50 protein-coding genes and 2 tRNA genes (1 of these 52 running past the window's edge) are annotated in these 57,671 nt (G+C 59.6%); 31 read left to right on the top strand and 21 right to left on the bottom strand.

Features of this window, described 5'->3' with window-relative positions; genetic code table 11:
• The 4 genes from carA to F2S13_RS21480 all read left to right on the top strand — a co-directional run.
• On the top strand, nucleotides 1–290 hold the end of the coding sequence (carA, locus tag F2S13_RS21495; protein ID WP_166364520.1) for a glutamine-hydrolyzing carbamoyl-phosphate synthase small subunit. 847 nt of this gene lie to the left of the window's left edge; 290 of the gene's 1,137 nt are visible here — the last part of the coding sequence; its start codon lies beyond the left edge, outside the window; its stop codon occupies nucleotides 288–290.
• 128 nt (nucleotides 291–418) lie between these two features.
• Nucleotides 419–3,640: a carbamoyl-phosphate synthase large subunit gene (gene carB, locus F2S13_RS21490; RefSeq protein ID WP_166364518.1), complete on the top strand. Its 3,222-nt coding sequence runs from the start codon at nucleotides 419–421 to the stop codon at nucleotides 3,638–3,640.
• A 2-nt stretch (nucleotides 3,641–3,642) separates the two neighbouring features.
• Nucleotides 3,643–4,119: a transcription elongation factor GreA gene (greA, locus tag F2S13_RS21485; protein WP_166364547.1), complete on the top strand. Its 477-nt coding sequence runs from the start codon at nucleotides 3,643–3,645 to the stop codon at nucleotides 4,117–4,119.
• Nucleotides 4,097–4,546, top strand: a complete 450-nt coding sequence (locus tag F2S13_RS21480; protein WP_178119039.1) for an MFS transporter — start codon at nucleotides 4,097–4,099, stop codon at nucleotides 4,544–4,546. The genes greA and F2S13_RS21480 overlap by 23 nt, the downstream gene beginning before the upstream one ends.
• A gap of 12 nt (nucleotides 4,547–4,558) precedes the next feature.
• Here the strand turns inward: F2S13_RS21480 and yhbY are convergent, their stop codons facing one another.
• Nucleotides 4,559–4,867, bottom strand: a complete 309-nt coding sequence (yhbY, locus tag F2S13_RS21475) for a ribosome assembly RNA-binding protein YhbY (RefSeq protein ID WP_166364516.1) — start codon at nucleotides 4,865–4,867, stop codon at nucleotides 4,559–4,561.
• Between the two features lie 101 nt (nucleotides 4,868–4,968).
• On the opposite strand from yhbY, the gene rlmE reads away from it, so the two are divergent.
• The 16 genes from rlmE to F2S13_RS21395 all read left to right on the top strand — a co-directional run bounded on the left by rlmE (nucleotide 4,969) and on the right by F2S13_RS21395 (nucleotide 20,951).
• A complete protein-coding gene (rlmE, locus tag F2S13_RS21470; RefSeq protein WP_166364514.1) occupies nucleotides 4,969–5,592 on the top strand; it encodes a 23S rRNA (uridine(2552)-2'-O)-methyltransferase RlmE in 624 nt (207 codons plus the stop codon).
• Nucleotides 5,593–5,802: 210 nt separating this feature from the next.
• Nucleotides 5,803–7,710: an ATP-dependent zinc metalloprotease FtsH gene (gene ftsH / locus F2S13_RS21465; RefSeq protein ID WP_166364545.1), complete on the top strand. Its 1,908-nt coding sequence runs from the start codon at nucleotides 5,803–5,805 to the stop codon at nucleotides 7,708–7,710.
• Nucleotides 7,711–7,718: 8 nt separating this feature from the next.
• On the top strand, nucleotides 7,719–8,570 hold the full coding sequence (gene folP / locus F2S13_RS21460; protein ID WP_166364512.1) for a dihydropteroate synthase: 852 nt from the start codon (nucleotides 7,719–7,721) through the stop codon (nucleotides 8,568–8,570).
• A 16-nt stretch (nucleotides 8,571–8,586) separates the two neighbouring features.
• Entirely contained in the window at nucleotides 8,587–9,924 is a 1,338-nt protein-coding gene (gene glmM, locus F2S13_RS21455; RefSeq protein WP_166364510.1) for a phosphoglucosamine mutase, read from the top strand.
• A 66-nt stretch (nucleotides 9,925–9,990) separates the two neighbouring features.
• The gene (gene tpiA, locus F2S13_RS21450; protein WP_166364508.1) at nucleotides 9,991–10,746 is read left to right on the top strand and encodes a triose-phosphate isomerase; all 756 of its coding nucleotides are present in this window, start codon (nucleotides 9,991–9,993) and stop codon (nucleotides 10,744–10,746) included.
• Between the two features lie 4 nt (nucleotides 10,747–10,750).
• Nucleotides 10,751–11,134: a preprotein translocase subunit SecG gene (gene secG, locus F2S13_RS21445; RefSeq protein WP_166364543.1), complete on the top strand. Its 384-nt coding sequence runs from the start codon at nucleotides 10,751–10,753 to the stop codon at nucleotides 11,132–11,134.
• A 36-nt stretch (nucleotides 11,135–11,170) separates the two neighbouring features.
• Nucleotides 11,171–11,256: transfer RNA gene (locus F2S13_RS21440), tRNA-Leu, on the top strand.
• Nucleotides 11,257–11,351: 95 nt separating this feature from the next.
• Nucleotides 11,352–11,428: transfer RNA gene (locus F2S13_RS21435), tRNA-Met, on the top strand.
• Between the two features lie 140 nt (nucleotides 11,429–11,568).
• Nucleotides 11,569–12,027, top strand: a complete 459-nt coding sequence (gene rimP, locus F2S13_RS21430; protein WP_166364506.1) for a ribosome maturation factor RimP — start codon at nucleotides 11,569–11,571, stop codon at nucleotides 12,025–12,027.
• A gap of 59 nt (nucleotides 12,028–12,086) precedes the next feature.
• On the top strand, nucleotides 12,087–13,568 hold the full coding sequence (gene nusA / locus F2S13_RS21425) for a transcription termination factor NusA (RefSeq protein ID WP_166364504.1): 1,482 nt from the start codon (nucleotides 12,087–12,089) through the stop codon (nucleotides 13,566–13,568).
• Between the two features lie 27 nt (nucleotides 13,569–13,595).
• On the top strand, nucleotides 13,596–16,103 hold the full coding sequence (gene infB / locus F2S13_RS21420) for a translation initiation factor IF-2 (RefSeq protein ID WP_166364502.1): 2,508 nt from the start codon (nucleotides 13,596–13,598) through the stop codon (nucleotides 16,101–16,103).
• 122 nt (nucleotides 16,104–16,225) lie between these two features.
• Entirely contained in the window at nucleotides 16,226–16,627 is a 402-nt protein-coding gene (gene rbfA, locus F2S13_RS21415; protein WP_166364500.1) for a 30S ribosome-binding factor RbfA, read from the top strand.
• A gap of 3 nt (nucleotides 16,628–16,630) precedes the next feature.
• Nucleotides 16,631–17,548, top strand: coding sequence for a tRNA pseudouridine(55) synthase TruB (gene truB, locus F2S13_RS21410; RefSeq protein WP_166364498.1), 918 nt, complete (start codon nucleotides 16,631–16,633; stop codon nucleotides 17,546–17,548).
• 139 nt (nucleotides 17,549–17,687) lie between these two features.
• A complete protein-coding gene (gene rpsO, locus F2S13_RS21405; protein ID WP_119137890.1) occupies nucleotides 17,688–17,957 on the top strand; it encodes a 30S ribosomal protein S15 in 270 nt (89 codons plus the stop codon).
• A gap of 252 nt (nucleotides 17,958–18,209) precedes the next feature.
• Nucleotides 18,210–20,315: a polyribonucleotide nucleotidyltransferase gene (gene pnp / locus F2S13_RS21400; protein WP_166364496.1), complete on the top strand. Its 2,106-nt coding sequence runs from the start codon at nucleotides 18,210–18,212 to the stop codon at nucleotides 20,313–20,315.
• A 276-nt stretch (nucleotides 20,316–20,591) separates the two neighbouring features.
• The gene (locus F2S13_RS21395; protein WP_166364494.1) at nucleotides 20,592–20,951 is read left to right on the top strand and encodes a BON domain-containing protein; all 360 of its coding nucleotides are present in this window, start codon (nucleotides 20,592–20,594) and stop codon (nucleotides 20,949–20,951) included.
• A 248-nt stretch (nucleotides 20,952–21,199) separates the two neighbouring features.
• On the opposite strand, the gene F2S13_RS21390 is transcribed toward F2S13_RS21395, so the two are convergent.
• The 17 genes from F2S13_RS21390 to dksA form a co-directional block, all read right to left on the bottom strand.
• On the bottom strand, nucleotides 21,200–24,130 hold the full coding sequence (locus F2S13_RS21390; protein ID WP_166364492.1) for a DUF748 domain-containing protein: 2,931 nt from the start codon (nucleotides 24,128–24,130) through the stop codon (nucleotides 21,200–21,202).
• 109 nt (nucleotides 24,131–24,239) lie between these two features.
• The gene (locus tag F2S13_RS21385; protein WP_166364490.1) at nucleotides 24,240–25,256 is read right to left on the bottom strand and encodes a class I SAM-dependent rRNA methyltransferase; all 1,017 of its coding nucleotides are present in this window, start codon (nucleotides 25,254–25,256) and stop codon (nucleotides 24,240–24,242) included.
• Between the two features lie 71 nt (nucleotides 25,257–25,327).
• Entirely contained in the window at nucleotides 25,328–26,506 is a 1,179-nt protein-coding gene (locus F2S13_RS21380) for an acetyl-CoA C-acetyltransferase (protein ID WP_166364488.1), read from the bottom strand.
• Between the two features lie 139 nt (nucleotides 26,507–26,645).
• Nucleotides 26,646–27,515 (bottom strand): oxygenase MpaB family protein, encoded by an 870-nt coding sequence (locus F2S13_RS21375; RefSeq protein WP_166364486.1) that lies wholly within the window; start codon nucleotides 27,513–27,515, stop codon nucleotides 26,646–26,648.
• A gap of 46 nt (nucleotides 27,516–27,561) precedes the next feature.
• Complete coding sequence (gene acs, locus F2S13_RS21370; RefSeq protein WP_166364484.1) at nucleotides 27,562–29,499, bottom strand: acetate--CoA ligase; 1,938 nt, start codon at nucleotides 29,497–29,499, stop codon at nucleotides 27,562–27,564.
• Nucleotides 29,500–29,738: 239 nt separating this feature from the next.
• Nucleotides 29,739–31,403, bottom strand: a complete 1,665-nt coding sequence (gene pgi / locus F2S13_RS21365) for a glucose-6-phosphate isomerase (RefSeq protein ID WP_166364482.1) — start codon at nucleotides 31,401–31,403, stop codon at nucleotides 29,739–29,741.
• A gap of 222 nt (nucleotides 31,404–31,625) precedes the next feature.
• Nucleotides 31,626–32,006 carry an aspartate 1-decarboxylase gene (gene panD, locus F2S13_RS21360; protein WP_166364480.1) on the bottom strand — a complete coding sequence of 127 codons (381 nt, stop codon included), beginning with the start codon at nucleotides 32,004–32,006 and terminating at the stop codon, nucleotides 31,626–31,628.
• A 103-nt stretch (nucleotides 32,007–32,109) separates the two neighbouring features.
• On the bottom strand, nucleotides 32,110–32,970 hold the full coding sequence (gene panC, locus F2S13_RS21355) for a pantoate--beta-alanine ligase (protein ID WP_166364478.1): 861 nt from the start codon (nucleotides 32,968–32,970) through the stop codon (nucleotides 32,110–32,112).
• Entirely contained in the window at nucleotides 32,967–33,767 is an 801-nt protein-coding gene (panB, locus tag F2S13_RS21350) for a 3-methyl-2-oxobutanoate hydroxymethyltransferase (protein ID WP_166364476.1), read from the bottom strand. Before panB ends, panC begins: the two co-directional genes overlap by 4 nt.
• Nucleotides 33,768–34,018: 251 nt before the next feature.
• Complete coding sequence (gene folK / locus F2S13_RS21345) at nucleotides 34,019–34,495, bottom strand: 2-amino-4-hydroxy-6-hydroxymethyldihydropteridine diphosphokinase (RefSeq protein ID WP_166364475.1); 477 nt, start codon at nucleotides 34,493–34,495, stop codon at nucleotides 34,019–34,021.
• A 2-nt stretch (nucleotides 34,496–34,497) separates the two neighbouring features.
• Complete coding sequence (locus tag F2S13_RS21340; RefSeq protein ID WP_166364473.1) at nucleotides 34,498–35,886, bottom strand: polynucleotide adenylyltransferase PcnB; 1,389 nt, start codon at nucleotides 35,884–35,886, stop codon at nucleotides 34,498–34,500.
• A 216-nt stretch (nucleotides 35,887–36,102) separates the two neighbouring features.
• Entirely contained in the window at nucleotides 36,103–36,429 is a 327-nt protein-coding gene (locus F2S13_RS21335) for a hypothetical protein (protein WP_166364455.1), read from the bottom strand.
• 209 nt (nucleotides 36,430–36,638) lie between these two features.
• Entirely contained in the window at nucleotides 36,639–38,075 is a 1,437-nt protein-coding gene (locus F2S13_RS21330; protein WP_166364472.1) for a sigma-54-dependent transcriptional regulator, read from the bottom strand.
• Nucleotides 38,076–38,097: 22 nt separating this feature from the next.
• Nucleotides 38,098–41,052 carry a sensor histidine kinase gene (locus tag F2S13_RS21325; protein WP_166364471.1) on the bottom strand — a complete coding sequence of 985 codons (2,955 nt, stop codon included), beginning with the start codon at nucleotides 41,050–41,052 and terminating at the stop codon, nucleotides 38,098–38,100.
• Nucleotides 41,036–41,212 carry a hypothetical protein gene (locus F2S13_RS21320; protein WP_003250005.1) on the bottom strand — a complete coding sequence of 59 codons (177 nt, stop codon included), beginning with the start codon at nucleotides 41,210–41,212 and terminating at the stop codon, nucleotides 41,036–41,038. Before F2S13_RS21320 ends, F2S13_RS21325 begins: the two co-directional genes overlap by 17 nt.
• A 166-nt stretch (nucleotides 41,213–41,378) precedes the next feature.
• The gene (gene gluQRS, locus F2S13_RS21315; protein ID WP_166364470.1) at nucleotides 41,379–42,266 is read right to left on the bottom strand and encodes a tRNA glutamyl-Q(34) synthetase GluQRS; all 888 of its coding nucleotides are present in this window, start codon (nucleotides 42,264–42,266) and stop codon (nucleotides 41,379–41,381) included.
• Nucleotides 42,267–42,342: 76 nt separating this feature from the next.
• Nucleotides 42,343–42,789, bottom strand: a complete 447-nt coding sequence (dksA, locus tag F2S13_RS21310; protein ID WP_166364469.1) for an RNA polymerase-binding protein DksA — start codon at nucleotides 42,787–42,789, stop codon at nucleotides 42,343–42,345.
• Nucleotides 42,790–43,034: 245 nt separating this feature from the next.
• Here dksA and F2S13_RS21305 point away from each other — a divergent pair, with 245 nt between their 5' ends.
• Together F2S13_RS21305 and sfsA are read left to right on the top strand one after the other, a co-directional pair.
• Entirely contained in the window at nucleotides 43,035–44,207 is a 1,173-nt protein-coding gene (locus tag F2S13_RS21305) for a pyridoxal phosphate-dependent aminotransferase (RefSeq protein WP_166364468.1), read from the top strand.
• Entirely contained in the window at nucleotides 44,207–44,917 is a 711-nt protein-coding gene (gene sfsA / locus F2S13_RS21300; protein WP_166364467.1) for a DNA/RNA nuclease SfsA, read from the top strand. The genes F2S13_RS21305 and sfsA overlap by 1 nt, the downstream gene beginning before the upstream one ends.
• Here sfsA and F2S13_RS21295 read toward each other — a convergent pair.
• The 3 genes from F2S13_RS21295 to F2S13_RS21285 all read right to left on the bottom strand — a co-directional run bounded on the left by F2S13_RS21295 (nucleotide 44,903) and on the right by F2S13_RS21285 (nucleotide 47,617).
• Entirely contained in the window at nucleotides 44,903–45,232 is a 330-nt protein-coding gene (locus F2S13_RS21295; protein WP_166364466.1) for a Rieske (2Fe-2S) protein, read from the bottom strand. The genes sfsA and F2S13_RS21295 overlap by 15 nt on opposite strands.
• 284 nt (nucleotides 45,233–45,516) lie before the next feature.
• Nucleotides 45,517–45,789 (bottom strand): TfoX/Sxy family protein, encoded by a 273-nt coding sequence (locus tag F2S13_RS21290; protein ID WP_166364465.1) that lies wholly within the window; start codon nucleotides 45,787–45,789, stop codon nucleotides 45,517–45,519.
• 265 nt (nucleotides 45,790–46,054) lie between these two features.
• Nucleotides 46,055–47,617 carry an AAA family ATPase gene (locus F2S13_RS21285; protein WP_166364464.1) on the bottom strand — a complete coding sequence of 521 codons (1,563 nt, stop codon included), beginning with the start codon at nucleotides 47,615–47,617 and terminating at the stop codon, nucleotides 46,055–46,057.
• A gap of 117 nt (nucleotides 47,618–47,734) precedes the next feature.
• Here F2S13_RS21285 and mrcB point away from each other — a divergent pair, with 117 nt between their 5' ends.
• From mrcB to msrQ, 9 genes are all read left to right on the top strand, one after another.
• Entirely contained in the window at nucleotides 47,735–50,056 is a 2,322-nt protein-coding gene (gene mrcB / locus F2S13_RS21280; RefSeq protein WP_166364463.1) for a penicillin-binding protein 1B, read from the top strand.
• A 15-nt stretch (nucleotides 50,057–50,071) separates the two neighbouring features.
• Nucleotides 50,072–50,827 (top strand): tetratricopeptide repeat protein, encoded by a 756-nt coding sequence (locus tag F2S13_RS21275; protein WP_166364462.1) that lies wholly within the window; start codon nucleotides 50,072–50,074, stop codon nucleotides 50,825–50,827.
• Nucleotides 50,827–51,156, top strand: a complete 330-nt coding sequence (locus F2S13_RS21270) for a YqcC family protein (protein ID WP_166364461.1) — start codon at nucleotides 50,827–50,829, stop codon at nucleotides 51,154–51,156. The genes F2S13_RS21275 and F2S13_RS21270 overlap by 1 nt, the downstream gene beginning before the upstream one ends.
• A 484-nt stretch (nucleotides 51,157–51,640) precedes the next feature.
• On the top strand, nucleotides 51,641–53,365 hold the full coding sequence (locus F2S13_RS21265; RefSeq protein ID WP_166364460.1) for an acetolactate synthase 3 large subunit: 1,725 nt from the start codon (nucleotides 51,641–51,643) through the stop codon (nucleotides 53,363–53,365).
• Between the two features lie 2 nt (nucleotides 53,366–53,367).
• The gene (ilvN, locus tag F2S13_RS21260) at nucleotides 53,368–53,859 is read left to right on the top strand and encodes an acetolactate synthase small subunit (protein ID WP_166364459.1); all 492 of its coding nucleotides are present in this window, start codon (nucleotides 53,368–53,370) and stop codon (nucleotides 53,857–53,859) included.
• Between the two features lie 51 nt (nucleotides 53,860–53,910).
• On the top strand, nucleotides 53,911–54,927 hold the full coding sequence (gene ilvC / locus F2S13_RS21255) for a ketol-acid reductoisomerase (protein ID WP_158153755.1): 1,017 nt from the start codon (nucleotides 53,911–53,913) through the stop codon (nucleotides 54,925–54,927).
• Between the two features lie 145 nt (nucleotides 54,928–55,072).
• Nucleotides 55,073–55,930, top strand: a complete 858-nt coding sequence (pssA, locus tag F2S13_RS21250) for a CDP-diacylglycerol--serine O-phosphatidyltransferase (protein ID WP_166364458.1) — start codon at nucleotides 55,073–55,075, stop codon at nucleotides 55,928–55,930.
• 63 nt (nucleotides 55,931–55,993) lie between these two features.
• Nucleotides 55,994–57,007 (top strand): protein-methionine-sulfoxide reductase catalytic subunit MsrP, encoded by a 1,014-nt coding sequence (msrP, locus tag F2S13_RS21245; RefSeq protein ID WP_166364457.1) that lies wholly within the window; start codon nucleotides 55,994–55,996, stop codon nucleotides 57,005–57,007.
• Complete coding sequence (gene msrQ / locus F2S13_RS21240; protein ID WP_166364456.1) at nucleotides 57,007–57,627, top strand: protein-methionine-sulfoxide reductase heme-binding subunit MsrQ; 621 nt, start codon at nucleotides 57,007–57,009, stop codon at nucleotides 57,625–57,627. The genes msrP and msrQ overlap by 1 nt, the downstream gene beginning before the upstream one ends.
• Nucleotides 57,628–57,671: the final 44 nt, after the last annotated feature.

Genomic DNA, 57,671 nt, shown 5'->3' with positions numbered 1-57,671 from the left:
CCGTGAAAATGGGTCATGGCCACCACGGTGCCAACCACCCGGTGCAGGATCTGGATACCGGTGTCGTGATGATCACCAGTCAGAACCACGGTTTTGCGGTCGACGAAGCGACCCTGCCGAGCAATGTCCGGGCAATCCACAAGTCGCTGTTCGACGGCACCCTGCAAGGTATCGAACTGACCGACAAGAGCGCCTTCAGCTTCCAGGGTCACCCTGAAGCCAGCCCGGGCCCGAACGATGTGGCGCCGCTGTTCGACCGCTTCATCGACGCCATGGCCAAGCGCCGCTAACGGCACGCCTTGGAAATGTAGCGCGAAGGCATCGAGGGTGGCCCCGGAAAACCCGGTGGTCCCCTCGGCTGCCTCACAGATTGATCAAGACGGCTTGCCGACTGACCTGCGGATTTGAGTGACAACCCATGCCAAAACGTACAGACATTAAAAGCATCCTGATTCTTGGCGCTGGCCCGATCGTAATCGGCCAGGCCTGCGAATTCGACTACTCCGGCGCCCAGGCCTGCAAGGCCCTGCGCGAAGAGGGTTACCGCGTCATCCTGGTGAACTCCAACCCGGCGACCATCATGACCGACCCGGCAATGGCGGATGCGACCTACATCGAACCGATCAAATGGCAGACCGTTGCCAAGATCATCGAGAAAGAGCGCCCAGACGCACTGCTGCCGACCATGGGTGGCCAGACTGCCCTGAACTGCGCCCTGGACCTGGAGCGCGAAGGCGTTCTGGAGAAGTTCGGCGTGGAAATGATCGGTGCCAACGCCGACACCATCGACAAGGCCGAAGACCGTTCGCGTTTCGACCAGGCCATGAAGTCCATCGGCCTGGCGTGCCCGCGCTCCGGTATCGCCCACAGCATGGAAGAGGCCAACGCGGTTCTCGAGAAGCTGGGCTTCCCGTGCATCATCCGTCCGTCCTTCACCATGGGCGGCACCGGTGGCGGTATTGCCTACAACCGTGAAGAGTTCGAAGAAATCTGTGCCCGTGGCCTGGACCTGTCGCCGACCAAGGAACTGCTGATCGATGAATCGCTGATCGGCTGGAAAGAGTACGAGATGGAGGTGGTCCGCGATAAGAAGGACAACTGCATCATCGTCTGCTCGATCGAAAACTTCGACCCGATGGGCGTGCACACCGGCGACTCGATTACCGTCGCTCCAGCCCAGACCCTGACCGACAAGGAATACCAGATCCTGCGCAACGCCTCGCTGGCGGTACTGCGCGAGATCGGCGTTGAAACCGGCGGTTCCAACGTACAGTTCGGTATCTGCCCGAACACTGGCCGTATGGTTGTGATCGAGATGAACCCGCGTGTATCGCGCTCCTCGGCACTGGCTTCCAAGGCCACCGGCTTCCCGATCGCCAAGATCGCCGCCAAGCTGGCCGTGGGTTACACCCTCGACGAACTGCAGAACGACATTACCGGCGGTCGCACTCCGGCGTCCTTCGAGCCGTCCATCGACTACGTCGTGACCAAGTTGCCGCGCTTCGCCTTCGAGAAGTTCCCGAAAGCCGACGCCCGCCTGACCACTCAGATGAAGTCGGTAGGTGAAGTCATGGCCATTGGCCGGACCTTCCAGGAATCCCTGCAGAAAGCTCTGCGTGGCCTGGAAGTGGGTGTCTGCGGCCTGGATCCGAAAGTCGACCTGGCCAGCCCCGAAGCTGCGAGCATCCTCAAGCGCGAACTGACCGTGCCGGGCGCCGAGCGTATCTGGTACGTGGCCGACGCAATGCGTTCGGGCATGAGCGTGGACGATATCTTCGCCCTGACCATGATCGACCGCTGGTTCCTGGTGCAGATGGAAGACCTGATCAAGGAAGAGGAGAAGGTCAAGACCCTTGCCCTGTCCGCGATCGACAAAAACCTGATGCTGCGCCTCAAGCGCAAGGGTTTCTCCGACCAGCGGCTGGCCAAACTGTTGGGCATCACCGACAAGAACCTGCGCCGTCATCGCCACAAGCTGGAAGTCTTCCCGGTCTACAAGCGCGTTGACACCTGCGCGGCCGAATTTGCTACCGACACCGCTTACCTGTACTCGACCTATGAGGAAGAGTGCGAGGCCAACCCGTCGACTCGCGACAAGATCATGATCCTGGGCGGCGGTCCGAACCGTATCGGCCAGGGTATCGAGTTCGACTACTGCTGCGTGCACGCTGCACTGGCGCTGCGCGACGACGGTTACGAGACCATCATGGTCAACTGCAACCCGGAAACCGTCTCCACCGACTACGACACCTCCGACCGCCTGTACTTCGAGCCGTTGACCCTTGAAGACGTGCTGGAAGTGGTTCGCGTCGAGAAGCCCAAAGGCGTGATCGTCCAGTACGGCGGCCAGACCCCGCTGAAACTGGCTCGTGCCCTGGAAGAGGCCGGTGTGCCGATCATCGGTACCAGCCCTGACGCCATCGACCGCGCCGAAGACCGTGAGCGCTTCCAGCAGATGGTTCAGCGCCTGAACCTGCTGCAGCCGCCAAACGCCACCGTGCGCAGCGAAGATGAAGCCATTCGCGCTGCCGGCGTCATCGGTTACCCGCTGGTGGTGCGCCCGTCCTACGTACTGGGCGGCCGCGCCATGGAGATCGTCTACGAACTGGACGAGCTCAAGCGCTACCTGCGCGAAGCGGTCCAGGTGTCCAACGACAGCCCGGTACTGCTCGACCACTTCCTCAACTGCGCCATCGAGATGGACGTGGATGCGGTCTGCGACGGCACCGACGTGGTGATCGGCGCGATCATGCAGCACATCGAACAGGCTGGCGTTCACTCCGGTGACTCCGCGTGCTCGCTGCCGCCGTACTCGCTGCCTGCCCATGTCCAGGACGAAGTTCGTGACCAGGTCAAGAAAATGGCCCTGGAGCTGGGCGTTGTCGGCCTGATGAACGTACAGTTGGCCCTGCAGGGCGACAAGATCTACGTGATCGAAGTCAACCCGCGTGCTTCCCGTACCGTACCGTTCGTGTCCAAGTGCATCGGTACCTCTCTGGCGATGATTGCCGCCCGCGTCATGGCTGGCAAAACCCTGAAAGAACTGGGCTTCACCAAGGAAATCATTCCGAACTTCTACAGCGTGAAGGAAGCGGTGTTCCCGTTCGCCAAGTTCCCTGGCGTTGACCCGATCCTCGGCCCAGAGATGAAGTCCACCGGTGAAGTCATGGGTGTCGGCGACAGCTTCGGCGAAGCCTTTGCCAAGGCCCAGATGGGTGCCAGCGAAGTACTGCCGACTGGCGGCACTGCGTTCATCAGCGTGCGTGACGACGACAAGCCACAAGTGGCTGGCGTTGCCCGCGACCTGATCGCCCTGGGCTTCGAAGTGGTCGCTACCGCCGGTACAGCCAAGATTATCGAAGCGGCTGGCCTGAAGGTGCGTCGTGTGAACAAGGTGACCGAAGGTCGTCCGCACGTGGTCGACATGATCAAGAATGACGAAGTGTCGCTGATCATCAACACTACAGAAGGTCGTCAGTCGATCGCCGATTCTTACTCGATTCGTCGTAACGCCCTGCAGCACAAAATCTACTGCACCACTACTATTGCTGCCGGTGAAGCCATCTGCGAAGCGCTCAAGTTCGGTCCTGAAAAGACCGTGCGTCGCTTGCAGGATCTCCATGCAGGACTCAAGGCATGAGCATAACCAAGTACCCAATGACTGTTCAGGGCGCGCGCGCCCTGGAGGAAGAACACGCTCACCTGACCAAGGTCGTCCGTCCGAAGCTCAGCCAGGACATCGGTACGGCCCGCGAGTTGGGTGATCTGAAGGAAAACGCCGAATACCATGCTGCTCGCGAGCAGCAGGGTATGGTCGAGGCGCGGATTCGTGACATCGAGGGTCGCATGCAGAATGCCGTGATCATCGATGTAACGACCATCCCTCATACGGGCAAGGTGATTTTCGGTACCACCGTCGAAATCGCCAACGTCGAGACCGATGAAAGCGTCACTTACCAGATCGTGGGTGAGGACGAGGCAGACATCAAGGTCGGCAAGATCTCGGTCGGCTCGCCGATCGCTCGTGCCCTGATCGCCAAGGAAGAGGGTGATGTCGTGGCGGTGAAGACCCCGAGCGGTATGATCGAGTACGAGATTGTCGAAGTCCGCCACGTTTAACAAGCGTCGCCCGCTGCTGCGGTCGGGCGCAATTGTCTGGCAGCTGGCCCAGGTACTCTGGGTCGGCGGCCTGTGGATCCTGCACTTCTGTCTGTTACCCGCCTTGGCACAAATCGGTCTCGCACCCTTGCTGGTGGAGGATGTCGGTCAACTGGTCGGCACATTGCTGGTGGGTTTTGCTGCATTTTGCAGTGGTCTGCAGGCGGTGGTGCTGATTCAGGCCGAAGGGTTGGTCAGTTTGTGGCGGGATTTGCGCGGGCAGCTGTTGTTGCTGGCAATCGTTGCCAGTGGCGTCTATTTCGCGCTGAACGCTGGCGTGCCGCAAGCATTGCGCTGGCAGCTGTTCTGTTATCTGATCATGGGATTGACGGGGCTGTTGCTGGTACTGCAGCCGATTCCGGGCAGGGCGCGCCTGGCGCGCCACTGAACGGAGCCAGCATCACTTGTAGCGATGGATATTCGACAGCTGTTTGTTAGGCTGTGGGTTGCGGCGATAGATCAGCGCCTTTTTACCAATGGTCTGCACCAGTTCGGCGCGACCGGCCTTGCACAGCGCGGCGATTGCGGCGGCACGTTCTTCGCGATCTTCCGAGCGAATCTCGACCTTGATCAGTTCGTGATCGGCCAAGGCGCGTTCGAGTTCGGCGATAACGCCCTCAGTCAGCCCATTGCCTGCCACGATCAGAACCGGTTTCAGGTCGTGGCCAATGGATTTGTACTGTTTCTTCTGCTCGTTAGTGAGCGGCATAATCTGACCCTTTGTCTAGATTCTGTAAAAATGGCGGCCATTTTACCCGAGGGCCCGTGGATCCGCCCAGTTAATCACGACCCTTATCATCGAGGTGCCCAGTGGCGCGTTCCAAGACAAGCCTTGGCTGGCTGAAAGAACATTTCAACGACCCTTACGTCAAAAAGGCGCAAAAGGACGGCTATCGCTCGCGTGCGAGCTACAAATTGCTGGAGATCCAGGAAAAGTACCGCTTGATCCGCCCCGGAATGAGCGTTATCGACCTGGGCGCAGCGCCGGGTGGCTGGTCGCAGGTGACCAGCCGTCTGATCGGCGGTCAGGGCCGCCTGATTGCTTCCGATATCCTGGAGATGGACAGCATTCCGGACGTCAATTTCATCCAGGGCGATTTCACCCAGGATGAAGTGCTGGCGCAGATCCTGGAGGCGGTAGGTAATTCACACGTAGACCTTGTGATTTCCGATATGGCCCCCAATATGAGTGGTACGCCTGCCGTGGATATGCCAAAGGCCATGTTCTTGTGTGAACTGGCCCTTGATCTGGCGACTCGGGTACTCAAGCCCGGTGGTGATTTCCTGATCAAGATTTTCCAGGGTGAAGGGTTTGACGTTTATCTGAAGGACGCTCGTCAGAAATTCGACAAGGTCCAGATGCTCAAACCTGACTCTTCACGGGATCGCTCCCGCGAACAGTACTTGCTGGCAAGGGGTTATCGCGGCGAGTAAGGCGTCAGGCCGGCGGCTTCCGGGGTATCCGATAGTTTTTTCCAATCGGATGTCCTGCCTGATGTGGATGAACATCGTGTAGTCTAGGTTCACAAAGGGTTACAGACGGCGCCTGCAGGTGTGTAGGTTATGTAGTAAGTTAAGCCGGTGAATATCATGCGAAGCACGCTGCACGGGTAGCTTGTTTCAGAGGGTAGCGAATTGAACGATATGGCAAAGAACCTGATCCTGTGGCTGATCATTGCGGCGGTCCTGGTGACGGTGATGAACAACTTCTCCAGCCCAAATGAACCGCAGACCCTCAACTATTCCGACTTCATTCAGCAGGTCAAGGATGGCAAGGTCGAGCGCGTGGCTGTCGATGGCTATGTCATCACCGGCAAGCGCACGGATGGCGACAACTTCAAGACCATTCGTCCTGCGATCCAGGATAACGGCCTGATCGGCGACCTGGTCGACAACCATGTCGTGGTCGAAGGCAAGCAGCCTGAGCAACAGAGCATCTGGACCCAGCTGCTGGTCGCGAGCTTCCCGATCCTCGTGATCATTGCCGTGTTCATGTTCTTCATGCGGCAGATGCAGGGCGGTGCCGGCGGCAAGGGCGGGCCAATGAGCTTCGGCAAGAGCAAGGCGCGCCTGCTGTCCGAAGATCAGGTCAAGACCACGCTGGCCGATGTGGCCGGTTGTGACGAAGCCAAGGAAGAAGTGGGCGAGCTGGTCGAGTTCCTGCGCGATCCAGGCAAGTTCCAGCGCCTGGGCGGTCGTATTCCGCGCGGCGTGCTGATGGTCGGCCCTCCTGGTACCGGTAAGACCCTGTTGGCCAAGGCCATCGCTGGCGAAGCCAAAGTACCGTTCTTCACCATTTCCGGTTCCGATTTCGTCGAAATGTTCGTCGGTGTCGGTGCCAGCCGTGTTCGTGACATGTTCGAACAGGCCAAGAAACATGCGCCATGCATCATCTTCATCGATGAAATCGACGCCGTCGGTCGCCATCGTGGTGCCGGCATGGGCGGTGGTCATGATGAGCGCGAGCAGACCCTCAACCAGTTGCTGGTAGAGATGGACGGTTTTGAAATGAATGACGGCATCATCGTCATTGCCGCAACCAACCGTCCTGACGTACTCGACCCTGCGCTGCTGCGTCCGGGCCGCTTCGACCGTCAGGTTGTGGTCGGCCTGCCAGACATCCGCGGTCGTGAACAGATTCTCAAGGTGCACATGCGCAAAGTGCCGGTGGGTGACGACGTTGCTCCTGCGGTTATCGCGCGCGGTACCCCAGGCTTCTCCGGTGCAGACCTTGCCAACCTGGTCAACGAAGCGTCGCTGTTCGCTGCCCGTGGTGGCAAGCGCGTCGTGGAAATGAAAGAGTTCGAGCTGGCCAAAGACAAGATCATGATGGGCGCCGAGCGCAAAACCATGGTCATGTCCGAAAAAGAGAAGCAGAACACGGCTTATCACGAAGCTGGCCATGCCATTGTCGGTCGTGTCGTGCCTGAGCATGATCCGGTGTACAAGGTATCGATCATTCCGCGCGGCCGGGCCCTGGGTGTAACCATGTTCCTGCCCGAGGAAGATCGCTACAGCCTGTCCAAGCGTGCGCTGATCAGCCAGATCTGTTCGCTGTACGGTGGCCGTATCGCTGAAGAAATGACCCTGGGCTTCGACGGTGTGACCACCGGCGCTTCCAACGACATCATGCGTGCCAGCCAGATTGCTCGCAACATGGTCACCAAGTGGGGCTTGTCCGAAAAACTCGGTCCGCTGATGTATGCCGAAGAGGAAGGCGAAGTGTTCCTGGGTCGCAGTGCCGGTGCCCAACACGCCAGCCTGTCCGCAGAAACCGCCAAGCTGATCGACTCGGAAGTGCGCAGTATTATTGACCAGTGCTATGGCACGGCCAAGCAGATCCTGACCGACAATCGCGACAAGCTCGATGCAATGGCCGATGCGTTGATGAAGTACGAAACCATCGACGCCGAACAGATCGACGACATCATGGCTGGTCGCACTCCACGCGAACCACGTGATTGGGAAGGTGGTTCGGGTACGACCGGTACCCCCGTTGCACAGGGCGATCGTCCGGAAACCCCGATCGGCGGTCCAGCTGCCCAACTCTAAGGTTAGTCATGACATCTGAGCAGTACCCAACCCGGTTGCCTTGCGGCAACCGGGTTCTTGATTTGGCCCATACCCATGTTATGGGCATCCTCAATGCCACACCTGATTCCTTTTCCGATGGTGGTCGCTTCAATCAGCTGGATGCCGCCTTGCGTCATGCCGAGGCCATGGTCGCAGCCGGTGCCACCCTGATCGATGTAGGTGGCGAGTCGACCCGTCCCGGCGCGCGAGTGGTCACCCCGCTCGAAGAGCTGGAGCGTGTCGCTCCGGTGGTCGAGGCTATTCATCGTGAACTTGATGTCATTATTTCGGTCGATACCTCCACGCCTGCGGTCATGCGCGAGACGGCACGGCTGGGTGCCGGCCTGATCAACGACGTCCGTTCGCTGCGGCGTGATGGTGCGCTGGATGCAGCGGCTGCGACCGGCCTGCCAGTGTGCTTGATGCATATGCTTGGCGAGCCCGGTGACATGCAGGACAATCCCCAATACGACAACGTGACGGCAGAGGTCGCAGCCTTTCTGCGCGAGCGTATGGATGCTTGCGCCAGTGCGGGCATCGAGGCGGGCAAGATCATCCTCGATCCGGGTTTCGGTTTCGCCAAGACGCTGGCGCATAACCTGAGCTTGTTCCGGCATATGGAGTCGCTGCATGCCCTGGGGCGTCCGCTGCTGGTGGGCGTTTCGCGCAAAAGCATGATCGGGATGGCCCTGGGGCGCCCGGTGGGCGAGCGCTTGTATGGCGGTTTGGCGCTGGCAGCCCTGGCCATGACCAAGGGCGCGAAGATTCTTCGCGTTCATGATGTTGCTGAAACAGTCGATGTAGTACGGATGATCGCCGCAGTTGAATCGTCCGAATAAGAATGATGGAGCATTTATGAGCAGAAAATATTTTGGTACTGACGGTATTCGCGGTCGTGTTGGCCAATACCCTATTACTCCTGATTTCATGCTCAAGCTGGGTTGGGCGGCAGGCATGGCCTTTCGCCGTCTGGGCGCCTGCAAGGTGCTGGTGGGCAAGGACACGCGGATCTCGGGCTATATGTTCGAATCAGCCCTGGAGGCCGGGCTTTCAGCCGCAGGCGCCGATGTCATGCTGCTGGGGCCCATGCCGACGCCGGCCATCGCCTATCTGACCCGGACCTTTCATGCCGAGGCGGGTATTGTCATCAGTGCCTCGCACAACCCTCATGACGACAACGGCATCAAGTTCTTTTCCGGGCAGGGCACCAAGCTTCCGGACGAAGTCGAGCTGATGATCGAAGAGTTGCTGGACACGCCCATGACCGTGGTCGAGTCGAGCAAGCTCGGCAAGGTCTCGCGCATCAACGATGCGGCGGGACGCTATATCGAATTCTGCAAGAGCAGTGTGCCGACCAGTACCGATTTCGCCGGGCTGAAGCTGGTTGTCGACTGCGCTCATGGTGCGACCTACAAGGTTGCGCCAAGTGTGTTTCGCGAGCTCGGTGCCGAGGTGACCGTGCTTTCGGCGCAACCCGATGGCCTGAACATCAACGAAAAATGCGGCTCGACGCATATCGAAGCGCTGCAGGCTGCCGTACTGGTCGGGCATGCCGACCTCGGGATCGCCTTTGATGGCGACGGCGACCGTGTGCTCATGGTCGATCACACCGGTGCCATCGTCGATGGTGACGACCTGTTGTTCATCATTGCCCGCGACCTGCACATGCGTGGCAAGTTGCAAGGCGGCGTGGTCGGTACGCTGATGAGCAACCTGGGCCTGGAGTTGGCGTTTCAGGAATTATCGATTCCCTTCGTCCGTGCCAAGGTTGGCGACCGCTACGTGACGGCCGAGCTGCTCGAGCGCGATTGGCAGGTCGGCGGTGAGAACTCGGGGCATATTCTGTGCCTGCAGAACACCACCACCGGTGATGCGATCATCGCGGCGCTGCAAGTCCTGCTGGCGATCAAGCGTCGCGGCGAGACATTGGCCCAGGCTCGTCATGCCTTGCGCAAGTGTCCGCAGGTGCTGATCAACGTTCGCTTCGGCGGCGGGGTCGATCCGGTTGAGCATCCGGCAGTCAAGGAAGCGTGCGAGCGCGTTACCGAGGCGATGGCGGGGCGTGGCCGAGTACTGCTGCGCAAGTCCGGAACAGAGCCATTGGTGCGTGTCATGGTCGAAGGTGATGATGAAAGTGTGGTCCGTGGCCATGCTGAAGCACTGGCAAAACTGGTAAGTGAAGTTTGCGCCTGATTTTGGCTTGCCAGCGGTGATTTGGTTGGGTAACATCTGCGCCCACTTTGACCGACGAGGTACAGCATGCGTCGCCCTTTGGTAGCTGGTAACTGGAAAATGCACGGTACCCGCGCCAGCGTCGCTGAGCTGATCGAGGGCCTACGTAATCTGGCCCTTCCTGGCGGTGTTGATGTTGCGGTATTTCCGCCTTGTCTGTTTATCAATCAAGTGATTGAAGGCTTGCAAGGCAAGGCGATTACCGTCGGAGCCCAGAACTCCGCGGTTGAGCCGATGCAAGGCGCGCTGACAGGCGAGATTGCGCCAAGTCAGTTGGTCGATGCAGGTTGTGGATTGGTTTTGGTCGGGCATTCCGAGCGGCGTCAGTTGATTGGCGAGCGTGACGAGGTGCTTAACCGCAAGTTTGCAGCAGCCCAGGCTTGTGGCTTGAAGCCGGTGTTGTGCATAGGGGAGACCCTGGAGCAACGCGAGGCAGGCAAGACTCTTGAGGTTGTCGGGCGTCAGCTTGGCAGTATCATTGAGGAGCTGGGTGCAGGTGCGTTCGTCAATGCGGTGATTGCCTACGAGCCAGTATGGGCCATCGGCACCGGACTGACGGCCACGCCACAGCAAGCTCAGGATGTGCACGCAGCCATTCGTGCGCAGCTGGCAGCAGAAAACGCAGAAGTCGCCAGAAATGTGCGGCTTCTATACGGCGGCAGCGTGAAGGCGGCCAATGCGGCTGAGCTGTTCGGCATGCCGGATATCGATGGGGGGCTCATTGGTGGAGCTTCCCTGAATGCAGATGAATTCGGTGCGATCTGTCGCGCCGCGGGAAACTGAAAAAATGCTGGAAACAGTCGTAGTCGTTTTTCATCTGCTGGGTGCGCTGGGCGTAGTAGCTCTGGTTTTGCTGCAGCAGGGTAAGGGTGCGGACGCTGGCGCATCTTTCGGAGCAGGTGCATCAAATACTGTGTTCGGAAGCCAAGGTTCCTCTACCTTTCTTAGTAAGTTTACTGCTATACTTGCCGCCAGTTTCTTCATGACCAGCTTAGGGTTAGGTTACTTTGCTAAAGAGAAGGCTCATGAGCTGACTCAGGTAGGATTGCCAAGCCCGGCAGTGTTGGAAGTACCGAAGCAAAAACCGGCAGCAGACGATGTGCCGGTGCTCGAAGGGCAAAAGACTGAAGTGAATACCACTGACGTCCCAGGGGCCCAAGAGCAAAAGTGATCCTCTGAGGAGGGCCACTGTTTCAACTGTAGTATTGCCGAGGTGGTGGAATTGGTAGACACGCAACCTTGAGGTGGTTGTGCCCATAGGGTGTAGGGGTTCGAGTCCCCTTCTCGGTACCAATTAACAAGATAGCCCGCTGTTGCGGGCTTTCTTGTCGGTGGAGGTTAGATTGACCCTGCAAGGGATCGGTCGTATACTTCCGCCCCAGCTTTGTCGCGGGGTGGAGCAGTCTGGTAGCTCGTCGGGCTCATAACCCGAAGGTCGTCGGTTCAAATCCGGCCCCCGCAACCAGTTTTAGCGGAGCCCCTTCTCAGGGGCTTTTTGTTAGCTGGACACTTTACACGCCGCTTTCGACGGCGTTTCAGGGATGGGCGCTTCGCCCATTTTTTTTTATTTATACAGCATGCACAAACATGCACGAGGGGGTTCAGGTGTCGAGCAAGCTAGAACAGTTGCAGGCCTTGTTGGCCCCGGTGGTCGTGGCCCTGGGCTATGAATGCTGGGGAATTGAGTTTTCCGCTCAAGGTCGCCATTCACTGTTGCGTATTTATATCGATAAAGAAGGCGGTGTGCTGGTGGATGACTGTGCCATCGTCAGCCGTCAGATCAGCGGTGTGCTGGATGTTGAAGATCCGATCTCCGTTGAATACACCCTTGAAGTTTCCTCTCCTGGCATGGAACGCCCACTGTTCACGCTTGAACAGTTTGCCAAGTATGCCGGCGAACAAGTGAAAATAAAGCTGCGCTCGCCTTTTGAAGGACGACGTAACTTTCAGGGCCTTCTCCGCGGGGTGGAGGAACAGGATGTCGTGGTGCAGGTTGAGGACCACGAGTTTCTGTTGCCGATCGATATGATCGACAAGGCCAATATTATTCCCAGTTTTGACTGAGACGTGCCAGATACTGCGGATCCCGCGGATCCAATGGCTTGCGAAGGGCGAGGCGTACGATGAGCAAAGAAGTACTGCTGGTTGTTGAGTCGGTATCCAATGAAAAGGGTGTACCGGCTGGCGTTATTTTTGAGGCGCTGGAAGTGGCACTGGCCACCGCGACCAAAAAGCGTTTTGAAGATGAAGTCGACCTGCGTGTGGAAATCAACCGTCACACCGGTAATTACGAGACGTTCCGTCGCTGGACGGTCGTAGAAGAAGCGGATCTTGATGATCCGGCAATCGAAACCTGGCCGAGCAAGATTCAGGTAACCCATCCTGAAGCCAAAGTCGGCGATGTTATCGAAGAAAAAATCGAATCCATCGAGTTCGGCCGCATCGCTGCACAGACCGCCAAGCAGGTCATCGTGCAGAAGGTTCGCGAAGCCGAGCGTGCTCAAGTCGTTGACGCCTATCGCGAGCGACTGGGCGAAATCATTTCCGGCACGGTAAAGAAGGTCACGCGTGACAATGTCATCGTCGACCTGGGCAACAATGCCGAAGCCCTGCTGGCGCGTGAAGATATCATTTCTCGCGAAACATTCCGTGTTGGCGTACGTGTTCGTGCGCTGCTGAAGGAAATCCGCACCGAGAACCGCGGACCTCAGCTGATTCTGTCGCGTACCGCGCCGGAAATGCTGATCGAACTGTTCCGTATCGAAGTGCCGGAAATTGCTGAAGGTCTGATCGAAGTGATGGCAGCGTCCCGTGACCCGGGTTCGCGCGCCAAGATCGCTGTTCGCTCCAAGGACAAGCGCATCGACCCACAGGGTGCCTGCATCGGTATGCGCGGTTCGCGTGTCCAGGCGGTGTCCGGTGAGTTGGGTGGCGAGCGTGTGGATATCGTCCTGTGGGATGACAACCCTGCGCAATTCGTGATCAACGCCATGTCTCCAGCCGAAGTGGCAGCAATCATCGTTGATGAAGATGCCCATGCCATGGACATCGCCGTCGGCGCGGACAATCTGGCCCAGGCTATTGGTCGCGGTGGTCAGAACGTACGTCTGGCCAGCCAGTTGACCGGCTGGACCCTGAACGTGATGACCGAATCGGACATCCAGGCCAAACAGCAAGCTGAAACCGGCGACATCCTGCGCAACTTCATCGACGAGCTGGAAGTCGACGAAGAGCTGGCACAGGTGTTGGTCGACGAAGGCTTCACCAGCCTGGAAGAGATTGCCTACGTACCGTTGGAAGAAATGCTCAACATCGACGGCTTTGACGAAGACATCGTCAACGAGCTTCGCGCTCGGGCCAAGGATCGCTTGTTGACTAAAGCCATCGCTACTGAGGAAAAGCTGGCAGACGCCCATCCAGCCGAAGACCTGCTCTCGCTTGAGGGTATGGACAAGGATTTGGCGATGGAACTGGCGGTGCGCGGCGTAATTACCCGCGAAGACCTGGCCGAGCAGTCTATTGACGATCTGCTCGACATCGACGGCATTGACGATGATCGTGCCGGCAAGTTGATCATGGCCGCCCGAGCCCACTGGTTCGAGTAAGTAGGCGCGGCCTGAGGAGAGAAGTGCATGACGCAAGTCACGGTGAAAGAATTGGCCAAAGAGGTCGCCGCACCGGTAGAGCGCCTGTTGCAGCAGATGCGTGAGGCAGGTTTGCCGCACACCGACGCCGGACAAGTTGTGACCGACAATGAGAAGCAGGCTCTGCTGGCTCATTTGAAAAGTAGCCACAAGGCTAAAGTGGAAGAACCGCGCAAGATTACCTTGCAGCGCAAGACCACAAGCACCCTGCGTGTTGCTGGCAGCAAAAGCATCAGCGTAGAAGTGCGCAAGAAGAAAGTATTCGTTCAGCGCAGCCCGGAAGAGATCCAGGCTGAGCAGAAGCGCGAGCTCGAAGAGCGTCGTGCAGCAGAGAATGCAGCCCGTCAAAAGGCCGAAGAAGAAGCCCGCGTGCGTGCCGAAGAAGACGCACGTCGTCAGCCATCGGCGCCTGCTCAGGCGCCGGTCGCCGCCGAGCCGGCTGTTCAGGCTCCGGTCGTTGCCGCGCCTGTGGTCGATATCGCGCCTGCTCCGGTTGTCGAGCGCAAGAAAGACGAGCCACGTCGCCCGGACAAACCGCGCAACGAAGACGCTCGTCGTGGTGATGGCGAACGCAAGAACGCCCCGCACCGCGCCTCGGTCAAGGAAAAAGAGAAGGTTCCGGCCCCTCGTTCGGCTCCGCGTACCACCGACGAAGAAAGCGATGGCTTCCGTCGCGGCGGTCGTGGCAAGAGCAAGCTGAAAAAACGCAACGCCCACGGTTTCCAGAGCCCAACCGGCCCGGTTGTCCGTGACGTGCAGATCGGCGAGACCATCACTGTCGGCGATCTGGCCGCGCAGATGTCGGTCAAGGCTGCCGAAGTCATCAAGTTCATGTTCAAGCTGGGTACGCCGGCCACCATCAACCAGGTACTGGATCAGGAAACTGCCCAGCTGGTTGCCGAGGAGCTGGGCCACAAGGTGACCCTGGTCAGCGATACGGCCCTGGAAGATTCCCTGGCCGAGTCCCTGAAGTTCGAAGGCGAAGCTGTTGCTCGTGCGCCGGTCGTGACCGTAATGGGCCACGTTGACCACGGTAAGACCTCGCTGCTCGACTACATCCGTCGTGCCAAGGTAGCGGCTGGCGAAGCCGGCGGCATCACCCAGCACATCGGTGCGTACCACGTTGAAACCGAGCGTGGCATGGTGACTTTCCTCGACACCCCGGGCCACGCCGCGTTTACCGCGATGCGTGCCCGTGGTGCCAAGGCCACCGACATCGTGATCCTGGTGGTTGCGGCGGACGACGGCGTGATGCCGCAGACCGTCGAAGCCGTTCAGCACGCCCAGGCCGCCGGTGTTCCGCTGGTCGTGGCAGTGAACAAGATCGACAAGCCGGGCGCCGATCTCGATCGCATCCGCAGCGAACTGTCGGTTCACGGCGTGACTTCCGAAGACTGGGGTGGCGACACTCCATTCGTACCGGTCTCGGCGAAGATGGGTACCGGTGTCGACGAGCTGCTCGAAGCCGTACTGCTGCAGGCTGAAGTACTCGAATTGACCGCTACCCCGTCGGCTCCTGGCCGTGGTGTAGTGGTCGAATCGCGCCTGGACAAGGGCCGTGGCCCGGTTGCCACCGTGCTGGTTCAAGACGGTACCCTGCGCCAGGGTGACATGGTCCTGGTCGGCTCGAACTATGGCCGCGTTCGCGCCATGCTCGACGAAAACGGCAAGTCCATCAAGGAAGCAGGTCCGGCCATTCCGGTCGAGATCCTCGGCCTGGACGGCACGCCGGACGCTGGCGACGAGATGAGCGTGGTTGCCGACGAGAAGAAAGCCCGTGAAGTGGCTCTGTTCCGTCAAGGCAAGTTCCGTGAAGTCAAGCTGGCCCGTGCTCACGCCGGCAAGCTGGAAAACATCTTCGAGACCATGGGGCAGGAAGAGAAGAAGACGCTCAACATCGTCCTCAAATCCGACGTCCGTGGCTCGCTGGAAGCTCTGCAAGGCGCTCTGAATGGCCTGGGCAACGACGAAGTGCAAGTACGCGTGGTCGGCGGCGGTGTCGGTGGTATCACCGAGTCCGACGCCAACCTGGCACTGGCCTCCAATGCAGTACTGTTCGGCTTCAACGTGCGTGCCGATGCCGGCGCGCGCAAGATCGTCGAGCAGGAAGGTCTGGATATGCGTTACTACAACGTGATCTACGACATCATTGAAGACGTCAAGAAGGCCCTGACCGGTATGCTCGGCAGCGATGTTCGCGAGAACATCCTGGGCATCGCCGAAGTGCGTGATGTGTTCCGCTCGCCGAAGTTCGGCGCGATTGCCGGTTGTATGGTTGTCGAAGGTGTCGTGCACCGTAACCGTCCAATTCGCGTACTGCGCGAAGACATCGTTATCTTCGAAGGTGAGCTGGAATCCCTGCGCCGCTTCAAGGATGACGCTTCCGAAGTGCGTGCCGGCATGGAATGCGGTATCGGCGTGAAGAGCTACAACGACGTCAAGGTCGGCGACAAGATCGAAGTCTTCGAGAAAGTCCAAGTGGCTCGTACGCTCTAATCCGCGAGCTCGAGGAACCTGGTGGAATGCATGTTCGCACTCCATTGCGGTTCTAAACGCAACGCCCGGTCCGGCTTTCAGCCTGGCCGGGCGTTTGCCGCTTCTAGTTACAGGTAATAAACATGGCAAAAGAATATAGCCGTACCCAGCGCATCGGCGACCAGATGCAACGCGAACTGGCGCAACTGATCCGTCGTGAAGTGAAGGATCCGCGCGTCGGCCTGGTCACCATCACCGCGGTCGATGTCAGCCGTGACGTCGGTCATGCCAAGGTGTTCATCACCGTCATGGGCCAGGAAACGGCCGAAGACATCAAGCAGAGCATCAAGGTGCTCAACTCGGCGGCAGGCTTCCTGCGCATGCAGTTGGGCAAGGAAATGAAGCTGCGCAGTGTTCCCCAGCTGCACTTCCATTACGATGAAAGCGTGACGCGCGGTGCCCATTTGTCGGCACTGATCGAGCGCGCGGTGGCTGAAGACAGCCAGCATCAGGACGCTGATTCAAAACCAGACGCCGAGGTGTAAGCGGTGGCTCAGGTCAAACGTATTCGCCGTAACGTCAGTGGCATCATCCTGCTCGACAAGCCGTTGGGGTTCACCTCCAATGCCGCGTTGCAGAAGGTTCGCTGGCTGCTCAATGCCGAGAAGGCCGGCCACACTGGCAGCCTCGATCCCTTGGCCACTGGCGTGTTGCCGCTGTGCTTCGGTGAGGCGACCAAGTTCTCCCAGTACCTGCTCGATTCCGACAAGGGCTATGAGACTGTCATGCAGATGGGCATGACCACCACCACGGCCGATGCCGAAGGTGAGGTTTTGCTCGAGCGCCCTGTGACCGTTGGTCGCGCGGACATCGAAGCCGTTTTGCCACAATTTCGTGGTGAAATCAGTCAGATACCGCCGATGTACTCGGCGCTCAAGCGTGACGGGCAGCCGCTCTACAAGCTGGCGCGTGCAGGTGAAGTAGTGGAGCGCGAAGCGCGTTCTGTTACTATTGACCGCTTGGAATTGCTCGAGTGCGAGGAAACTCGTGCACGGCTGTCGGTAGGTTGCTCAAAAGGTACCTACATTCGTACGCTGGTCGAAGATATCGGCGAGCAATTGGGCTGTGGTGCTTACGTTGCGCAGTTGCGCCGTACCCACGCAGGCCCTTTCACCTTGGCCCAGACCGTCACGCTCGAAGAGCTTGAACGCGTCCATGCCGAAGGCGGCAATGAGGCGGTCGATCAGTTTTTGATGCCGTCCGACAGCGGTCTGCAGGATTGGCCACTGTTGCAGTTCTCCGAGCACAGTGCGTTCTACTGGCTGCACGGGCAACCGGTAAGAGCACCCGACGCGCCGAAGTTCGGCATGGTGCGGGTACAGGATCACAACGGTCGCTTCATCGGTATCGGTGAAGTGAGCGAAGACGGGCGCATCGCGCCACGTCGCTTGATTCGGTCGGAATGACCGAACCCTGCGGTTTCATCACCACAGGGAAAGAGGATGGCTGTTAATAGGCACGGTCACTCCTCACTTTTAAATACAGGGAATTATCCCTGGCCTATTGGAAACCGTTCATTCGGTTCCCTTGATTGGAGAAGCCCACATGGCACTCAGCGTTGAAGAAAAAGCTCAGATCGTTACCGACTACCAGCAAGCCGTTGGTGACACTGGTTCGCCAGAAGTGCAAGTTGCACTGCTGACCGCCAACATCAACAAGCTGCAAGGTCACTTCAAGGCCAACGGTAAAGATCACCACTCCCGTCGTGGTCTGATCCGCATGGTAAACCAGCGTCGCAAGCTGCTGGACTACCTGAAAGGTAAGGACACCACTCGTTACAGCGCCCTGATCGGTCGTCTGGGTCTGCGTCGCTAATAGCGCCCTGGCCAGTGGTGTGCGCGGCGTGCTGCATTCGTCGATCCTGGCGCCTGGCGCCAGGCTTGATGAGCATCCCGCGCGTATCTATGAGGTTGGTTGTCTGTCTGGCTTGAGCGTTTTTGCGCTTGAACCGGGCAGGCTTCCAGCCTCAAGTTTTATCTGGACGGTCAAAGGGGCCGAATCCCCTGTCTGCCCAAGAATTTCGCAAGAAACCAGTTCCCCCAGAGCAACTAAAGAAGGTAGGAAACCGTGAACCCGGTAATCAAGAAATTCCAGTTCGGTCAATCGACCGTCACCCTCGAGACGGGCCGTATTGCTCGTCAAGCCTCCGGCGCCGTATTGGTCACCGTCGACAACGACGTCACCGTGCTGGTGACTGTGGTCGGCGCCAAGCAGGCTGATCCAGGCAAGGGCTTCTTCCCTCTGTCTGTGCACTACCAGGAAAAAACCTACGCTGCCGGCAAGATCCCTGGCGGTTTCTTCAAGCGTGAAGGCCGTCCTTCCGAGAAAGAAACCCTGACCTCGCGTCTGATCGACCGTCCGATCCGCCCGCTGTTCCCTGAAGGCTTCATGAACGAAGTGCAGGTTGTCTGCACCGTCGTTTCCACCAGCAAGAAAACCGATCCGGACATCGCTGCGATGATCGGTACCTCGGCTGCCCTGGCGATCTCCGGCATTCCTTTCGACGGCCCGATCGGCGCTGCGCGCGTTGCTTTCCATGAAAGCACCGGCTACCTGCTGAACCCGACCTACGAGCAATTGGCCGCATCGAGCCTGGACATGGTCGTTGCCGGTACCGAAGAAGCCGTTCTGATGGTTGAATCGGAAGCCAAAGAGCTGACCGAAGACCAGATGCTGGGCGCCGTGCTGTTCGCCCACGACGAATTCCAGGCCGTTATCCAGGCTGTTAAAGAGCTGGCTGCCGAAGCTGCCAAGCCAACATGGGACTGGGCTCCGGCTCCAGAAGCCACCGACCTGCTGGGCGCAATCCGCTCCGAGTTCGGCGAGGCGATCTCCCAGGCCTACACCATCACCGTCAAGGCCGACCGTTATGCGCGTCTGGGCGAGCTGCGTGACCAGGTTGTTGCCAAGCTGTCGGGTGAAGAAGGCCAGCCGTCTTCCAGCGACGTCAAAGCTGCATTCGGCGAAATCGAATACCGCACCGTTCGCGAAAACATCGTCAACGGCAAGCCGCGTATCGATGGTCGTGACACCCGCACCGTACGTCCGCTGAACATCGAAGTCGGTGTTCTGCCGAAGACTCACGGTTCGGCCCTGTTCACCCGTGGCGAAACCCAGGCACTGGTCGTAGCGACTCTGGGTACTGCCCGTGACGCACAGCTGCTGGACACCCTGGAAGGCGAGAAAAAAGACCCCTTCATGCTGCACTACAACTTCCCTCCGTTCTCGGTGGGCGAGTGTGGCCGCATGGGCGGTGCAGGTCGTCGCGAAATCGGTCACGGCCGTCTGGCCCGTCGTTCGGTTCAGGCCATGCTGCCTGCCGCTGACGTGTTCCCGTACACCATCCGCGTGGTATCGGAAATCACCGAGTCCAACGGTTCGAGCTCCATGGCTTCGGTCTGCGGCGCTTCCCTGGCTCTGATGGACGCTGGTGTGCCGATGAAGGCACCGGTTGCCGGTATCGCCATGGGCCTGGTTAAAGAAGGCGAGAAGTTCGCCGTCCTGACCGACATCCTGGGCGACGAAGACCACCTGGGCGACATGGACTTCAAGGTAGCCGGTACCGCCAAAGGCGTCACCGCGCTGCAGATGGACATCAAGATTAAGGGCATCACCGAAGAAATCATGGAAATCGCTCTGGGCCAAGCCCTGGAAGCGCGCCTGAACATCCTCGGTCAGATGAACCAGATCATCGGTCAGTCCCGTAGCGAACTGTCGGAAAACGCTCCGACCATGATCGCGATGAAGATCGACACCGACAAGATCCGTGACGTTATCGGTAAAGGCGGCGCCACCATTCGCGCAATCTGCGAAGAGACCAAGGCTTCGATCGATATCGAAGACGACGGCTCGATCAAGATTTTCGGCGAAACCAAGGAAGCTGCTGAAGCGGCACGTCAGCGCGTACTGGGTATCACCGCTGAAGCCGAGATCGGCAAGATCTACGTCGGTAAGGTTGAGCGCATCGTCGACTTCGGCGCATTCGTCAACATCCTGCCAGGCAAGGACGGTCTGGTTCACATCTCCATGCTGAGCGATGCTCGCGTCGAGAAAGTGACCGATATCCTGAAAGAAGGCCAGGAAGTGGAAGTGCTGGTACTGGACGTGGACAACCGCGGCCGTATCAAGCTGTCCATCAAGGACGTGGCAGCAGCCAAGGCTTCGGGCGTTTAATCACCGAGCCTTGCTGAAAAGAAAAAGGACCCTTCGGGGTCCTTTTTTATGCCTGCTGCATGGCAGCCAAAGCCGATAGGCAGACATGCATCTTGCACGCGACATTGTCGATGACCATGCAATATGCATGACGGGCAGAATTATCCTGTTTTTTAAGTTATTGAATTTGAAGATATTTTTGTCTTCGGATGGGTTGGCACAGGCCCTGCACTAGTTCATGTAACCCTGCCGCCAGGAACTGAGGCGCAGACCTTTCGAAAAACAGGAGTAACTCGTATGAAGAAGTTCGCTATTGCTGCCGCTACAGCCACCGCCCTGACCTTGACCCTGGCCAATGCGGCATTCGCCCAACAGACAGCACAGCCTTCTCAATCCCCCATGGTTATCGCCGCGGGTGAAGTTACCGAAATGAAGCAAGACACCTCCGATACCTGGATCACCACCAAAGTGAAGGCCGATCTGATGACCGAGAAGGGTGTCCCTGGTAGTGACATCAAGGTCGAGACCAACAAGGGTGTTGTTTCCCTCTCCTCGAAAACCGAGCTGACCGATACCCAGAAAGACATGGCAATCAAAATTGCCAAGAACATCAAAGGGGTCAAAGCGGTTTCTGCTGATGGCCTGATGGCTAACTAAGGCAAGTTTCTCGCAACTCGCCGGTAACGATTGTTACCACGCAGAGGTTCATGCGAAGGCCATAAGGACATGGTCACTCAAAGCCCCGGCACCTGGTGTCGGGGCTTTTTTGTGTCGTTCTCGTTCCCACGCTCCGCGTGGGAACGTCGTGCCAGACGCTCCAGCGTCGATCTTGCGGCCCATGCGCGACGCGAAGCGTCGCAGTATGCATTCCCACGCGGAGCGTGGGAACGAGTAGCTAATAAGCATCATTCCGCATCCAGATGCATCGGCGTCACCACCCGCCCATCGCTTTCAGCTTCGCCCAGCGACGCATCGATGAAAAAAATGCGCTCGTCGGCCAGCTTGCCTTTGTCCACCAGATAGTCCTTGATGCTGCTGGCCCGCGCCTGACCCAGCTGGCGCAGGAGCAAGTCGCTTGTGGCCCAGGACTTGAGCACCCCTTCACGCAGCTTGGCGGTACGTTCGTTGCGGTCCAGTTGTTCCCATTCAGCCGGGGGCTGTTGTTTCAAACGCGTGCGGTAAATCCCTTCGAGCATGGGCGTTTTCTCGCCATCAGGGACCTTGAGCTGGGCAGCCTGGGCCGGGACCTTTTCGCCCCGCCGCTGCAGGATCTTGTAGTAGGTGCTCTGGTATTCACGTTCCAGCCGTTGCTCGGCAATCAAGGGGCCGTCGCTGCTCTGGGCGCTGGTGCCTACGATTTCCAGGCGCAGGGCAGGGCGGGATTTGAGTGCGTCTGCCAGCTTGTTGAGCACGCCTTGCGCATCGCCACTGAGTTCGCTGGAGCCCGGGGCGAAAGCCACACTGCCCAGGTCTTCTGCGCCACCCCCGCTGACCAGGCCGCCGATGAACTTGAACGGTGCCTGGACCGCGCGCAGCACCAGGTTGCGCAGGGTTTGCCAGACGATCGGCATGACGCTGAACTGTGGGTCATTGAGGTTGCCGGAGACCGGCAGCTCGATTGAGATATTGCCCTCAGTGTCCTTGAGCAAGGCCACGGCCAGGCGGATGGGCAGGTCCACGGCATCCGGACTGTCGACTTTTTCGCCCAATTGCAGCTGCTGGACCAGCACTTTGTTTTCCGCTTTCAACTGGCCCTTGGTAATCACGTAATGCAGATCGAGATTGAGCCGGCCCTTGCGGATGCGAAAGCCGGCGAACTTGCCTGAATACGGGGTCAGGTTGGTCAGTTCTACGCGCTTGAAACTGGTGGCGATGTCCAGGCTGGCGATGGGGTCGAAGGGGTTGACGGCGCCCTTGATGGTGACCGGCGCATAGCGGTCGACCTTGCCCTTGATATCGACCTTGGCCGGTTTCTGCTGGCGGCTGTCGATGGTGCCTATCTGTCCGTTGAGCTGTTGGATGGCAGTGGCGAAATCGGGTGTCAGGCTCAGGTCGGCAAAGTTGGCCGAGCCGTCGTTGATGTCGATCTGACCGATATGGATACCCAGCGGTTTATCACTTCCGGCGGCGGGTTTGCCCGGTGCCTTGGCTGTAGTGCTCGGCGCCGCTTGCGGGATCAGCAGGTCATTGATATTGGTGGTGCGGTCTTCATTGATGATGAAGCGCGCGTAAGGTTGTAGAAGGCTGACCTTGGCAATCGACAGGGCGTCACCATGACGATATTCGAGCCCATCCAGATCAAGCTGCTGCCATTTGACGAAATCGCGACTCTTGAGGGTGTCGAGGGTGTGCAACTGATTGACCCTGGCTTTACCGGTCACGCTGAAGGCGAGCGGCTCGGTGCTCTTGAGGTCGACATTCAGATCGCTGGCAAGCATGCCGCTGCGCAGCTCAAGGCGAATGAAGGGGTTTATATAGGCTTGTGCCACCCGCAGATCGATGTCCTGGGTGATCACTTTCAATCTGGCACTGACCGGTGCCAGGTTCAGCTCTCCGGATGCCGTGATCTTGCCTTGTTTGCCCAGGCCGGTATCGACCTTGAGGGTGAACGGCGACTTGTTGAGGCTGTCGAAGTTCTGCATGTCGACATTCAGCGGGCCGAGCTCCAGGGCAACCGCTTCCTTGGGCACCCGATCGGCCAGATGAACCTGGTAGTCGCGCAGTTGCACATCGCGCAGTAGCACTTGCCAGGGTTTGCTTTGCACCGCTTGTTCCGAGGCTTTTGGCTCTGCCGAAGCGGGCGCCGCTGTCTCCTTGGGGGAAGGCTTGGCTGGTTGGCTGGCAAACAGCTTTTGCCAGTCGAGTTGGCCATCGGCCTCCCGGGCAGCCCAGGTCTCGAGTTTTTGGCTGCGGACTTTACCCACTGTTACCAGTTGCTTGGCCAGATCAATCGATGTTTCGCTGATGTCCAACCGCTCCATGCGCACCAGTGGGCGCCCATCCGGAGCCTTGATTGCGAAAGGGGCAACGCTGACCGATGTGTTTTCCAGCAACAGTTCGGTTTCTTTACTCAGGTTGAGTTTGTAATCGGTACTGAGGCTCATGACACCCTCTTCAAGCACCAGTGGCACGGCATCGCGCACGTAGGGCCAGAAGGCTTTCATCTTGCCGTCGGTGATCTTCAATGTGCCTTCGGAGGTGATCGGCACCAGGCTGACCCGGCCGCTCCAGTCAATCTGGCCGCCGTGGGGACCGATGGCGACCAGGGTCATGTCGGCGTTATCGTCGGGCAGGGTACTGAGGTTCTTCAGCTCCAGATTCAGCGAGTCGTAGAGAAACTCGATGGGTTCGCTGGGGCGCATATCCTTGAAATGCAGGTAGCCATCGCTCAGCTTGATGCTGTCCAGGCGTACGGGGAATGGCTTGCTTTCAGGCGTCTCGGGCTGCGGCTTGCTGGCCGGCAGCTTGAACAGCTGCGCGAGGTTGAGGCTACCGTCTTTGTCGAACAACAATTCGGTGCGTGGCTTGTCCAGTTCCACCCGGGCCAGATGCAGGGCACGAGTCCGCAGACTGTCGATTTGCAGGTTTGCGTACAAACGCTCGAAAGCGACCTGCTCCTGGCCGGTCTCGCCGATGCGCAAGCCCCATAGAGTCAGTTCAAGACTGAACGGGTTGAGCTCCAGACGCTCCAGATGTGCAGGAACGGTGGAGTAGTTCGCCAACTGCTGATTGGCGATGCGCAAGGCAACCCCGGGCAGTATCAGAAAGCCAATCAGGCTATAGAGGGCGAAGACGGTCAGCAAGGCGCCGATGGCGCGTTTCAATCCTTTGGGCATGTGATGCGTCATCTATCTCGAACAGAGGTCGTTGGAGTATGGCACGCGAATCCAGTTCCGAAGAAAACACCTCTGTAGTCGAAATAAAACGCCGATTCTTGCGTAGGATTTATAGCTGCAAGATCAGTGTCTTCAAGGGTGGCTGTTGATCGCGGGAGGGGAAGTCGCTCGCCGGTGTCAGCACCTGCCACTCACGAACGGGCCGCCCGGCCTTTTCTGCACAGCGCAACACCTGTTCGCGCCAATCGTCGATGCTGACCTTTGCCAGGTTGTTGCAGCAGATCAGTACGCCATTATCCGCGGTGCTGAGCAGGGCCGGCTTGAGCAGGCTCTGATAGTCACGCAACAGGTCGACCGTGCCAAAAGCGCTTTTGGCCCAGGCCGGTGGGTCGAGAAACACAAGGTCGTATTGACGTTGTTGCAGGCGCGGGTAGCTTGGCAGCTTCTGTCCGCGACGCTGGCTGATCGGCAGGCCGGCCAATTGCCGGATCGCCGGGAAATAGTCGGACTGGACAAACTGCATTGCCGGCAACTGCGGGTTGAGTGCCCCGTTATCGCGGCCAACGGCCAGGTTGCCTTCGGCAAAGTCCAGATTGCAGACTTCTCGCGCACCACCGGCAGCTGCACTCAGGCCAACGCCGCAGGTATAGGCGAACAGGTTCAGCACGCTTTTGCCGGCGCTGTGCTCCTTGACCCAACCGCGGGCGTTGCGCAGGTCGAGAAACAGCAAGGGGTCCTGGCCGGCGTGGCGTGCGCGCACCCGGTAGTTGAGGCCCCATTCCTGTGCCGTGAGGTCGGCCAGGGCGGCTTCTTCGGCGCGATAGACAGGGTCATGGCGATCGATACGTGAATTGCCCTGGGAGCGGTCGTTGTAGACCAGCAGCGTTTCGAAGCCCAACTCGTGATCAACGGTGTCTTTCACGGCCAGCAATGCATCGAGCTCCAGCGTCTGGTGAAAACTCTGGACCAGCAACTGAGGGCCATAGCGGTCTACCGTCAGGCCGCCGGCGCCTTCCTGGCTGCCGTGGAACAGGCGGTAACAGTTGGTGCCCTGCTGGTGCAGTTCGGCGAGGAGGTCTTTGCGGGCATCGAGGGAGGCGCGCAGCGCCTGATTCAAGAGGGACATGCACGTGGCCTTGACTAGGGACGTGCAGTTTAACAAGAAGGGGCTCTGTGGAGCCCCGACTTTTGCACAGGTTAGCGTTCGATCGCCAGTGCCACGCCTTGGCCGCCACCGATGCACAGGGTTGCCAGGCCCTTTTTCGCATCGCGCTTGATCATCTCGTGCAGCAGGGTCACCAGCACACGGCAGCCCGATGCTCCGATCGGATGGCCGATGGCGATGGCGCCACCGTTGACGTTGACTTTGCTGGCATCCCAACCCAGCTCCTTGCCGACCGACAGGGCCTGGGCGGCGAAGGCTTCGTTGGCTTCGATAAGATCCAGTTGGTCCAGGGTCCAGCCGGCTTTGTCCAGGCAGCGACGAGTGGCGCTGACCGGGCCGATGCCCATGATGGCCGGATCGACTCCGGCGTTGGCGTAGGCCTTGATGCGCGCGAGGACCGGCAGGCCGAGTTGCTCGGCCTTGGCGGCACTCATCAGCAACACGGCAGCCGCGCCATCGTTGAGGGTAGAGGCATTGCCCGCGGTCACGGTACCGTCTTTCTTGAAGGCCGCCTTGAGTTTGCTCAGGGATTCGGCGGTGGTGCCGGCGCGTGGTTGCTCATCGGTGGCGAAGGCCACCGGGTCGCCCTTGCGCTGAGGAATCAGGATCGGGGTGATTTCGTCGACGAAGCGCCCGGACTCGATGGCGGCGGCAGCCTTTTGTTGCGAGGCGGCGGCAAACGCATCCTGGTCTTCACGGCTGATGCCGTATTTTTCCACCAGGTTTTCGGCCGTGATGCCCATGTGGTAGTCGTTGAAGGCATCCCACAAGCCATCGCTGATCATGGTATCGACGACTTTGCCGTGGCCCATGCGCAAGCCGGTACGTGCGCCGGGCATGACATAGTTGGCCAGGCTCATATTCTCCTGACCACCGGCGATGATGATATCGGCATCACCGCAACGAATGGCCTGGGCGCCCAGATGCAAGGCTTTCAGGCCCGAGCCGCAGACTTTGTTCAGGGTCAGGGCGGGGACCGCGTGGGGCAGGCCAGCCTTGATCGTAGCCTGGCGTGCTGGGTTCTGGCCCGCGCCTGCAGTCAGGACCTGGCCGAGGATGACTTCGTCGACTTGCGCGCCGTCCAGGCCGGTCTGGGACAGGAGTTGGCGAATGACCGCCGCACCCAGGTCAACCGCGGGGATGGTTGCCAACGAACCCTGGAAACTGCCGACGGCAGTACGGGTGGCGGCAACGATAACGACATCTTGCATGGCACGGGTCCTCACGCTTATTGGATAGTGTCCGGGGAGCGCGAGGCACTCGCGCCCGACAGGCAGCGGCGCATGTTGGCATAGCTGCGGGTGAAATTGCCATTATATGACCGATCAGTCATCTTGTATGGCCGAAGCATCAGGTAATACCCATGCGCCGACGTGCACGATGTACCGAGCCGTCGCGCACCGCCCAGCGCAGCACCGGGGCGGTGTTGGCGACACCCAGGCGTACCAGGCGGCGATGCAGCGGATGTTGCGTGAGTTCAAGCTGGGCGCTGGCCCAGTTGGGCAGCAGGTCGATGCCAGCTTGCATCATCAAGGCGCCAAAGGGTTTGGTCAGCCGGCTGGGTGCTGGAGCGTCGAGCAGAACCTGAACGACCTCATGGCTGCGATGATCGCAGACCAGCTGCGGCCGCATCTGCTCCAGGTAATCGGCGATGGCCTGGCGCGAACGAGGTACATCGCGTGCGCCCAGGCGTTCGGCAACCAGCGCGATTTCGGCGTAATAGGTGTCCTGCTCGGCGAGCGACAGGTGCGGGTTGCGATAACGCAGGTGAGCGGCAAGAAAGCTGCTGACCTCGGCGACATGCACCCAGGTCAACAGGTCGGGATCGCTGGCGGCATAGGGTCGGCCGTCTTCGGCCTTGCCGACGACCTGCAGGTGGATGGTTCGGACCTTTTCGATCAGCCAGTTGGCATCCTGGGTCGAGCCAAAGGTGGTGCCGGAGATGAATTGCCCGGTCCTGCGCAGGCGACCGAGCATGTCCTGGCGAAAGTTCGAGTGATCCCAGACCCCTGCCAGCGCCAGCGGGTGCATGACTTGCAGCAGCAAGGCACTGATGCCGCCGATGAGCATGCTGGTGAAGTCGGCATGTACCCGCCAGCAGACCGTATCCGGCCCGAACAGGCCGGGATCGCCCTTGGGATTTTCCAGATCGAGCTGGCCCAGCGACAGGCCGGTCAGGCTCAATACCTGTTTTTCGATGCGACGACGAATACGTTCCATAGGTGCTTGTGCAGGGGCAGGGCGCCGCATTACGGCGTCTCGCGGATCAATGGTTCAGGCGCTTGTCGATCAGGCCCTGGACCACGCTCGGGTCGGCCAGGGTCGAGGTGTCACCCAGGCTGTCCAGTTCATTGCAGGCAATCTTGCGCAGAATGCGTCGCATGATTTTCCCTGAGCGGGTCTTGGGCAAGGCAGGCGCCCACTGTATGAGTTCCGGTTTGGCGAAACTGCCGATTTCCTTGCTGACCAGCGCCAGCAGTTCCTTTTGCAGCGTTTCATCGGGCGTCACGCCGTTCATGGGCGTGACAAAGGCATAAATGCCCTGGCCCTTGAGGTCGTGAGGGTAACCGACCACGGCGGCTTCGGCGATGCTGTCGTGCAGGACCAGCGCGCTTTCCACTTCGGCGGTACCGATCCGGTGTCCGGAAACGTTGATGACGTCATCGATGCGGCCGGTGATCCAGATGTCGCCATCCTCGTCGCGGCGGGCACCATCGCCAGTGAAGTAATACCCGGGAAAGGGTTTGAAGTAGGTATCGATCATTCGTTGATGATCGCCATAGACGCTGCGGATCTGTCCCGGCCAGCTTGCCTTGATTGCCAGGATGCCGCTGCCGGCGCCTTCGATCAGATGGCCTTTCTCGTCGAGCAATACCGGTTGAACGCCGAACATGGGCCGGGTGGCGCAACCAGGCTTGAGCCGCCGCGTTCCGGCCAGCGGAGTGATCATGATGCCGCCGGTTTCGGTCTGCCACCAGGTGTCGACGATGGGGCAGCGCTGCTTGCCGACCTCATTGAAGTACCATTCCCAGGCTTCCGGGTTGATCGGCTCGCCGACGCTGCCGAGCAGGCGCAGGCTGGCACGGGAACTCTTTGCCAGTGGCCCGGGACCTTCGCGCATCAAGGCACGCAAGGCTGTGGGGGCGGTATAGAAGATATTGACCTTGTGCTTGTCGATGACTTGCCAGAAGCGCGACGTGTCAGGGTAGTTCGGTACGCCTTCGAAGATCAGGCTGGTGGCGCCATTGGCCAATGGCCCGTAAACGATGTAGCTGTGGCCGGTGACCCAGCCGACGTCAGCGGTGCACCAGAAGATCTCGCCATCACGGTAATCGAAGACATATTTGAAGGTCAGTGCGGCCTGCAACAGATAGCCGCCGGTGCTGTGTAGCACACCCTTGGGTTTGCCGGTGCTGCCGGAGGTGTAGAGGATGAACAGCGGGTCTTCGGCATCCATCGGTTCCGGCGGGCAATCGCCACTGGCCTGTGCCATGGCCTGGTGATACCAGAGGTCGCGGCCCTTGACCCATTGGACTGTGTTTTTGGTGCGCTCGACCACCACCACTGTGCTGACATCCGGGCAACTGAGCAGCGCTTTGTCGACGTTGCTCTTGAGCGGTATATATTTACCGCCGCGCACGCCCTCGTCTGCGGTAATGACCGTGCGGCAATCGGCATCGAGAATGCGATCGCGCAGCGCATCCGGGGAGAAGCCACCGAATACCACCGAATGAATCGCGCCGATACGGGTGCAGGCCAGCATCGCGTAGGCCGCTTCCGGGACCATTGGCATATAGATACAGACCCGGTCGCCTTTCTTCACCCCGCGACTTTTCAGCACGTTGGCCAGGCGGCAAACATTGCGGTGCAGGGTGTTGTAGGTAATTGCGCTGGAGTCGGCAGGGTCGTCGCCTTCCCACAGCAAGGCGACCTGATCGCCGCGCTTTTCCAGGTGGCGGTCGATGCAGTTTTGACTGACGTTGAGTTTGCCGCCCTTGAACCAGGCCGCCTGGCCCGTTCTCAAGTCGCACTGCTGGACACTGTCCCAGGGCTGGCTCCAGTCGAGCAGGGCCTTGGCCTGTTCGGCCCAGAATTGATCGGGTTGCGTTATCGATTGCTGGTAGAGCCGTTGATAATCATCCTGGCCGAGTTGCGCCGCTTTACTGACGGCATCGGCTTGTGGATAAGCACTGATATCGAACATGGCGGTTCCTTGGGCTTGTTTGCAACTAGCCTAAGGGTGCGCTCGGAGCTCGCACGGTTCAAGAGGGGAAAGCGAGTACGAAGGTCATACTCCTAGTTCCCACGCTCTGCGTGGGAATGCATCCTGCGACGCGCCGCAATGCGCTGGTGCAGGACGACGCGGAGCCTCTGGCACGGCATTCCCACGCAGAGCGTGGGAACGAGAAAGGTCCCCTCCAAGGGAAGGGACATATCAGGCGATCAACCGCGATGACGACCGCGGAAGTAATTGATCAGGCCCTGGGTCGAAGCATCTTCTGCAGGCTCTTCGATGCTACCGGTCAGGCGCTGGTAGACGCCCTTGCCCAGTTCCTTGCCGAGTTCCACGCCCCACTGGTCGAAGGCGTTGATGCCCCAGACCACGCTTTGTACGAAGACTTTGTGCTCGTACATCGCAACCAGCGCGCCCAGACGACGCGGGCTGATGCGCTCGACCACCAGGGTATTGCTCGGACGGTTGCCCGGAATCACCTTGTGCGGCGCCAGTTTCTGGATATCGGCTTCAGTCATGCCCTTGTCGCGCAGCTCACGCTCGGCTTCGTCACGGGTCTTGCCTAGCATCAGCGCCTGGCTCTGGGACAGGCAGTTGGCGTACAGCCATTGGTGATGGTCGGCAACCGGGTTGAAACTCACCACCGGGACGATGAAGTCCGCCGGGATCAACTGGGTGCCCTGGTGCAACAGCTGGTGATAGGCATGCTGGCCGTTGCAGCCGACGCCACCCCAGATGACCGGGCCGGTGTCGTGGTTAACCGGAGTGCCGTCCTGGCGCACGCTCTTGCCGTTGGATTCCATGTCCAGCTGCTGCAGGTGCTTGGTGATATTGCGCAGGTAGTGGTCATACGGAAGGATCGCGTGGCTTTGCGCGCCCCAGAAGTTGCCGTACCAGACGCCCAGCAAGGCCAGCAGCACCGGCATGTTCTGTTCGAAGGGTGCAGTCTGGAAGTGCTGGTCCATGGTGTAGGCACCGGACAGCAGCTCCTTGAAGTTGGCGATGCCGATGGACAGCGCGATTGGCAGGCCAATGGCCGACCACAACGAGTAGCGTCCACCGACCCAGTCCCACATCGGGAAAATGTTTTCCTCCCGGATACCGAAGGCAATCGCGGCGGCATTGTTGCTCGAAACCGCAATGAAATGACGATACAGCTCTGCTTCCGAACCGCCCTGGGCCAGGTACCAGGCGCGTGCGGCCTGGGCGTTCTTCAAGGTTTCCAGGGTGCTGAAGGATTTCGACGAAACAATGAACAGCGTGGTTTCGGCGCGCAGCTTGGCCGACAGCTCATGGAACTCGCTGCCGTCGATATTGGCCAGGTAATGGCAACGCACGCCTTTCTGGGCATAGGGCAGCAGCGCTTCGGAGACCAGTTCCGGCCCGAGGAATGAGCCACCGATGCCGATGTTGACCACGTCTGTGATCGGCTTTTCGCTGTAGCCACGCCACAGGCCGTCATGAATTCGGCCAACCAGCTCCGTGATCTGGTTCAGGACCTTGTGCACTTCCGGCATCACATTGACGCCGGCCACGTTCAGCTTGTCGCCTACCGGGCGGCGCAAGGCCGTGTGCAGCGCCGGGCGGCCTTCGGAGGCGTTGAGAATCTCGCCGGCGAACAGTGACTTGATCGCATCCTGCAATCCGACTTCACCTGCCAGTTTTACCAGCAGGTCACGGGTTTGGCTGGAGATCAGGTTTTTCGAATAGTCGAGAAACAGTCCGCAACTGCTCAGGGAGAAGTGGTTGAAGCGCTGCGGGTCGGCATTGAATGCATCGCGCATGCTGAAATCCTGCATGCTTTCGCGGTGTTGCTTCAGCGCCTGCCAGGCGGGCAGAGCGGTAACGTCGTGAGGAGTGCGGTAATACGCCATCGCTGCTGGTTTCCTTATTACTTGAACTGCCTTGGACATTAAAAAGCCCGGCCAGGTTGCGTCAAGCCGACGAGTTTCAGTCAAACGGCGCGGCTGACGCGTGAACAGGGCGGGCCTACCTACAGTAGACGTCCTTTGCTCACGTGTCTGCGCCACTTGCGCTATTGCTCGTTACTTTATCGCAAACCCTGGGCGGGCTTGTCCGGTTGTGAATCCGTTCGATCAGGCGACTTGCACCGGAATGGCATTGCTGGTGTGGCTCAATTCATTGCCAGGGGCCATGTACAGCATGCTCGGCTTGAAGTTGAGCAGCTCAGCTTCGCTGAAGTGCGCGTAGGCACAAATGATGACCCGGTCGCCGACCTTGGCTTTGTGGGCTGCTGCGCCGTTGACGGAGATCATGCGCGAGCCTTCTTCGCCACGAATGGCGTAGGTGGTGAAGCGTTCGCCGTTGTCGACGTTATAGATCTGGATTTGCTCGTACTCGCGAATGCCTGCCAGGTCCAGCCACGTCCCATCGATGGCGCAGGAGCCTTCGTAGTCGAGTACGGCGTGGGTGACTTCTGCGCGATGCAGCTTGGCCTTGAGCATGATGGCGTGCATGGGTGCTTCCTCTGACAGGTCTTCACTCAGGGGTTCGGAACGTTCCTGAACCCCGGGGGCGGCGGCAGTGTGCCCGAAGCTCGAAGCCCGGGCAATTAGGGTTTCAGGCGTGTTCGTCGAGATTCAGGTGCAGGTTGTCGATCAACCGGGTGGCGCCCAGATAGGCTGCCGCCAGAATCACCACGTCGCGGTCTTCGGCGGTTGCCGGGCGCAAGTTGAGGGCGTGGCGGATCTCCAGGTAGTCCGGGCGAAACCCGCCTGCGCTGATCTGTTCCAAGCCTGATTGCACGAGCTTGCCGAAGTCGCGCTCACCGGTGCGAATGGCGTTGGCCATCGAACTCAGGGTGCGATACAGGGCCGGTGCAATGGCGCGCTGCTCTTCGGTGAGATAACCGTTGCGCGAGGACAGTGCCAGGCCGTCTTCGGCACGCACGGTCGGCTCGCCGATGATCTGGATCGGCATGTTCAGGTCGCGAACCAGCGAGCGGATCACCGCCAGTTGCTGGAAGTCTTTCTGACCGAAGACGGCCAGGTCTGGCTGGACCATGTTGAACAGTTTGGCGACCACGGTCGCAACGCCTTCGAAGTGCCCGGGGCGACTCGCACCACAAAGGCCTTCGGAAAGCTGCGGCACGCTGACGCGGGTCTGTACGCCCATGCCGTCGGGATACATTTCCTCGACCGTTGGGGCGAACAACAAATGGCAACCGGCCTGCAGCAGTTTTTCCTGGTCGGCGGCGAGGGTGCGCGGGTATTTATCGAGGTCTTCGGAGGGGCCGAACTGCAGCGGGTTGACGAAAATGCTGGCCACCACGAAATCCACCCGCTGGGCTGCCTTGGCAACAAGGGCCGCATGGCCGCTGTGCAGATTGCCCATGGTCGGGACGAAACCAATGCGCTTGCCTTCGCTGCGGGCGCGGGCAACCGCTGCGCGCAGTTCACGGACGGTTTTGACGGTGTTCATGCGCTGAATCCATGTTCGATGCCGGGGAAGGTCACAGCCTTGACTTCATTCACATAGGCGCGGAGCGCACTCGGGATGTCGGCTTGACCAGCCATGAAGTTCTTCACGAACTTCGGTACGCGACCGCTCAGCGAAAGGCCGAGCATGTCGTGCAAAACCAATACCTGACCGTCCGCGGCGCTGCCGGCGCCAATGCCGATGACCGGAATCTTCACGGCCTGGGTGATTTCGGCGGCCAGTTCGCTCGGCACGCATTCGAGCAACAGCATTGCGGCGCCAGCCTGTTCCAGGGCGATGGCGTCGGCGCGCATTTGCCGGGCCTGGGCTTCCTGACGACCCTGGACCTTGTAGCCGCCGAGGATATTGACTGCCTGAGGGGTCAGCCCCATATGCGCGCAAACCGGGATGCCCCGTTCGGCGAGCAGACGAACGGTCTCGGCCAGCCAGGCGGCGCCTTCGATTTTGACCATGTGTGCGCCTGCCTGCATCAGCGTGGCACTGTTGACGAAGGCCTGGTCAGTGGTGGCGTAAGCCATGAACGGCAGGTCGGCGAGGATCAGTGCGCCCTCGTTGCCGCGTTTTACGCTGGCAACGTGGTAGGCCATCTCGGCCGTGGTCACCGGCAGCGTGCTGTCGTGCCCCTGCAGGACCATGCCCAGGGAGTCGCCCACGAGCAGGACTTCAACACCGGCCTGGCTGGCAGCTTGCGCGAAAGTCGCGTCATAGCAGGTCAGCATGGTTATTTTCTCACCCTTGAGCTTCAGGCTCTGCAGGGTGGTCAGGGTAATGTCTGGCATGAAAAGGTGTCCTCGGTCAGGCGCTGTGAAAACTACTGCGTTCAACGTGCGTGATTCAATGCTTGGAACAGAATTTCATCTGCCGTGCTGTTTTAAAAGCGACCTGTTCCAAAAGGGTTCGCGCCGTTTTGCGTCGGTTCAGAGCAACGGGACGCCTATAGTCGTGAGGAGGGGGCGTTAAGTCAATTGCCCGTGTTACTGCAATGTTACTGATGCAGTGTTACGGGCGTTACCGAGTGGACGGGGAAGGGCTACAGGCGTTCGAGCCCTTCGAAGGGGCAATCGGCCAGCAAGTCGCTGAACAGACGGCCGTCGGCCAGTTGCAGGCTGTGGTGTACCAGCTCGGCCAGGGGGTGCAGCACGAAGGGGCGCGCCTGCATATGATAATGTGGGACTTTGAGGCGCGGTTCGTCGATCAGGCGATCGCCGAACAGGAGGATATCCAGGTCCAACGTGCGCGGCCCCCAGCGCTCCTTGCGCTCGCGGCCCTGATCGGTCTCGATTGCCTGTAGCGCATCGAGCAGGTCCAACGGTGCCAGGGCTGTGTCCAGTGCCGCAACGGCATTGGTATAGCGTGGCTGGCCGGGCAGCAGGGAGTCGCTGGCATAAAACGAGGAAACGCGCACAAGCGTCGTATCGGGCAGCAGCCCGAGCGCCTGCACGGCATTGCGCAATTGTTCCTGTGGGTCAGCCAGGTTGCTGCCCAGTCCGATGTAAACGCGTTCCATGCTTACTCGCCTGCTGCGCTCGAGGCGTCGCGTTTGCGCTTGGTGCCACTGCGCCGGCGCTTGCGCGGAGCTGCCCCGCTCTCATCCCTGCCGCCGAGCTCGCGAATCATGTCGCGGCGTTCGCTTTCATTGCACTCCTGATAATCGGTCCACCACTCGCCCAGACCGTCGGTTTCTTCACCTGCGCTTTCGCGCAACAGCAGAAAATCGTACCCGGCGCGGAAGCGCGGGTTGTCGAGCAACTGGTCGGCACGCTTGCCGCTGCGGCGAGGCAGGCGCTCCTGCATGTCCCAGATCTCGCGGATAGGCATGGTGAAGCGCTTGGGAATCGCGATCCGTTGGCATTGTTCGCTGATCAGTTCGTGCGCGGCTTCCTGCATGGCTGGAATCGGCGGCATGCCACGGCTCTGCAGGCGCAGTACCCGAGCTGGCAGCGCCGGCCAGAGGAGGGCGGCGAACAGGAACGCTGGAGTCACGGGCTTGCCTTGCTTGATGCGCAAGTCAGTGTTGATCAGGGCTTCGCTGATCAAGGTATGGGTGTAGGTCGGATGTTCTTCAAGCGCTTCGTTACTTGCCGGGAACAGTGGCTCGAACAGCTCCAGGTCGACCAGCATCTCGAAGGTGTCGGCGGCGTGGCCCGAAAGGAACAGCTTCAATGTCTCTTCGAACAGTCGTGCCGAAGGGATCTCGCGCAGCAGTTGAGCCATTGGCTTGATCGGAAGGGCCGAATGCTTTTCGATGCCGAAATCGAGTTTGGCGGCAAAACGTACGGCACGCAGCATGCGCACCGGGTCTTCCTGGTAGCGTTGCTGAGGGTCGCCGATCAGGCGGATCAGGCGGTTGCGAATGTCGTGCACGCCATTGGCGTAATCGAGGATGCGCTCGCTGACCGGGTCGTAATACAGGGCGTTGATCGTGAAGTCGCGGCGTTGGGCGTCGTCTTCCAGAGTGCCGTAGACGTTGTCGCGCAGGATGCGTCCGCTTTCGTTGCGAGAGGACTGATTGCTGTTTTCCTCTTCGTCTTGCGGGTGATGGGCGCGAAAAGTAGCGACTTCGATGATTTCACGGCCGAAATGCACGTGAACCAGCTTGAACCGCCGACCGATTACCCGGGCATTGCGAAATTCGGCGCGCACTTGTTCGGGGGTGGCGCTGGTGGCGACGTCGAAATCCTTGGGCGTGATGCCAAGCAACATGTCGCGTACGCAACCACCGACCAGATAGGCTTGATAGCCGGCATTTTGCAGGCGTTCGACGATGCCCACTGCGTGGCGGCTGAATTGGCCGCGTTGTAGCGAGTGTTGACCGCTATTGAGTACTTCTGGCGTGGTGCGCTGGTGCTGCACACGACGCACGGGAGGACGTAAAGACTGGAACAGCTTCTTCAGCATGGGATGCACTGTTTGAAGGAATGTTCGGCCAAATCGAAGAATGACCGCATGATGGGCGGGGATTCTAGCATTTAGTCGGGGGATGGTGTAGGACGCAGCGGAGAGGGGCGTTGCAGAGGGCTTTTTTCAGAGGCTGTCTTTTTTTTCTGGAGCAGTTTCTGGCAGAAACTACAAGGGGAGCCGAAGCTCCCCCAGAAGTAGTTGCGTGCTCTATTTTTATTTTTCGTTGGGCTTTTTGTTTTTGTTTAGCGCCCTGTCACAAAGCTTTTCACTTGTGACGACCTCCCAATCGGGAGCCAAGAGCAAACGGATTGCTTTGATCGCTGACGTTGCAATGATCTCTCGATCCAACCAGTTCAGGCCCTGCTTTAGTGCAGTTTTTTGTTGTTCTCTGCCTGGTTGCGGGGCAAGCCCCAAGTACAACTCGTCGCCAAAAGAATCAGTTAGCTGCGCCTCCGCCGTGTTGTTTTTATTGTGCGTGAGTCGATTCGTCTTATTTTTATTGTCTTTTGCATTGCTTGTTATTGTTCTTGTACCAAACATATAGCAGAAGCCGTGCCAACTTTTTCTGGCCCTTTAAAAACAAGGGGTTGCAGGCATCAGGGCGAAAAAGCAGGCCAAAAAAAACCGGGGTTTCGTTACCGTAAACCCCGGCTTTTGTTACGCGATGTGGACTGGGTAACAGTTTGTGCTCAATCGGGCGCGTTACCCGCGCGCCCTTGTGTTAACCGTTGCCCAAACGCTTGAACGGCTCATCCTTCGCTGATGGCGCCGGTCTTGCGGCGTGGGATGCCCAGGCGTTGGCGGCGTTCCCACAAGCACTTGCGGCTGACGCCGAGCTTGCGTGCCAGCTCGGTCTCGGTCATGTGGTCCTGGTGCTCGAGAACGAAGTGCTGGAAGTAGTCTTCCAGTGACAGGTCTTCTGTCGGCTCATGGCTGGTATTGCTGGTGCCATTCTGTTGCGAAGGCAGGCTGGCAAAAGCGTCGTCGTCCTCCAGGTCTCCCAGCTCGATGTCGATACCCAGCAGTTCTGCAGAAATCTCCGGGCTCTCGCACAGGATGACTGCGCGTTCCACTGCGTTTTCCAGTTCGCGCACGTTACCCGGCCAGGAGTAGTGGCGGATGGCCTGTTCGGCATCGGCAGCAAATTTCAGGTCGTTTCTGCCGATGCGTGCGCTTTGCCTGGCGAGGAAGGCGTTGGCAATCTCGTTGACGTCGGCGCCACGCTCGCGCAGGGCAGGCAGTTTCAAGGCGATGACGTGGAGGCGGTAGTACAAGTCCTCACGGAACTGGCCGACCTTGGCCAGGCTCTTGAGGTCGCGGTGGGTGGCGGCGATCAGGCGGACATCGACCTTCTGCGACTGGACCGAGCCGACCCGACGGATTTCGCCTTCCTGCAGGACGCGCAACAAGCGCGCCTGGGCCTCAAGCGGCAATTCGCCGATCTCGTCGAGGAACAGGGTGCCACCGTCCGCGGCTTCTACCAATCCGGCACGACCGGCGCTGGCGCCGGTGAACGCCCCTTTTTCGTGGCCGAACAGTTCCGACTCGATCAGGGTTTCCGGAATGGCTGCGCAGTTCACCGAAATCATCGGGGCCTTGGCCCGCCTGGACAGATTGTGCAGGGCGCGCGCCACCAGTTCCTTGCCGGTGCCGGACTCGCCCTGGATCAGCACGTTGGAATCGGTGGGTGCGACCTTGCGAATCTTGCCATAGAGATCCTGCATGGGCGGGCAGCTGCCGATAATGCCGATCTCGCCGTTGGCGCTGTCGGCTGACTTTTCAGCCGCGCCGTTGCCTTTGCCGTTACCGCGTTCGGCGAGTGGTGCCGGCGTGGACTGGCGATCGCGCAGGATACGCGCCACAGCCTGGAGCATCTCGTCGTGATCGAAGGGCTTGGCGATGTAGTCCACCGCACCCATTTTCATCGAGTCGACCGCCGAGCGCAGGCTGGCATAACTGGTCATGATCAGGACGGGTGTGCCCTGGCCCAGTTTGATCAGTTCGGTGCCTGGAGCGCCGGGCAGGCGCAGGTCGCTGACGATCAGGTCGAACGTCGGAATACTGAAGCGTTCCTGGGCTTCCTGTACCGAGCCCGCTTCGCTGACCTGGTACTGGTTGCGTTCGAGCAGGCGACGCAGGGCTGAGCGAATAATGGTTTCGTCTTCGACGATCAGAATATGCGGCATTGATTCAATTCTCTCGACGGTCTCAGTTCACAGCGGACGTCGCTACGACATGGCGAGGTAAGGTGACCCTTATCCGGGTGCCGCGCTGGCTTTCGATATCGGCCGGGCTGTCGATGGTGATTTGTCCATAATGCTCTTCAACGATGGAATAGACCAGAGCGAGCCCCAGTCCAGTCCCTTCGCCCGGGTCCTTGGTCGTGAAGAATGGCTCGAATAGCCTGTCCATGATGTTCTTGGGAATCCCGCTGCCTTCGTCCTCGACGATCAGGTCGACGGTGTGCTCGCTTGCCTCGCTCTTGACCCGGACCTTGCTGCCGGCCGGCGACGCATCGCGGGCGTTGGACAGCAGGTTGATCAGCACCTGGGCCAGGCGTTGCGGGTCGCCCTCGACCCAGTGATTCGGGTCGCACAGGTTGAAGAACTGCACTTCGAAATTGCGCCGGTTCAGGGCTAGCAGGCCAATGGCATCCTGCGCGACTTCCGCCAGGCAAACCGGTTCGTCGGTCTGTTGATGGCTGCCGGCATGGGCAAAACTCATCAGCGACTGGACGATACGCGAAATACGTTTGGTCTGTTCAAGGATCTGGCTGCTGAGTTCCGTGATTTCGCCATCTTCTTCGCGTTCCTCTCGCAGGTTCTGCGCAAGGCAGGCGATCCCGGTGACCGGGTTGCCGATCTCGTGGGCAACCCCGGCGGCCAGGCGGCCGATACTGGCCAGGCGTTCGGAGTGAACCAGCTTGTCTTCCAGCATCTGGGTTTCGGTCAAGTCTTCGACCAGTACCACCAGGCCGCTGTTGCCCGGCGCCAGGGGCTCATCGATGGCCGCCTTGTGCAGGTTGAGCCAGCGGGTTTGCCCGTCGAGGCCAAGGCGTTGCTTGTGCAAATGCTCGTCCGGCACATTGATGAAGCCCAGCAGCAAGCTGCGCCAGGGTTCGCCAATGGACATCAGGCGCGAGCCGACGACGCGCTGCGCGGCAATCCCGGTCAACTCTTCCATGGCCTTGTTCCACATCAGGATCTCCTGATCCTTGGCCAGCGAGCAGACGCCCATCGGCAGCTCCTGCAGGGTCTGGCGGTGGTAGCGGCGCAAGGCGTCGAGCTCGGCGGCAAGGCCGGTCAGGCGCGAATGGTAGTCTTCAAGGCGGCTTTCAATGAAGTGGATGTCTTCAGTGACGTAATTCTCGCTGCCGGATTTGTAAGGCAGGAAGGTTTCGACCATGTCCTGGGCAACGCTTGGGCCCATCAAGCCGGACAGGTTTGCCTCGATCCGGTCACGCAGGCGCCGCAGGGCATAGGGGCGGCGCTCGTCGAAGGGCAGGTAGAGGTCACGCAGCGCTTGCTCCACTTCTTTTTGCGCGGCCTTGGCGCCGAGCGGCTTGGCCAGTTGCGTGGCGAACTCCTGGGGCGAGGCAGCATGCAGTTCGCGCCGCTGCGGCCTGCGCACGTTGTCGACGGCGCAGGCTTCGGCCGCGCTTTCTTCTTCAGCGCTGGCATTGGTGAACAGTGAGATCAGCGTGAACATCAGTACGTTGACGGCCAGCGAGGCGATCGCGGCCATGTGCCAGCTGGTGTCGTCGAGCACGTAGATCATGTTCAGCAATGGAATGTAGAAACCCTGCAGGTTGCCCACCAGTGGCAGCAGCATGGTCACCATCCAGACGATGATCCCCGCCAGCAGGCCGGCGATGAAGCCGCGGCGGTTGGCGGTCGGCCAATACAGTACCGACAGCACCCCGGGAAGAAATTGCAGGGTTGCGACAAAGGCGACGATACCCAGGTTGGCCAGATCCTGCTCGGCGCCGAGCATCAGGTAGAAACCGAAGCCGGCCATGATGATGGCGACGATCAGGGCGCGACGAGTCCACTTCAGCCAGCGGTAGATATTGCCTTCGGCCGGAGGCTGGTACAGCGGTAGCACCAGATGGTTGAGCGCCATGCCGGAAAGTGCCAGGGTGGTTACTATGATCAGCCCGCTGGAAGCGGAAAGGCCGCCGACATAGGCCAGCAATGCCAGTGATTTGCTGTTGGCGGCGATGCCTATCCCTAAGGTGAAGAACTCCGGGCTGGTGGTGGCGCCCAGCTTCAGGCCGGCCCAGAGAATCAGCGGGACGGCCAGGCTCATCAGCAGCAGGAACAACGGCAGCCCCCAGCTGGCGCTGACCAGCGAGCGCGGGTTGAGGTTCTCGGTAAAGGCCATGTGGTACATGTGCGGCATGACAATCGCCGAGGCGAAAAACACCAGCAGCAGGGTCCGCCAAGGGCCTTCCTGCAGGGGGGTATGCAAGGCCGCCAGCGCGGTCTGGTTCTGCAGCAGCCAGAGCTCCAGTTGGTGCGGGCCATCGAATACGCCATAGAGCGCATACAGTCCGATGCCGCCCAGGGCCACCAGCTTGATCACCGACTCGAAGGCGATGGCGAACACCAGCCCTTGGTGTTTCTCGCGGGTGGCGATATGGCGCGAGCCGAAGAAAATGGTGAACAGCGTGATCAGCGCGCAGAAACTCAGGGCCACACGTTGCTGCACCGGCTCCCGGGTGAGGATGCTGATCGAATCGGCGACTGCCTGAATTTGCAGCGCCAGCAATGGCAATACGCCAACCATCATGAAAATGGTCGTCAGCGCGCCGGCCCAGGTGCTGCGGAAGCGAAAGGCGAACAGATCGGCCAGTGACGACAGCTGATAGGTCCGAGTGATCTTGAGGATCGGATAAAGCAACACCGGCGCCAGCAGGAACGCGCCGGAAACCCCCAGGTAACAGGCCAGAAAGCCATAGCCGTACTGATAGGCCAGGCCTACCGTGCCGTAGAAGGCCCAGGCGCTGGCATACACCCCCAGCGACAGGGTATAGGTCAAGGGGTGGCGGATGATCGCGCGCGGGATCATGCCTCGTTCACTGATCCAGGCCACGCCGAACAGCACCAGCAGGTAGGCGGCGCTGATCAGGATCATCTGGGTCAGGCTAAAGCTCATCGGCATCACGTTGGCTCTGCAGGATAAAGGTCACGACGATCAAAATCAGCCAGAGCAGGTAAGGGCGATACCAGGCACCTGTAGGTTCGATCCACCAGTCCATGATGGCGGGGGAGAACAGGTATATCCCCACTACCAGGAGCAGGACCAATCGATAGATATACATGCTGGCCTCGTTGGTTAAACCGCTTTGTGCTTGAGCTTAATTATTGTGTGAACGGGCAAAAAAGGTGCGGCGATGGTAACGGATGGGGGGCAGGCTGCAAACGGGCTTCGCTGGTTTGCCTCAAAGAATTGAATCCATTGGTTTTTCCTGCACGACAATTCCCTTCTCAGTGTAGGTCCGCTTCGGCCAGTGTTGGCGTTCGTGGAATGGCTTTGGCATCCCAATGGGCGATTGCCCATGTCAGGACTTCCTGCGGGCTTGCGCCTGCAAGCGCGGGTTCGGGCTGCTGTCCCAGGGCTCTCAGCGCGCGCAGCAGCAAGGGCGTTGCCGCTTGGCCGTGCAGCGGTGGCGAGCGGTAGGATTTGCCTAGCTTATGCCCATCGGGCTGGATAATCAGCGGTACATGTAAGTAACGCGGTTGGGGCAGGCCCAGCAGCTCCTGCAGGTACAGCTGGCGCGGGGTGGAGTCGAGCAGGTCGGCACCGCGCACGATGTCGGTGACACCCTGCCAGGCATCGTCGAGGACAACGGCCAGTTGATAGGCATAGAGGCCGTCACGGCGACGAATCACGAAGTCGCCGACTTCGCGTCCAAGGTGTTGTTCGTAACGACCCTGGACCCGGTCGATGAAGTGATAGCTCAGTTCGGGTGCACGCAAACGGATGGCTGCATCCTTCTGTTCATGACCGGCATTGCGGCACAGCCCCGGGTAAATCCCCTGATAGGCTTCCAGTTGCTTGCGCGAGCAGGTACAGGCATAGGCGAGCCCGTGGTTGAACAGGCGCTGAATGACCTCGTCATAGGCCGCATGACGTTGGCTTTGGTAGACGACTTCGCCATCCCACTCGAAACCATAGTTTTCCAGCGTCTGCAGAATAGCGGTCTGCGCACCGGGGACTTCGCGCGGCGGATCGAGGTCTTCCATGCGCAGCAACCACTGACCACCTGCTGCGCGGGCGTCAAGGTACGAGGCAAGGGCGGCAACCAGTGAGCCGAAATGCAGATAGCCACTGGGGGTGGGCGCGAAGCGACCAATATAGGCGGGGGATTTCATCAACGGGAGGCTACAACAAAAATGCGCAGGGGGCATAAACACAAAGGGGCGTTGTTAACGCCCCGTTGCTGACAAGTCATTTGCCGACTTGCTTTTCCTTGATTTCCGCCAGGGTCTTGCAGTCGACGCACAGGTCGGCGGTAGGGCGGGCTTCGAGGCGGCGGATACCGATCTCGACACCGCAGGATTCGCACCAGCCGTACTCTTCGTCTTCGATCAGTTGCAGGGTCTTGTCGATCTTTTTGATCAGCTTGCGCTCGCGGTCACGGGCGCGCAGTTCGAGGCTGAATTCCTCTTCCTGGCTGGCACGGTCCGCTGGGTCGGGGAAGTTGGCTGCCTCGTCCTTCATGTGATCCACAGTCTTGTCGACGCCAACCATCAACTCCTGCTTCCAGTCCTGCAGGATCTTGGTGAAGTGGGCGCGCATGGGCTTGCCCATGTATTCCTCACCCTTGGTTTCGACGTAAGGTGTGAAGGATTTCAGTTTATCGTTTGCAGGCTTTGTGGCTGTATTGGTGGACATGAATTGACCGCCTCTCACTCAACTAATCCATTGCGCAGGATGCTCCATCTCCGACACCCGTCGGCCCTGCGACTGCGAGCCGCCGAACTTACCAGATCGAATCGGACCGCGCTACTCCCGCTTTTTTGCCCGTCGCAGACAGAATAGTGGTAATCCTTGAAGTATGTAGACCTATCGTTTAGCGACACGTTCGCGGCAGCTGTTCGGTAGAATGATTATTTTACACCCCAATTGAGAGAAGGCTAATGGCCCAGCCCTACAGTGCGCGCAGTCGCGCCATCGAACCCTTTCATGTCATGGCATTGCTGGCGCGCGCCAATGAGCTGCAGGCGGCCGGGCATGATGTGATTCACCTGGAGATTGGCGAGCCGGACTTCACTACGGCGCCCCCTATTATCGCGGCCGGCCAGGCAGCGCTGGCCAGCGGCCAGACGCGTTATACCGCGGCACGCGGTATCCCGGCGTTGCGAGAGGCCATCTCCGGCTTCTACGCCAAGCGCTACGGCGTGGATGTCGACCCCGAGCGCATCCTGATCACCCCCGGTGGTTCCGGTGCCTTGCTGCTGGCCAGCAGCCTGTTGGTCGACCCCGGCAAGCACTGGTTGCTCGCCGATCCTGGCTACCCTTGCAACCGCCATTTCCTGCGGCTGGTCGAAGGCGCGGCGCAACTGGTGCCGGTTGGCCCCGAGGTGCGTTATCAGCTGACTGAGGATCTGGTCCAGCGTTACTGGGACCAGGACACCGTCGGCGCCCTGGTGGCTTCGCCGGCCAACCCGACCGGCACGCTGCTGAGCCGCGATGAGCTGGCCGGATTGTCGAAAGCGACGCGGTCCCACAATGGGCACCTGGTCGTCGACGAGATCTATCACGGCCTGACCTACGGGCAGGATGCCGCCAGTGTGCTGGAAGTCGACGACGAGGCATTCGTCCTTAATAGTTTCTCCAAGTATTTCGGCATGACCGGGTGGCGCCTGGGGTGGCTGGTTGCACCGCCAGCGGCGGTGCCCGAGCTTGAGAAGCTTGCGCAAAACCTCTACATCAGCGCTCCGAGCATGGCCCAGCACGCCGCATTGGCCTGTTTCGAGCCTGAGACGCTGGTGATTCTGGAAGAGCGTCGCGCCGAGTTCGGGCGCCGCCGCGATTTCCTCCTGCCGGCCTTGCGCGAGCTGGGCTTCGGCATCGCGGTCGAGCCGGAAGGAGCGTTCTATCTGTATGCCGATATCAGTGCATTTGGCGGCGATGCCTTTGCCTTCTGCCGGCACTTCCTTGAAACCGAACACATCGCCTTTACCCCGGGCCTGGATTTCGGTCGGCATCTGGCTGGGCATCATGTGCGTTTCGCCTACACCCAAAGCCTGCCGCGCCTGCAGGAAGCAGTAGAGCGGATTGCCCGCGGTTTGCGGAGCTGGCAAGGCTGATGCAGTTTCCCTTACTCGAAGAAGGACGTTTGCTGCGCCGTTACAAGCGGTTTCTGGCCGATATCGAGCTCGCCAGTGGCGAGCAGATGACTATTCACTGCCCGAACACAGGCTCCATGCACAACTGCATGCTTGAGGGGGGCAAGGTCTGGTTCAGCCGCTCCAATGACCCCAAGCGCAAGCTTCCCGGCACCTGGGAAATCAGTGAAACCCCCCAGGGGCGCCTGGCGTGCGTAAACACCGGTCGCGCCAATGCACTGGTTGAGGAAGCCCTGCACGCCGGTTTGATCACGGAACTTGCAGGCTTTACAGGGCTCAAGCGGGAAGTGGTCTACGGGGAAGAGGGCAGCCGGGTGGACTTTCGCCTGGATTATCCCCAGGGGCCGGCGTTCGTCGAGGTCAAGAGCGTGACATTGGGGTTTGACGATACGGCCGTGGCGGCCTTTCCCGATGCGGTTACCCAGCGTGGTGCCAAGCACCTGCGCGAGTTGGGTTGCCTGGCGCGTCAGGGAGTTCGAGCGGTGCAGTTGTACTGCGTGAACCTCAGCGGTATCGAGGCTGTGCGCCCGGCTGCCGAAATCGATGTCGCGTATGCGCAGGCGTTGAAGGCGGCAGTGGCTGATGGGGTTGAAGTCCTGGCGTATGGCGTGCGGCTTGATGCGCAGCAGATTCGCATCGATCGTGCGCTGCAGGTGCTACTCGAAGGCTGACCCGTTCAGCCAGATCCCCTGGCTGTCTTCATGGCAATCAAGTGCGCAGAGCACATCGCCGGCACAAGGGCCGGCGATGCACTCGCCGGTCTCGATCAGAAACAGCGCGCCATGGGTGGCGCACTGGATGAGACTGGCACTGGCATCGAGAAACTGGTCGGGCTGCCACTCCAGGGCGACCCCGCGATGGGGGCAGCGATTGCGATAGACGAATACCTGCCCGCCACGGCGGGTTGCCAGGATTTTCAGACCATCGATATCGAAACCACGACTTTGCGCTTCGGCGAGCTCGGCGGAGCGACAGAGAAAATGCATTTTCGGTTACCGGGACAGACAGATCGCAAGCTTGACCGACGCGCGATGTCTTTTCCACAGGCAACTTTCAATAGGTAGCTTTCAAGCAGTAAAAAAAAGACCCGGCAAAACTGCCGGGTCAATAACCGTGATTAGCCTGATGAGGAGATAATCTGAATGTCCGACCTAAGGTCATTCAAAATATCGAACCAGTCTCGCGACCAGTTGTGATAATCATAACGATTCTCATTTGCTTGTCAACATTTCCTTCGCACTTTTTGCATATTCTTTCGGCGGATGGGTGGTTACATATTGTGGCGGGATGAAAACGCCTCCAATTGCTGCTTCAAGGCCTCCTTGCGCTCAACCGGTATGTCGTTCCAGTGCACATCGAGCAGGGCGCCTTCAATGGCATAGAGCAGGACTTTGGAGGCGCGAAAGCCCCGCGTCCTCACGGCGCGATAGGCATCGACCGCCCCCAGGCGCCGCAAGTCCGAAGCGCTGTGGATGCCGACCGCATGCAGCCACTGCGCGGAAGTCTTGCCAAGATTCTTCAGGTGCTGCAGTTCATCGTTCATCAAGCCTCCTTGCGACGGCTGAACGTGTCATGGTCTCGTTAGCAGGCGGTTCTCTGAGGAGTGTAGCGGCAGTTGGAAAATACGCGGCGTTTTGCCATCTGATTGTGCAGAGGCTTGAATTTCGGGTGATCAGTGCTGCAGCCGAAGTCGGTGCGGCTCTGTTGAAGCGAGGGAGGTGGGCTGCGCCAACGCAAACGGTTGCTCGGTGTTGATCGAAGCCAGTTCAAAGGCGTGAAGCGTCGGCGCTTCACGCCTTCGGCAGACATTACAGCCCTGGCAGGCGCTGGCGAATCTGCTCCACCAGTTTGTCGAGGCTGTCGCTCTGGTTGGTTTCCACGCGTTTGCTCTGCAGTAGCTCGTCCGCTGTCAGCGCTTCACGCCCGGCTTGCTGCGCCTCGATGACTTCCAGCGTTGCGTCGGACGGGTCGAGGTTGTCGGCCTGGCGTTGTTGCAGCCAGCTGGCGATGACAGCCTGTGGGGCATTGCAATCGAGGATCAGGAACGGCACGCCGGTGGTCTCGGCAATAGTGGCCGCTGCCTTGCGCTGATCGAGCTTGAGGTAGGTGGCATCGATCACCACCGGCAAACCTGCACGCAGGATCAGTTCGGCCAGTTCGTGCAGGCGCGCGTAGGTGGCGGCGCTGGCGTCTGCATTGTAGATGCCATGGTTCAGGCTGCTTTTCGCTTCGACCTGCTGTTCGCCGAACAGGCGCTTGCGCTCGACGTCCGAGCGCAGGCGCACGGCGCCCAGCGCCTCGACCAGACGCATGGCTACATGGCTTTTGCCAACGGCAGAGACGCCGTGGGTGATGGCCAGGAAGCGCGAAGGGATGGCGCTGTAGCTTTCCGCCAGGTTGGCGTAGTTGCGGTATTGGCGCAGGCTGGTGGCACGCTGAACACCGTCGGCATCGGCGGGCATGCTGAACAGTGCCACTTTGGCCCTGACCAGGGCGCGGTAGGCTTTATAGAAGTTGAGCAGTTCCAGACCTTGATAGTCGCCGGTCAGCTCCAGGTACTGGCTGATGAAGCGCCGAGCCAGGGATTTGAGCCCACGGTCTTCCAGGTCCATAGCCAGGAAGGCGGTGTCGGCATAGACGTCGGTGAAACGAAACGGTTCGTTGAACTCGATGCAGTCGAAGATCACCACGCTGCCATCGATGACTGTAGCGTTGCCCAGGTGGATATCACCGTGGCATTCACGGATGAAGCCCTTGGCCTTGCGCTCGCTCAGCAGCGGCTTGAGCCGCTCGAAGCTGGCCTGGGCCCAGGCTTGCAGGGCGTCGAGTTGGGTGAGATCGGCCTTGTCGCTGAGGAACGGACGGATTTGCTCGAAGTTCTGCTCGACCGGCGCCATGACGCTTTCTGGCGTGCCCTGGGCGTGTTCCTGCGGAACCTGGGGAGCGCTGAGGTGAAATTGCGCAATCTGGCGGGCCATTTCGTCGATGTGCTGGCTGTTGAGCTCGCCATTGGCTTGCAGTGTGCTGAGCAAACCGCTCTGGGAGAACTGGCGCATTTTCAGCACGTATTCGATAGCCGGTCCATCGCCGCCGATCTGCGGTGCCTCGGCGCTGCCGGTGATTGGCAGCACGTCCAGATAGAGGTCGTTGGTCAGGCGCTGGTTCAGGCGCAGCTCTTCGCCACAGAAGTGCTTGCGCGAAGGCAGCTCACTGAAGTCGAGGAAGCCGAAGTTGACCGGTTTCTTGATCTTGTACGCATAGGGGCCGGTGAGCAGCACCCAGGAGATATGCGTCTCAATGACCTGGAATCCGTCTACGGGATGGGGGTAGAGGGCCGGGTTTTGCAGGGCTGCAATCAGGGTTTGGCTCACGTGTGATCCTTCAGGGGTCAAGTGATACGAGGGCGCCATTATGGCTGCTTGACTCGTCGATGCAAACCGCCGGAGGGCGCCTGCCGCGCGACGAGAATGTGCGTATAATCCGCCGCCATGACTCGTACTCAATCCCCCCGCTCTCGTTCCAAACGCCCATCTGGCGGCTCGCGCACCTGGTTAGGCTGGGCTCTGAAGCTCGGTCTGGTCGGGCTTGTGGTGGTGGCCGGCTTTGCGGTTTACCTCGATGCCGTGGTCCAGGAAAAGTTTTCCGGCAAGCGCTGGACGATCCCGGCCAAGGTATATGCCCGGCCGCTCGAGCTGTTCGTCGGACAAAAGCTCAGCAAGGAGGATTTCCTCATTGAGCTCGATGCCCTTGGCTATCGTCGCGAAAGCGTCGCCAACGGCCCCGGTGCTGCAGCCGTCAGCGGCAATACTGTCGATCTGAACACCCGTGGTTTCCAGTTCTATGAAGGCCTGGAACCGGCACAGCCGGTGCGCGTGCGCTTCTCTGGCGATTACGTGTCGGAGTTGAGTGCGACAAACGGTTCGAAGCTGGCCGTCGTGCGCCTCGAGCCGCTGCTGATCGGCGGTATTTATCCGAAAAACCTCGAAGACCGGATCCTGATCAAGATCGACCAGGTGCCGCCGCATTTGCTTGAAACACTGGTAGCTGTCGAAGATCGGGATTTCTACCATCACCTGGGTGTTTCGCCCAAGTCGATTGCCCGCGCGTTCTGGGTGAACGCTTCCGCGGGCAGTATGCGCCAGGGTGGCAGTACCCTGACCCAGCAGTTGGTCAAGAACTTCTTCCTCACCAGCGAGCGCAGCCTGAGCCGCAAGCTCACCGAGGCCATGATGGCGGTGTTGCTCGAGCTGCACTACAACAAGCAGGAGATCCTCGAGGCCTACCTCAATGAAGTCTTCGTCGGTCAGGATGGTCAGCGTGCGGTGCATGGTTTTGGCCTGGCCAGTCAATTCTTTTTCAGCCAGCCATTGTCCGAGCTGAAGCTGCATCAGGTGGCGCTGCTGGTCGGGATGGTCAAGGGGCCGTCCTATTACAACCCGCGGCGTTACCCTGAGCGGGCGCTGGAGCGGCGCAACCTGGTTCTGGATCTGCTGGCGGAGCAAGGTGTCGCGACGCCGGAAGAAGTTGCGGCGGCCAAACAGAAGCCGCTGGGCGTAACCAAGCGCGGTAGCCTGGCCGACAGTTCGTTCCCGGGGTTCCTGGATCTGGTCAAGCGCCAGTTGCGCCAGGACTACCGCGATGAAGACTTGACCGAGGAAGGTCTGCGCATCTTCACCAGCTTCGACCCGATCCTGCAGATGAAGTCCGAGGCGGCGGTCAGCGAGACCTTCAAGCGTCTGGGTGGGCGCAAGGGGGCCGAAGATGTCGAAGCTGCCATGGTTGTGTCCAATCCGGAAACCGGTGAAGTCCAGGCACTCATCGGCAGCCGTCAGGCAGGCTTCGCCGGCTTCAACCGGGCGATCGACGCCGTACGGCCGATCGGTTCGCTGATCAAGCCGGCGGTCTACCTCACAGCCCTGGAAAAACCAAGCCAATACACTCTGACCAGCTGGGTGCAGGACGAACCGTTCTCGGTCAAGGGCGCCGATGGCCAGGTCTGGAAGCCCCAGAACTATGACCATCGTTCCCATGGCACCATTTTCCTGTACCAGGGCCTGGCCAACTCGTACAACTTGTCGACGGCCAAGCTCGGCCTGGAACTCGGCGTACCAAATGTTCTCAAAACACTAGGAAGACTGGGCGTTGATCGCGAGTGGCCGGCATTCCCTTCGATGTTGCTGGGGGCCGGTGGTTTGTCGCCGATGGAAGTTGCGACCATGTACCAGACCCTTGCCAATGGCGGCTTCAATACGCCCATGCGTGGTATTCGCAGCGTGTTGAACGCCGAAGGTGAGCCGCTCAAGCGTTATCCGTTCCAGATTCAGCAGCGTTTCGATCCAGGCTCCATTTACCTGGTGCAGAATGCGATGCAGCGAGTGATGCGTGAAGGCACTGGGCGTTCGGTGTACAACGTACTGCCGGGCAACTTGAACCTGGCGGGCAAGACCGGTACCAGTAACGATTCGCGGGACAGTTGGTTCGCCGGTTTCAGTCAGGATCTGCTGGCGGTGGTCTGGCTCGGTCGCGACGATAACGGCAAGACCCCCTTCACCGGTGCCACCGGTGCGTTGCAGGTGTGGACAAGCTTCATGCGCAAGGCCGACCCTCTGCCGCTGGATATGCCCATGCCAGATAACGTGGTTCAGGCCTGGGTCGATCCACATACCGGCCAGGGCTCGGATTCCAGCTGCCCGGGCGCCGTGCAGATGCCGTATATTCGTGGTAGTGAACCTGCTGCAGGCCCCGCCTGTGGTGGTAGCCAAGACCCTGCAGAGTCCGTGATGGATTGGGTCAGAGGCTGGATGAACTAAGCAAAGAGGTGTGATGTGAACAAGTGGTTGTTTCCTGCTTTGACTGCGCTGGCTTTGCTCACGGGTTGCGCCAGCGTGCAGCGTGGTTCGATTCCTGTAGTGGACTCCGGTACTACCGTCTCCAATAGCGAGCGCGTTCAGGCCGGTCGCAAGGTTGTCCGTCAAGCCAACACGGCGCAGCGGCCCCAGGCGATCCCTGAAGACTCCGGCGTAACCGTCATGGTGCCCAATGGTGCCGGTTCTGCGCCGATCCAGAGCTTCCCGGCGCCAACCAGCTCTGCGCCGATCAGCACTTCGCCGATCGATACAACGCCGATCAATTCGGCGCCGATCGATTCTGCTCCGATCAACACCAGCAGCTATTCGATGCCGGCGCCGGTGACTTCCGCACCCAGTGGCATTCCGCGCAGCAACACCAACAGCGGCGGTCTGTCTGCCGACGAGCAGCTCGATGGGCCGGTTCTGGCGCTGTTGACCACCGCCCAGCAGCAACAGGCCGGCGGCGACTTGAATGGCGCGGCATCGAGTCTGGAACGCGCCCAGCGCATCGCTCCACGTGAGCCGCAAGTGCTGTACCGTCTGGCCCAGGTACGCCTGGCGCAAGGGGATGCAGCCCAGGCCGAGCAGTTCGCCCGGCGTGCCCAGGGTTATGCGGCCGGCCGGCCAGATCTGCAGGCGAGCCTGTGGAATACCATCGCGCAAGCGCGCGAGAAACAGGGCGACTCGGCGGGTGCGGCCCTGGCCCGGCAGAAAGCCAAGGTCAGCTTGTAATGGATTCGCGCCTACCTGCCCTGGCCGAGCATCTGCTGCTGATCGAGCGTGAATTGCGCGTGCAGGGCTGGTGGCGTGAAGCGGCGCCCAGTGCCGAAGCGCTGGCCAGCGTCGAGCCGTTCTGTGTCGATACCCTGGATTTCGATCAGTGGCTGCAGTGGATTTTCCTGCCACGCATGAAAAGCATCCTCGAGCAGGACCTTCCCTTGCCCAATGCTTCCGGGATCCTGGCCATGGCCGAAATGGTCTACGCCGACCAACCTGCACAAAGCAGGAACCTCAAGTTATTGCTGGCGCAATTCGACGAATTGATCAGCCAGAGCCGCTGAGCCTTCCCTCGTGCCCCCTCGTTCCCACGCTCCGCGTGGGAATGCCTCCTCTGACGCTCCGCATCTCGACGCTAAGCGTCTGCCACTGCATTCCCACGCAGGGCGTGGGAACGAGGGGACGATCGCGATTGGCAAACGTTTTCCTTTCAGCCGCAGGGCTCTAGATGTGAAGAAAGCGCGAAGATGACTTGACTTGCGCTTGCCTAATCAGAACAATCCGAAGTCCGCTGTAGAGGGACTGCCAGAAGCAGACCCGCTTAGCAGATCATGAGGCGCACACCCGCGCCGACCTGTAACACCCGCAACGCGTTACCTCGCGCTGGGTGGGAAACCCCCGCAACACTTTGGGGCGCTCCCAATACTTGCTCAGTCAGTGCTGACGTAGTCGGCGATCACCGTCGCTCATGCTCTGCTAGGCAGTAAACCTATTAAGACCCGACCCCTTGTCAGTGGCCGGTATTCTGGCGTTTTAGAGGTGAACAACGTGGAGCTTTTATCTGGCGGTGAGATGCTCGTCCGCTTTTTGCGTGACGAAGGCGTCAAATATATTTACGGGTACCCTGGTGGTGCTCTCCTGCATGTTTACGACGCACTGTTCAAAGAACCGGAAGTGACTCATATCCTGGTTCGTCACGAGCAGGCGGCGACCCATATGGCTGACGGCTATGCCCGTGCCACCGGTAAAGCCGGCGTGGTACTGGTGACTTCCGGTCCAGGCGCCACAAACGCCATTACCGGTATCGCCACGGCCTATATGGACTCCATCCCGATGGTCATCATCTCCGGTCAGGTGCCCAGCACCATGGTCGGTACCGATGCCTTCCAGGAAACCGACATGATCGGTATTTCCCGTCCGATCGTTAAGCACAGCTTCATGATCAAGCACGCCTCGGAAATCCCGGAGGTCATGAAGAAAGCGTTCTACCTGGCACAATCCGGCCGTCCTGGTCCGGTCGTGGTCGATATCCCGAAAGATATGACCAACCCGGCTGAGAAGTTCGAATACGTCTACCCGAAAAAGGTCAAGCTGCGTTCCTACAGCCCGGCTGTTCGTGGCCACTCGGGGCAAATCCGCAAGGCAGCAGAAATGCTCCTGGCGGCCAAGCGTCCGATCGTTTACTCCGGTGGTGGCGTCATCCTCGGCGGCGGTTCGCAAGCGCTTACCGAAGTTGCGCAGATGCTCAACCTGCCGGTTACCAACACATTGATGGGCCTGGGTGGCTATCCGGGTACGGATCGCCAGTTCCTCGGTATGCTGGGCATGCACGGTAGCTACACCGCCAACCTGGCGATGCACCATGCCGATGTGATCCTCGCTGTTGGCGCTCGTTTCGACGATCGCGTGATCAACGGCGCCCCCAAGTTCTGCCCGAATGCCAAGATCATTCACATCGATATCGACCCGGCTTCGATCTCCAAGACCATCAAGGCTGACGTGCCTATCGTCGGCCCGGTCGAGAGCGTCCTGACCGAAATGGTCGCGACTCTCAAGGAAATCGGCGAGAAGCCAGATCAGGCGGCACTGGACGCCTGGTGGAAACAGATCGAAGAATGGCGCGGCGATCGCGGCACGTTCCCGTACGAAAAGGGCGATGGCAGCGTCATCAAGCCTCAGACGGTGATCGAGACCCTGTGCGAAGTCACCAACGGCGATGCCTTCGTTACTTCGGACGTTGGTCAGCATCAGATGTTCGCGGCGCAGTACTACCGCTTCAACAAGCCTAACCGCTGGATCAACTCCGGTGGCCTGGGCACCATGGGCTTCGGTTTCCCGGCGGCCATGGGCGTGAAGCTGAGCTTCCCGGATCAGGATGTCGCCTGCGTTACTGGCGAAGGCAGCATCCAGATGAACATCCAGGAGCTGTCGACCTGCCTGCAATACGATTTGCCGGTCAAGATCGTCAACCTGAACAATGGCGTGCTGGGAATGGTGCGTCAGTGGCAGGACATGAGCTACAACAGCCGTCACTCGCACTCTTACATGGAGTCGCTGCCTGACTTCGTCAAGCTGGCCGAGGCATATGGTCATGTGGGTATCCGCATCACCAGCCTGAAGGACCTGAAGCCCAAGCTTGAAGAGGCTTTCGCCATGAAGGATCGACTGGTGTTCATCGATATCCAGGTCGACAATAGCGAGCACGTCTACCCGATGCAGATCAAAGACGGCTCCATGCGCGATATGTGGCTGAGCAAGACGGAGCGGACCTAATCATGCGGCACATTATTTCCCTGCTGTTGGAAAACGAACCGGGAGCCTTGTCCCGCGTGGTCGGGCTGTTCTCGCAGCGTAACTACAACATCGAAAGCCTGACCGTGGCGCCGACCGAAGACCCGACCCTGTCGCGTCTGACGTTGACCACCGTAGGGCACGATGAAGTGATCGAACAGATCACCAAGAACTTGAACAAGCTGGTCGAAGTGGTCAAATTGGTCGACCTTTCGGAAAGCGCGCACATCGAACGTGAATTGATGCTGGTCAAGGTCAAGGCAACGGGCGCTCAACGTGCCGAGATCAAGCGCACCACCGATATCTATCGTGGACAGATTGTAGATGTCAGCAGCAGCGTATATACCGTTCAACTGACCGGTACGAGCGACAAGCTGGACAGCTTCATTCAGTCCATCGGCACCGCGGCCATCCTGGAAACCGTCCGCAGTGGCGTCACCGGCATTGCCCGTGGCGACAAAGTGCTGAGCATCTAACACAAAAATTAGCGAATGGCCTGTACGGCCAAGATAACAGGGGTATTTTTCATGAAAGTTTACTACGACAAAGACTGCGACCTTTCGATCATCCAGGGCAAGAAAGTTGCCATCATCGGTTACGGCTCCCAGGGTCACGCTCAGGCGTGCAACCTGAAAGACTCCGGTGTGGATGTCACTGTCGGTCTGCGTAAAGGTTCGGCTACCGTTGCCAAGGCAGAAGCCCACGGCCTGAAAGTCGCTGACGTGGCAACTGCCGTTGCCGGTGCCGACCTGGTCATGATCCTGACCCCGGACGAGTTCCAGTCCCAGCTGTACAAGAACGAAATCGAGCCGAACATCAAGAAGGGCGCAACCCTGGCGTTCTCCCACGGCTTCGCGATCCACTACAACCAGGTTGTTCCGCGTGCCGACCTCGACGTGATCATGATCGCGCCGAAGGCTCCAGGCCACACCGTGCGTTCCGAGTTCGTCAAGGGCGGCGGTATCCCTGACCTGATCGCTATCTACCAGGACGCTTCGGGCAACGCCAAGAACGTAGCCCTGTCGTACGCTTCGGGCGTGGGCGGCGGCCGTACCGGCATCATCGAAACCACCTTCAAGGACGAAACCGAAACCGACCTGTTCGGCGAGCAGGCTGTTCTGTGTGGTGGTACCGTCGAGCTGGTCAAGGCCGGTTTCGAAACTCTGGTCGAAGCTGGCTACGCGCCAGAAATGGCCTACTTCGAATGCCTGCACGAACTGAAGCTGATCGTTGACCTCATGTACGAAGGCGGTATCGCCAACATGAACTACTCGATCTCCAACAACGCCGAATACGGCGAGTACGTGACCGGTCCGGAAGTCATCAACGCCGAATCCCGTCAGGCCATGCGTAACGCTCTGAAGCGCATCCAGGACGGCGAATACGCCAAGATGTTCATCAGCGAAGGTGCCACCGGCTACCCATCGATGACCGCCAAGCGTCGCAACAACGCCGCTCACGGCATCGAAGTGATCGGCGAGCAACTGCGCTCGATGATGCCTTGGATCGCAGCGAACAAGATCGTCGACAAAGCCAAGAACTGATCTTGCTTTCGAAATGATGAAAACGCGGCTTCGGCCGCGTTTTTTCGTTAAGGTGGTCAGGTTCTGGTATAAGCTTCATCGTCTGGCTTCGAACCCTCGTTGCAGACGCTTGTCAAAACTTTCACACCGTTGCAAGGTAATGTCCATGAGCGAACGTCCCGAAGAGCCGAACAAGGTCTCTGACGCCGAAAGCCTGCTACCGATCGATGAACATGTCGAAGAAGGACATGACGCCGACGGCCGCAAAGTGCGGCACCGCGGCATTTATCTACTGCCCAACCTCTTCACCACCGCGAACCTGTTTGCCGGGTTCTACTCGATCATCAGCTCGATCAGCGCCCAGAGCGCCTTGAGTGCCGGTGATCCGCGCGAAGCGAGCAAGTATTTCGCCTTCGCCGCCATCGCAATTTTCGTGGCCATGGTGCTCGACAGCCTCGACGGCCGTGTGGCGCGCATGACCAACACCCAAAGCGCATTCGGCGCCGAGTACGACTCGCTGTCGGACATGGTTGCCTTCGGCGTTGCTCCGGCATTGCTGGCGTTCGGCTGGGCGCTGGGTGACATGGGCAAGGTGGGCTGGATGGTCGCCTTCATCTATGTTGCCGGTGCCGCGTTGCGTCTGGCGCGTTTCAATACGCAGGTCGGGACTGCCGACAAGCGTTTCTTCATCGGCCTGGCCAGTCCGGCGGCTGCCGGTGTGGTTGCCGGGACCGTCTGGGCATTCAGCGACTATGGCATCCAGGGCTCGAAGTTGTCCTTCCTGGTGGCTCTGTTGGTCGCAGCCGCGGGCATGTTGATGGTCAGCAACATCAAGTACAACAGTTTCAAGGAACTGGATCTCAAGGGGCGCGTGCCTTTTGTGGCGATCCTTGCGGTGGTGCTGGTGTTTGCCGTGGTCTTCAGCGATCCGCCGCGAATCCTGCTGTTGATCTTCCTTGTCTACGCAGCCTCCGGGCCAGTGCAGTACCTGTTGCGCCTGCGTCGTCACAAAAAAGCGGAATGATGTAATTTCTGCAGGACTCCGTAGTCTATTGGCGCATCAGTTCGCCAATACTACGGAGTCATCATGCTTATCCGGCTACCCGGAACCTCCGCCTGTAAAGAGTCGGAAGTCACTCCCGAAGCACTCTATCTCTCTCGCCGTACGCTGTTGGGCGGGTCCATGGCGGCCCTGGCTGTCGGCAGTCTGCCAACCTGGGCAGGCGCTGCCGAGGTGTCCCGCTACGCCGATGTCGAAGCGGGTGCCGCACCTTCCTGGTTGAGCGAAAAGCTCAAGGCTACCCAGTGGCAGGCAGTCACCGTGAAAGGGGAGGCGATCACCCCGTTCAAGGACGCGACCCACTACAACAACTTCTATGAGTTCGGCACCGGCAAGGGCGACCCGGCGCAAAATGCCGGTGCACTTAAAACCGAGCCCTGGACCGTAGTCGTCGATGGTGAGGTGGGTAAACCCGGTCGTTACGTGCTGGAAGATTTTGTGAAACCTTATCAGTTGGAGGAGCGTATCTATCGACTGCGTTGCGTGGAAGCCTGGTCGATGGTCATTCCCTGGATAGGCTTTCCGATCTCGGCCTTGCTCAAGCAAGTGGAGCCCACCTCCAAAGCCAGATACATCCGTTTCGAAACCCTGGAGGATTCCGCCAGCATGCCGGGGCAGCGCTCGGGTTTTTCGTTGATCGACTGGCCTTATATAGAAGGGCTGCGCCTGGACGAGGCAATGCACCCCTTGGCCATTCTTGCCGTAGGTATGTATGGCCGCGAACTCCCGAACCAGAATGGCGCTCCCTTGCGGTTGGTGGTGCCATGGAAGTATGGCTTCAAGAGCATAAAATCCATCGTGCGTATCAGTCTGGTCGAGGAGCAGCCTAAGACGACCTGGCAAAACATTGCGCCGGATGAGTACGGCTTCTACGCCAACGTCAACCCGACGGTGGATCATCCGCGCTGGACCCAGGCCCGTGAGCGGCGTTTACCCAGTGGGTTGTTCAGCCCCAATGTGCGTGATACGCAAATGTTCAATGGTTATGCAGACGAGGTTGCCTCCCTGTATGCCGGTCTCGACCTGCGGAAGAACTACTGATGCGTTATCCGTTCTGGCGTACGGGTGTCTTCCTCGCAGCATCCATTTGGCCATTGCTTTGGCTCTACCAGGCCTGGGCCTTTGCCCTGGGACCTGATCCGGGCAAGATCCTGGTGGATCGCCTGGGCCTGGGCGCGTTGATCCTGCTATTGATCACGTTGAGCATGACGCCGTTGCAGAAGCTGACCGGTTGGGCGGGCTGGATCGTTGTCAGGCGGCAATTGGGGTTGTGGTGCTTTGCATATGTCGTTCTGCATTTGATTGCCTACGCGATCTTCATTCTGGGGTTGGATTGGGGGCAACTGGGGGTAGAGCTGCGCAAGCGTCCCTATATCATTGTCGGTAGCCTTGCTTTTCTATGCCTGCTGGCATTGGCGATTACTTCCAATCGCTACAGTCAGCGACGCCTGGGTGCGGGCTGGAAGAAACTGCATCGTATGGTTTACCTGATATTGGGCTTGGGCCTGTTGCACTTTCTATGGGTAGTGCGGGCAGACCTTAAAGAGTGGTCTCTCTATGCGGGTATTGGCGCAGTGCTTCTAGTGCTACGTATACCGGCAATTGCGCGGCGGATTCCGCGGTTGAGGGCAAAAAAGCCATTGGTTGTAACAAAAGCTTAAAATAGGGGTTGACGCCCCTGAGGATCTCTCTATAATTCGCCCCA

This window comes from Pseudomonas akapageensis (assembly GCF_011355085.1).
Lineage (GTDB): Bacteria > Pseudomonadota > Gammaproteobacteria > Pseudomonadales > Pseudomonadaceae > Aquipseudomonas > Aquipseudomonas akapageensis.
Note: the sequence above shows the minus strand (reverse complement) of the source record. Positions and strands in the feature narration are given on the sequence as shown.

Excerpts from the sequence above, each read along its gene's own strand:
- rpsO (WP_119137890.1), top strand. The coding sequence starts at position 17,688 with ATGGCACTCAGCGTTGAAGAAAAAGCTCAGATCGTTACCGACTACCAG.
- gluQRS (WP_166364470.1), bottom strand. The coding sequence starts at position 42,266 with ATGAAATCCCCCGCCTATATTGGTCGCTTCGCGCCCACCCCCAGTGGC.
- tpiA (WP_166364508.1), top strand. The coding sequence starts at position 9,991 with ATGCGTCGCCCTTTGGTAGCTGGTAACTGGAAAATGCACGGTACCCGC.
- F2S13_RS21270 (WP_166364461.1), top strand. The coding sequence starts at position 50,827 with ATGGATTCGCGCCTACCTGCCCTGGCCGAGCATCTGCTGCTGATCGAG.
- F2S13_RS21290 (WP_166364465.1), bottom strand. The coding sequence starts at position 45,789 with ATGAACGATGAACTGCAGCACCTGAAGAATCTTGGCAAGACTTCCGCG.
- F2S13_RS21325 (WP_166364471.1), bottom strand. The coding sequence starts at position 41,052 with ATGCCGATGAGCTTTAGCCTGACCCAGATGATCCTGATCAGCGCCGCC.
- pssA (WP_166364458.1), top strand. The coding sequence starts at position 55,073 with ATGAGCGAACGTCCCGAAGAGCCGAACAAGGTCTCTGACGCCGAAAGC.
- sfsA (WP_166364467.1), top strand. The coding sequence starts at position 44,207 with ATGCAGTTTCCCTTACTCGAAGAAGGACGTTTGCTGCGCCGTTACAAG.
- msrQ (WP_166364456.1), top strand. The coding sequence starts at position 57,007 with ATGCGTTATCCGTTCTGGCGTACGGGTGTCTTCCTCGCAGCATCCATT.
- rbfA (WP_166364500.1), top strand. The coding sequence starts at position 16,226 with ATGGCAAAAGAATATAGCCGTACCCAGCGCATCGGCGACCAGATGCAA.
- yhbY (WP_166364516.1), bottom strand. The coding sequence starts at position 4,867 with ATGCCGCTCACTAACGAGCAGAAGAAACAGTACAAATCCATTGGCCAC.
- F2S13_RS21330 (WP_166364472.1), bottom strand. The coding sequence starts at position 38,075 with ATGCCGCATATTCTGATCGTCGAAGACGAAACCATTATTCGCTCAGCC.
- folP (WP_166364512.1), top strand. The coding sequence starts at position 7,719 with ATGACATCTGAGCAGTACCCAACCCGGTTGCCTTGCGGCAACCGGGTT.
- dksA (WP_166364469.1), bottom strand. The coding sequence starts at position 42,789 with ATGTCCACCAATACAGCCACAAAGCCTGCAAACGATAAACTGAAATCC.
- ilvC (WP_158153755.1), top strand. The coding sequence starts at position 53,911 with ATGAAAGTTTACTACGACAAAGACTGCGACCTTTCGATCATCCAGGGC.
- msrP (WP_166364457.1), top strand. The coding sequence starts at position 55,994 with ATGCTTATCCGGCTACCCGGAACCTCCGCCTGTAAAGAGTCGGAAGTC.
- panC (WP_166364478.1), bottom strand. The coding sequence starts at position 32,970 with ATGAACACCGTCAAAACCGTCCGTGAACTGCGCGCAGCGGTTGCCCGC.
- nusA (WP_166364504.1), top strand. The coding sequence starts at position 12,087 with ATGAGCAAAGAAGTACTGCTGGTTGTTGAGTCGGTATCCAATGAAAAG.
- glmM (WP_166364510.1), top strand. The coding sequence starts at position 8,587 with ATGAGCAGAAAATATTTTGGTACTGACGGTATTCGCGGTCGTGTTGGC.
- F2S13_RS21340 (WP_166364473.1), bottom strand. The coding sequence starts at position 35,886 with ATGCTGAAGAAGCTGTTCCAGTCTTTACGTCCTCCCGTGCGTCGTGTG.
- F2S13_RS21295 (WP_166364466.1), bottom strand. The coding sequence starts at position 45,232 with ATGCATTTTCTCTGTCGCTCCGCCGAGCTCGCCGAAGCGCAAAGTCGT.
- folK (WP_166364475.1), bottom strand. The coding sequence starts at position 34,495 with ATGGAACGCGTTTACATCGGACTGGGCAGCAACCTGGCTGACCCACAG.
- F2S13_RS21305 (WP_166364468.1), top strand. The coding sequence starts at position 43,035 with ATGGCCCAGCCCTACAGTGCGCGCAGTCGCGCCATCGAACCCTTTCAT.
- infB (WP_166364502.1), top strand. The coding sequence starts at position 13,596 with ATGACGCAAGTCACGGTGAAAGAATTGGCCAAAGAGGTCGCCGCACCG.
- F2S13_RS21375 (WP_166364486.1), bottom strand. The coding sequence starts at position 27,515 with ATGGAACGTATTCGTCGTCGCATCGAAAAACAGGTATTGAGCCTGACC.
- panB (WP_166364476.1), bottom strand. The coding sequence starts at position 33,767 with ATGCCAGACATTACCCTGACCACCCTGCAGAGCCTGAAGCTCAAGGGT.
- F2S13_RS21385 (WP_166364490.1), bottom strand. The coding sequence starts at position 25,256 with ATGTCCCTCTTGAATCAGGCGCTGCGCGCCTCCCTCGATGCCCGCAAA.
- F2S13_RS21380 (WP_166364488.1), bottom strand. The coding sequence starts at position 26,506 with ATGCAAGATGTCGTTATCGTTGCCGCCACCCGTACTGCCGTCGGCAGT.
- acs (WP_166364484.1), bottom strand. The coding sequence starts at position 29,499 with ATGTTCGATATCAGTGCTTATCCACAAGCCGATGCCGTCAGTAAAGCG.
- F2S13_RS21395 (WP_166364494.1), top strand. The coding sequence starts at position 20,592 with ATGAAGAAGTTCGCTATTGCTGCCGCTACAGCCACCGCCCTGACCTTG.
- pgi (WP_166364482.1), bottom strand. The coding sequence starts at position 31,403 with ATGGCGTATTACCGCACTCCTCACGACGTTACCGCTCTGCCCGCCTGG.
- panD (WP_166364480.1), bottom strand. The coding sequence starts at position 32,006 with ATGCACGCCATCATGCTCAAGGCCAAGCTGCATCGCGCAGAAGTCACC.
- ilvN (WP_166364459.1), top strand. The coding sequence starts at position 53,368 with ATGCGGCACATTATTTCCCTGCTGTTGGAAAACGAACCGGGAGCCTTG.
- F2S13_RS21335 (WP_166364455.1), bottom strand. The coding sequence starts at position 36,429 with ATGTTTGGTACAAGAACAATAACAAGCAATGCAAAAGACAATAAAAAT.
- carB (WP_166364518.1), top strand. The coding sequence starts at position 419 with ATGCCAAAACGTACAGACATTAAAAGCATCCTGATTCTTGGCGCTGGC.
- ftsH (WP_166364545.1), top strand. The coding sequence starts at position 5,803 with ATGGCAAAGAACCTGATCCTGTGGCTGATCATTGCGGCGGTCCTGGTG.
- F2S13_RS21390 (WP_166364492.1), bottom strand. The coding sequence starts at position 24,130 with ATGCCCAAAGGATTGAAACGCGCCATCGGCGCCTTGCTGACCGTCTTC.
- mrcB (WP_166364463.1), top strand. The coding sequence starts at position 47,735 with ATGACTCGTACTCAATCCCCCCGCTCTCGTTCCAAACGCCCATCTGGC.
- secG (WP_166364543.1), top strand. The coding sequence starts at position 10,751 with ATGCTGGAAACAGTCGTAGTCGTTTTTCATCTGCTGGGTGCGCTGGGC.
- F2S13_RS21320 (WP_003250005.1), bottom strand. The coding sequence starts at position 41,212 with ATGTATATCTATCGATTGGTCCTGCTCCTGGTAGTGGGGATATACCTG.